General features: G+C 67.5%; 54 protein-coding genes (1 of these 54 cut by a window edge). 34 read left to right on the forward strand and 20 right to left on the reverse strand.

What is annotated here, in order from left to right:
* From BFF94_RS12820 to BFF94_RS12840, 5 genes are all read left to right on the forward strand, one after another.
* On the forward strand, positions 1-634 hold a 634-nt coding region (locus BFF94_RS12820), incomplete at its 5' end, for an acetyl-CoA C-acyltransferase (RefSeq protein WP_219139412.1).
* Positions 635-768: 134 nt separating this feature from the next.
* Positions 769-1,509 (forward strand): 3-ketoacyl-ACP reductase, encoded by a 741-nt coding sequence (locus tag BFF94_RS12825; protein WP_128842971.1) that lies wholly within the window; start codon positions 769-771, stop codon positions 1,507-1,509.
* A 119-nt stretch (positions 1,510-1,628) separates the two neighbouring features.
* Positions 1,629-2,195 (forward strand): polyhydroxyalkanoate synthesis repressor PhaR, encoded by a 567-nt coding sequence (gene phaR, locus BFF94_RS12830; RefSeq protein WP_128842972.1) that lies wholly within the window; start codon positions 1,629-1,631, stop codon positions 2,193-2,195.
* Positions 2,196-2,339: 144 nt separating this feature from the next.
* Positions 2,340-2,594 carry a hypothetical protein gene (locus tag BFF94_RS12835; RefSeq protein WP_128842973.1) on the forward strand — a complete coding sequence of 85 codons (255 nt, stop codon included), beginning with the start codon at positions 2,340-2,342 and terminating at the stop codon, positions 2,592-2,594.
* Between the two features lie 12 nt (positions 2,595-2,606).
* Positions 2,607-3,449: a lysozyme inhibitor LprI family protein gene (locus BFF94_RS12840; protein WP_128842974.1), complete on the forward strand. Its 843-nt coding sequence runs from the start codon at positions 2,607-2,609 to the stop codon at positions 3,447-3,449.
* Positions 3,450-3,760: 311 nt separating this feature from the next.
* On the opposite strand, the gene BFF94_RS12845 is transcribed toward BFF94_RS12840, so the two are convergent.
* Positions 3,761-4,015 carry a hypothetical protein gene (locus BFF94_RS12845; RefSeq protein ID WP_128842983.1) on the reverse strand — a complete coding sequence of 85 codons (255 nt, stop codon included), beginning with the start codon at positions 4,013-4,015 and terminating at the stop codon, positions 3,761-3,763.
* A 539-nt stretch (positions 4,016-4,554) separates the two neighbouring features.
* On the opposite strand from BFF94_RS12845, the gene rimO reads away from it, so the two are divergent.
* From rimO to BFF94_RS12870, 4 genes are all read left to right on the forward strand, one after another.
* Positions 4,555-5,916, forward strand: a complete 1,362-nt coding sequence (rimO, locus tag BFF94_RS12850; RefSeq protein WP_128842975.1) for a 30S ribosomal protein S12 methylthiotransferase RimO — start codon at positions 4,555-4,557, stop codon at positions 5,914-5,916.
* Positions 5,917-5,919: 3 nt separating this feature from the next.
* Positions 5,920-6,846 carry a sugar kinase gene (locus BFF94_RS12855; protein WP_219139413.1) on the forward strand — a complete coding sequence of 309 codons (927 nt, stop codon included), beginning with the start codon at positions 5,920-5,922 and terminating at the stop codon, positions 6,844-6,846.
* 164 nt (positions 6,847-7,010) lie between these two features.
* A complete protein-coding gene (locus BFF94_RS12865) occupies positions 7,011-7,553 on the forward strand; it encodes a hypothetical protein (protein WP_219139414.1) in 543 nt (180 codons plus the stop codon).
* Between the two features lie 111 nt (positions 7,554-7,664).
* Positions 7,665-8,846 (forward strand): cystathionine beta-lyase, encoded by a 1,182-nt coding sequence (locus BFF94_RS12870; RefSeq protein ID WP_128842977.1) that lies wholly within the window; start codon positions 7,665-7,667, stop codon positions 8,844-8,846.
* An 87-nt stretch (positions 8,847-8,933) separates the two neighbouring features.
* Here the strand turns inward: BFF94_RS12870 and serB are convergent, their stop codons facing one another.
* Both serB and BFF94_RS12880 read right to left on the reverse strand, forming a co-directional pair.
* Positions 8,934-9,779, reverse strand: a complete 846-nt coding sequence (serB, locus tag BFF94_RS12875; protein WP_128842978.1) for a phosphoserine phosphatase SerB — start codon at positions 9,777-9,779, stop codon at positions 8,934-8,936.
* Positions 9,780-9,946: 167 nt separating this feature from the next.
* The gene (locus BFF94_RS12880; protein ID WP_219139415.1) at positions 9,947-10,888 is read right to left on the reverse strand and encodes a LysR family transcriptional regulator; all 942 of its coding nucleotides are present in this window, start codon (positions 10,886-10,888) and stop codon (positions 9,947-9,949) included.
* 124 nt (positions 10,889-11,012) lie between these two features.
* Between BFF94_RS12880 and BFF94_RS12885 the strand changes: the two genes are divergently transcribed.
* The 3 genes from BFF94_RS12885 (at position 11,013) to BFF94_RS12895 (ending at position 13,432) form a co-directional block, all read left to right on the forward strand.
* A complete protein-coding gene (locus tag BFF94_RS12885) occupies positions 11,013-12,029 on the forward strand; it encodes a zinc-binding alcohol dehydrogenase family protein (protein WP_128842980.1) in 1,017 nt (338 codons plus the stop codon).
* 159 nt (positions 12,030-12,188) lie between these two features.
* Complete coding sequence (locus tag BFF94_RS12890; protein ID WP_128842981.1) at positions 12,189-12,740, forward strand: DUF6013 family protein; 552 nt, start codon at positions 12,189-12,191, stop codon at positions 12,738-12,740.
* A gap of 218 nt (positions 12,741-12,958) precedes the next feature.
* Positions 12,959-13,432, forward strand: coding sequence for a PliI family lysozyme inhibitor of I-type lysozyme (locus BFF94_RS12895; RefSeq protein ID WP_219139416.1), 474 nt, complete (start codon positions 12,959-12,961; stop codon positions 13,430-13,432).
* Positions 13,433-13,469: 37 nt separating this feature from the next.
* On the opposite strand, the gene BFF94_RS12900 is transcribed toward BFF94_RS12895, so the two are convergent.
* Complete coding sequence (locus BFF94_RS12900) at positions 13,470-14,276, reverse strand: ABC transporter permease (protein WP_219139417.1); 807 nt, start codon at positions 14,274-14,276, stop codon at positions 13,470-13,472.
* Complete coding sequence (locus tag BFF94_RS12905) at positions 14,273-14,974, reverse strand: ABC transporter ATP-binding protein (RefSeq protein ID WP_128845848.1); 702 nt, start codon at positions 14,972-14,974, stop codon at positions 14,273-14,275. The genes BFF94_RS12900 and BFF94_RS12905 overlap by 4 nt, the downstream gene beginning before the upstream one ends.
* Before the next feature lie 156 nt (positions 14,975-15,130).
* On the opposite strand from BFF94_RS12905, the gene BFF94_RS12910 reads away from it, so the two are divergent.
* On the forward strand, positions 15,131-17,404 hold the full coding sequence (locus BFF94_RS12910; RefSeq protein ID WP_128845845.1) for an AsmA family protein: 2,274 nt from the start codon (positions 15,131-15,133) through the stop codon (positions 17,402-17,404).
* Positions 17,405-17,410: 6 nt separating this feature from the next.
* On the opposite strand, the gene BFF94_RS12915 is transcribed toward BFF94_RS12910, so the two are convergent.
* Positions 17,411-17,863 (reverse strand): lipocalin-like domain-containing protein, encoded by a 453-nt coding sequence (locus BFF94_RS12915; RefSeq protein ID WP_128845842.1) that lies wholly within the window; start codon positions 17,861-17,863, stop codon positions 17,411-17,413.
* A gap of 169 nt (positions 17,864-18,032) precedes the next feature.
* Here BFF94_RS12915 and BFF94_RS12920 point away from each other — a divergent pair, with 169 nt between their 5' ends.
* The 6 genes from BFF94_RS12920 to BFF94_RS12945 all read left to right on the forward strand — a co-directional run bounded on the left by BFF94_RS12920 (position 18,033) and on the right by BFF94_RS12945 (position 24,763).
* The gene (locus BFF94_RS12920; RefSeq protein ID WP_128845839.1) at positions 18,033-19,625 is read left to right on the forward strand and encodes an ABC-F family ATPase; all 1,593 of its coding nucleotides are present in this window, start codon (positions 18,033-18,035) and stop codon (positions 19,623-19,625) included.
* Between the two features lie 244 nt (positions 19,626-19,869).
* Positions 19,870-20,619, forward strand: coding sequence for an FkbM family methyltransferase (locus BFF94_RS12925; protein ID WP_128845836.1), 750 nt, complete (start codon positions 19,870-19,872; stop codon positions 20,617-20,619).
* Positions 20,620-21,612, forward strand: coding sequence for a phosphotransferase enzyme family protein (locus BFF94_RS12930; protein ID WP_128845833.1), 993 nt, complete (start codon positions 20,620-20,622; stop codon positions 21,610-21,612). It abuts the gene before it with no gap.
* Between the two features lies 1 nt (position 21,613).
* Entirely contained in the window at positions 21,614-22,492 is an 879-nt protein-coding gene (locus BFF94_RS12935; RefSeq protein WP_128845830.1) for a radical SAM protein, read from the forward strand.
* Positions 22,489-23,550, forward strand: coding sequence for an asparagine synthase-related protein (locus BFF94_RS12940; RefSeq protein WP_128845827.1), 1,062 nt, complete (start codon positions 22,489-22,491; stop codon positions 23,548-23,550). Before BFF94_RS12935 ends, BFF94_RS12940 begins: the two co-directional genes overlap by 4 nt.
* 7 nt (positions 23,551-23,557) lie before the next feature.
* The gene (locus BFF94_RS12945; RefSeq protein ID WP_128845824.1) at positions 23,558-24,763 is read left to right on the forward strand and encodes a glycosyltransferase; all 1,206 of its coding nucleotides are present in this window, start codon (positions 23,558-23,560) and stop codon (positions 24,761-24,763) included.
* Here BFF94_RS12945 and BFF94_RS12950 read toward each other — a convergent pair.
* Positions 24,720-25,409 carry a cephalosporin hydroxylase family protein gene (locus BFF94_RS12950; RefSeq protein ID WP_128845822.1) on the reverse strand — a complete coding sequence of 230 codons (690 nt, stop codon included), beginning with the start codon at positions 25,407-25,409 and terminating at the stop codon, positions 24,720-24,722. The genes BFF94_RS12945 and BFF94_RS12950 overlap by 44 nt on opposite strands.
* 25 nt (positions 25,410-25,434) lie before the next feature.
* Here BFF94_RS12950 and BFF94_RS12955 point away from each other — a divergent pair, with 25 nt between their 5' ends.
* Entirely contained in the window at positions 25,435-26,400 is a 966-nt protein-coding gene (locus tag BFF94_RS12955) for a phosphotransferase (RefSeq protein ID WP_128845819.1), read from the forward strand.
* A gap of 12 nt (positions 26,401-26,412) precedes the next feature.
* Here the strand turns inward: BFF94_RS12955 and BFF94_RS12960 are convergent, their stop codons facing one another.
* Positions 26,413-26,988: a polysaccharide deacetylase family protein gene (locus tag BFF94_RS12960; RefSeq protein ID WP_219139418.1), complete on the reverse strand. Its 576-nt coding sequence runs from the start codon at positions 26,986-26,988 to the stop codon at positions 26,413-26,415.
* Between the two features lie 106 nt (positions 26,989-27,094).
* The gene (locus tag BFF94_RS12965; RefSeq protein ID WP_128845851.1) at positions 27,095-27,631 is read right to left on the reverse strand and encodes a hypothetical protein; all 537 of its coding nucleotides are present in this window, start codon (positions 27,629-27,631) and stop codon (positions 27,095-27,097) included.
* A gap of 269 nt (positions 27,632-27,900) precedes the next feature.
* On the opposite strand from BFF94_RS12965, the gene BFF94_RS12970 reads away from it, so the two are divergent.
* Positions 27,901-28,383, forward strand: a complete 483-nt coding sequence (locus BFF94_RS12970) for a YjjA family protein (RefSeq protein ID WP_128845814.1) — start codon at positions 27,901-27,903, stop codon at positions 28,381-28,383.
* Between the two features lie 151 nt (positions 28,384-28,534).
* On the opposite strand, the gene BFF94_RS12975 is transcribed toward BFF94_RS12970, so the two are convergent.
* Positions 28,535-28,900, reverse strand: coding sequence for a hypothetical protein (locus BFF94_RS12975; protein WP_128845811.1), 366 nt, complete (start codon positions 28,898-28,900; stop codon positions 28,535-28,537).
* A 268-nt stretch (positions 28,901-29,168) separates the two neighbouring features.
* Here BFF94_RS12975 and BFF94_RS12980 point away from each other — a divergent pair, with 268 nt between their 5' ends.
* The 3 genes from BFF94_RS12980 to BFF94_RS12990 all read left to right on the forward strand — a co-directional run bounded on the left by BFF94_RS12980 (position 29,169) and on the right by BFF94_RS12990 (position 32,625).
* A complete protein-coding gene (locus tag BFF94_RS12980; RefSeq protein WP_219139419.1) occupies positions 29,169-30,605 on the forward strand; it encodes an aldehyde dehydrogenase family protein in 1,437 nt (478 codons plus the stop codon).
* A gap of 122 nt (positions 30,606-30,727) precedes the next feature.
* Positions 30,728-31,918, forward strand: coding sequence for an NAD(P)H-dependent flavin oxidoreductase (locus BFF94_RS12985; protein ID WP_128845808.1), 1,191 nt, complete (start codon positions 30,728-30,730; stop codon positions 31,916-31,918).
* A 65-nt stretch (positions 31,919-31,983) separates the two neighbouring features.
* Positions 31,984-32,625: an OmpW/AlkL family protein gene (locus tag BFF94_RS12990; protein WP_128845806.1), complete on the forward strand. Its 642-nt coding sequence runs from the start codon at positions 31,984-31,986 to the stop codon at positions 32,623-32,625.
* Between the two features lie 75 nt (positions 32,626-32,700).
* On the opposite strand, the gene BFF94_RS12995 is transcribed toward BFF94_RS12990, so the two are convergent.
* Complete coding sequence (locus BFF94_RS12995; protein WP_128845803.1) at positions 32,701-32,904, reverse strand: DUF1289 domain-containing protein; 204 nt, start codon at positions 32,902-32,904, stop codon at positions 32,701-32,703.
* A gap of 394 nt (positions 32,905-33,298) precedes the next feature.
* On the opposite strand from BFF94_RS12995, the gene BFF94_RS13000 reads away from it, so the two are divergent.
* The 4 genes from BFF94_RS13000 to BFF94_RS13015 all read left to right on the forward strand — a co-directional run bounded on the left by BFF94_RS13000 (position 33,299) and on the right by BFF94_RS13015 (position 37,381).
* Positions 33,299-34,393: a polyamine ABC transporter substrate-binding protein gene (locus BFF94_RS13000; RefSeq protein ID WP_128845800.1), complete on the forward strand. Its 1,095-nt coding sequence runs from the start codon at positions 33,299-33,301 to the stop codon at positions 34,391-34,393.
* A gap of 86 nt (positions 34,394-34,479) precedes the next feature.
* Positions 34,480-35,640: an ABC transporter ATP-binding protein gene (locus tag BFF94_RS13005; protein ID WP_128845798.1), complete on the forward strand. Its 1,161-nt coding sequence runs from the start codon at positions 34,480-34,482 to the stop codon at positions 35,638-35,640.
* A complete protein-coding gene (locus BFF94_RS13010; RefSeq protein WP_128845795.1) occupies positions 35,637-36,563 on the forward strand; it encodes an ABC transporter permease subunit in 927 nt (308 codons plus the stop codon). Before BFF94_RS13005 ends, BFF94_RS13010 begins: the two co-directional genes overlap by 4 nt.
* Positions 36,560-37,381 carry an ABC transporter permease subunit gene (locus tag BFF94_RS13015; RefSeq protein WP_128845792.1) on the forward strand — a complete coding sequence of 274 codons (822 nt, stop codon included), beginning with the start codon at positions 36,560-36,562 and terminating at the stop codon, positions 37,379-37,381. Before BFF94_RS13010 ends, BFF94_RS13015 begins: the two co-directional genes overlap by 4 nt.
* A gap of 95 nt (positions 37,382-37,476) precedes the next feature.
* Here the strand turns inward: BFF94_RS13015 and BFF94_RS13020 are convergent, their stop codons facing one another.
* The 4 genes from BFF94_RS13020 to BFF94_RS13035 form a co-directional block, all read right to left on the reverse strand.
* Complete coding sequence (locus BFF94_RS13020; RefSeq protein ID WP_128845789.1) at positions 37,477-39,090, reverse strand: RICIN domain-containing protein; 1,614 nt, start codon at positions 39,088-39,090, stop codon at positions 37,477-37,479.
* 150 nt (positions 39,091-39,240) lie between these two features.
* On the reverse strand, positions 39,241-40,047 hold the full coding sequence (locus tag BFF94_RS13025; RefSeq protein ID WP_219139420.1) for a sulfite exporter TauE/SafE family protein: 807 nt from the start codon (positions 40,045-40,047) through the stop codon (positions 39,241-39,243).
* Positions 40,048-40,065: 18 nt separating this feature from the next.
* Entirely contained in the window at positions 40,066-41,733 is a 1,668-nt protein-coding gene (locus BFF94_RS13030; protein WP_128845784.1) for a bifunctional protein tyrosine phosphatase family protein/NAD(P)/FAD-dependent oxidoreductase, read from the reverse strand.
* Between the two features lie 29 nt (positions 41,734-41,762).
* Positions 41,763-42,674: an MBL fold metallo-hydrolase gene (locus tag BFF94_RS13035; RefSeq protein ID WP_372454193.1), complete on the reverse strand. Its 912-nt coding sequence runs from the start codon at positions 42,672-42,674 to the stop codon at positions 41,763-41,765.
* Between the two features lie 224 nt (positions 42,675-42,898).
* On the opposite strand from BFF94_RS13035, the gene BFF94_RS13040 reads away from it, so the two are divergent.
* The 5 genes from BFF94_RS13040 (at position 42,899) to BFF94_RS13060 (ending at position 46,516) form a co-directional block, all read left to right on the forward strand.
* Entirely contained in the window at positions 42,899-44,281 is a 1,383-nt protein-coding gene (locus tag BFF94_RS13040; RefSeq protein WP_219139421.1) for a sigma-54 interaction domain-containing protein, read from the forward strand.
* Between the two features lie 77 nt (positions 44,282-44,358).
* Positions 44,359-44,886 carry a M949_RS01915 family surface polysaccharide biosynthesis protein gene (locus BFF94_RS13045; RefSeq protein WP_128845776.1) on the forward strand — a complete coding sequence of 176 codons (528 nt, stop codon included), beginning with the start codon at positions 44,359-44,361 and terminating at the stop codon, positions 44,884-44,886.
* A 154-nt stretch (positions 44,887-45,040) separates the two neighbouring features.
* Entirely contained in the window at positions 45,041-45,601 is a 561-nt protein-coding gene (locus tag BFF94_RS13050) for a DUF2975 domain-containing protein (RefSeq protein WP_128845773.1), read from the forward strand.
* Between the two features lie 8 nt (positions 45,602-45,609).
* Complete coding sequence (locus tag BFF94_RS13055; RefSeq protein ID WP_128845770.1) at positions 45,610-45,834, forward strand: helix-turn-helix domain-containing protein; 225 nt, start codon at positions 45,610-45,612, stop codon at positions 45,832-45,834.
* Positions 45,797-46,516: a hypothetical protein gene (locus tag BFF94_RS13060; protein WP_246637291.1), complete on the forward strand. Its 720-nt coding sequence runs from the start codon at positions 45,797-45,799 to the stop codon at positions 46,514-46,516. The genes BFF94_RS13055 and BFF94_RS13060 overlap by 38 nt, the downstream gene beginning before the upstream one ends.
* A gap of 57 nt (positions 46,517-46,573) precedes the next feature.
* Here BFF94_RS13060 and BFF94_RS13065 read toward each other — a convergent pair whose 3' ends face one another.
* The 4 genes from BFF94_RS13065 to BFF94_RS13080 form a co-directional block, all read right to left on the reverse strand.
* Positions 46,574-47,602: a MerR family transcriptional regulator gene (locus BFF94_RS13065; protein WP_128845767.1), complete on the reverse strand. Its 1,029-nt coding sequence runs from the start codon at positions 47,600-47,602 to the stop codon at positions 46,574-46,576.
* Between the two features lie 117 nt (positions 47,603-47,719).
* Complete coding sequence (locus BFF94_RS13070) at positions 47,720-49,312, reverse strand: efflux transporter outer membrane subunit (protein WP_219139422.1); 1,593 nt, start codon at positions 49,310-49,312, stop codon at positions 47,720-47,722.
* Positions 49,313-49,314: 2 nt separating this feature from the next.
* Positions 49,315-52,464, reverse strand: a complete 3,150-nt coding sequence (locus BFF94_RS13075; RefSeq protein ID WP_128842287.1) for an efflux RND transporter permease subunit — start codon at positions 52,462-52,464, stop codon at positions 49,315-49,317.
* Positions 52,461-53,570 carry an efflux RND transporter periplasmic adaptor subunit gene (locus BFF94_RS13080; RefSeq protein WP_219139423.1) on the reverse strand — a complete coding sequence of 370 codons (1,110 nt, stop codon included), beginning with the start codon at positions 53,568-53,570 and terminating at the stop codon, positions 52,461-52,463. The genes BFF94_RS13075 and BFF94_RS13080 overlap by 4 nt, the downstream gene beginning before the upstream one ends.
* Positions 53,571-53,749: 179 nt before the next feature.
* On the opposite strand from BFF94_RS13080, the gene BFF94_RS13085 reads away from it, so the two are divergent.
* On the forward strand, positions 53,750-54,370 hold the full coding sequence (locus BFF94_RS13085) for a TetR/AcrR family transcriptional regulator (RefSeq protein WP_128842286.1): 621 nt from the start codon (positions 53,750-53,752) through the stop codon (positions 54,368-54,370).
* 34 nt (positions 54,371-54,404) lie between these two features.
* Here the strand turns inward: BFF94_RS13085 and BFF94_RS13090 are convergent, their stop codons facing one another.
* On the reverse strand, positions 54,405-55,516 hold the 3' portion of the coding sequence (locus BFF94_RS13090) for a ClcB-like voltage-gated chloride channel protein (RefSeq protein WP_201260365.1). The gene runs 622 nt beyond the window's last position; only the last 1,112 of its 1,734 coding nucleotides appear in the window; its start codon lies beyond the right edge, outside the window; its stop codon occupies positions 54,405-54,407.

A 55,516-nucleotide genomic window follows, 5' to 3' on the forward strand; every position in this document is an offset into this window, starting at 1 on the left:
GAACAAGGCGGAAGCGGCGCAGAAGGCCGGTCGCTTCAACGACGAGATCGTGCCGGTGTCGATTCCGCAACGCAAGGGCGAGCCGCTGCAGTTCGCGACGGATGAATTCGTGCGTCACGGCGTGACGGCGGAATCGCTGGCGGGGCTGAAGCCGGCGTTCTCCAAGGAAGGCACGGTGACGGCGGCGAATGCGTCGGGTCTGAACGACGGCGCGGCGGCGGTGCTGGTGATGTCGGCGCAGAAGGCGGCGGCGCTGGGCCTGACGCCGCTGGCGCGGATCAAGGCGTACGCGAACGCGGGCGTGGATCCGAGCGTGATGGGGATGGGCCCGGTGCCGGCATCGCGGCGGTGCCTGGAGCGCGCGGGCTGGACGCCGGGCGACCTGGACCTGATGGAGATCAACGAGGCGTTCGCGGCGCAGGCACTGGCGGTGCACAAGCAGATGGGCTGGGACACGTCGAAGGTGAACGTGAACGGCGGTGCGATCGCGATCGGTCACCCGATCGGCGCGTCGGGCTGCCGGATCCTGGTGACGCTGCTGCACGAGATGGCCAAGCGCGATGCGAAGCGCGGGCTGGCGTCGCTGTGCATCGGCGGCGGGATGGGCGTCGCGCTCGCGGTCGAGCGTCCGTGACCGGCCGTCCGTAACCGGCCGTTAGCGACCAGCGAACCGAATCCGTGCACCGGCCGATTGCGGCTTCGACCGGTGTCACGTGAAGTCAGAGGGGGCTCCGGCAGCTCTCGAAACCAAAAAATGGAGTGAGATTTATGTCTCAGCGAATTGCGTACGTAACGGGCGGGATGGGCGGCATCGGCACCAGCATCTGCCAGCGCCTGTTGAAAGACGGCTTCAAGGTGGTCGCAGGCTGCGGCCCGAACTCGCCGCGCCGTGTGAAATGGCTCGAGGAGCAGAAGGCGCTCGGGTACGATTTCATCGCGTCGGAAGGCAACGTCGGCGACTGGGACTCGACCAAGGAAGCGTTCGACAAGGTCAAGGCCGAAGTCGGCGAGATCGACGTGCTGGTCAACAACGCGGGCATCACGCGCGACGTCGTGTTCCGCAAGATGACGCATGAAGACTGGACCGCCGTGATCGACACCAACCTGACGAGCCTGTTCAACGTGACGAAGCAGGTGATCGACGGGATGGTCGAGCGTGGCTGGGGCCGGATCATCAACATTTCGTCGGTGAACGGCCAGAAGGGGCAATTCGGCCAGACCAACTACTCGACCGCGAAGGCCGGCATCCACGGTTTCTCGATGTCGCTCGCACAGGAAGTCGCGACGAAGGGCGTGACGGTCAACACCGTGTCGCCGGGCTACATCGGCACCGACATGGTGAAGGCGATCCGTCCCGACGTGCTCGAGAAGATCGTTGCGACGATCCCGGTGCGGCGTCTCGGCGGGCCGGAGGAAATCGGTTCGATCGTCGCGTGGCTCGCGTCGAACGATTCCGGCTTCGCGACGGGCGCCGACTTCTCGCTGAACGGCGGCCTGCACATGGGCTGAGCGTCCGGGTTGCGCGGGCCGGGTGGCCGCGCAACCGGATGTTTTCCGAAGGCCCCCGCCTCCCGGATTCGGGCGGCGGGGATTCGTCACTTGCGCTACGCTGCACTCAAAGGCGTTACATGACTACTACAAAGAAGACGGCCGAACGGCTCATCAAGAAGTATCCGAACCGCCGGCTCTACGATACAGAGACAAGCACGTACATTACGCTCACCGACGTGAAGCAACTCGTGCTGGAGCAAGAGGACTTCAAGGTCGTCGATGCGAAATCCAACGAAGACCTGACGCGCAGCATCCTCCTGCAGATCATCCTCGAGGAGGAAAGCGGTGGCGTGCCGATGTTCTCGTCGTCGATGCTGTCGCAGATCATCCGTTTCTACGGTCATGCGATGCAGGGCATGATGGGCACGTACCTGGAAAAGAACATCCAGGCGTTCATCGACATCCAGAACAAGCTCACGGATCAGTCGAAGAACATGTACGACACCAATGCGATGAATCCGGAAGTCTGGTCGCAGTTCATGAACATGCAGGCGCCGATGATGCAGGGGATGATGACCAGCTACATCGAGCAGTCGAAGAACATGTTCGTGCAGATGCAGGAGCAGATGCAGAACCAGGCGAAGTCGATGTTCAGCACGTTCCCGTTCAAGCAGCCGGGCGAGTCGGAGCCGGAGAAGAAGTAGCGATTTCGCGGCAGGCCGGCCGCGGCGGTGCAAGCCGTCGGGTGTCGGTGCCGCGAAGCAAGGCGGTGCGGGTCGGCCGATCGTGTATTCGGGCACGACGATGCGCGCCCACCGCGTGCCGGAAGATGTCGCCGACGGTCGTTCATGATCGTCGGCACCGAATGCTCGCGCCGGGTATGGGCGGGCATGACCGTTGTCCAGTCGATCGAGATCCACTCACATACGAATGAAAGCCCGGACGCGCCGCGCCTGCCGGTGTGCGTTTGTGTCGGCGCGTGGGTTTGCCCGTCGTACCATAAGCGGCGCTGCGCGGTGAAATGCCGTATCCGTTCCCGGGCGGGACCGGATGTGATGTGCGATGCCGCGTCGATGCGGTGCGGTCCAGAAAAAACAAATTGACTGAGAGAGAGCATGCGAGGGATTCGAACGGCATCGACCGGCAGGCTGGCCGGACTTGCTTCGATGTTCATGATGGGCGTCGGCATGGCCATACCGGGCTTTGCGATGGACTGCGCGAAGGCCGTACAACCGATCGAGAAGCGCATCTGCGCGAGCCCCGCGCTGCGCGCGGCCGATGCACGGATGAATTCGGCCTATGCGGGTGCGCTGAAGGCTGCGCCGGACGCTGCCATCCGCGACATGCTGGTGCGTAGCCAGCGCCGCTGGATCGGTGCGCGCAACAAGCGTCTCGACACCGATTACGATGGCCGTCCGCTGGCCGTCGACGAAGTGCGCAAGGCCATCGATCGGCGCACTGCCGTGCTGGCCGATCGGTCGGGTGAAGCGCTGATCGCGCGAGCGCTGGCCGAGCGCCAATGGCTCGAGAAATACACCGGCGGCCCGTTGACCGGCTTCGATGCAAACTGCGATTTCATTCCCGACGATGCGAGCGGCAAGCACGTTTCCTATGCGTGTTTCGGCGCGATCCATGTGCAGCATCATGCGCGTGTGTGCAGCCAGAGCGAGGACTGGGCGACCGGCGCGGTTTATCAGTACCGCTCGGTGAGTGCGGCCGATGACGGGAAGGTGCATCCGGTGGCGTTCTGCGAAGCGCAAGGGACGCATGCGTGTGACAGCGGCAGCGCGCAGGCGGGATGGGTGCGCGCCGCGGCGTCCGGCGGCGAGAACCGCACGCCTGCGCCGGCGGCCGGCCTGCCGCAACTCGATGCGGAATTGTGGCCGCTCGGCGATGGCAATGATGCAGCGTGGTTCGATCGGTGCCTGAAGGCGCCGGTGTTTCCGGACGTGCGGTGACGCGTTGAGGTCGGCGACAACGGCGATCCGGCGGCGTGACGGCGCGAGAAGGCATCAGAGCGTCGTCGTCGACAGCTTCACGCTTGGCTAGGTGCCGATCGTGCTTGGAAAGGGGATTCCGCGGTTCGATAATGACCTGCCGCAAACGCCACTGCGGCTCGACGATACGAGGCGGTTACCGGGCGGGCTGATGCAGGCCATGTATGTGCCCGTCAGGCGGGATTGACGCGCGTTGCGGCGCGACGCACGCAGCGCCGGGGCCGGCGCTGCATGATCGTCGGTTCGGACTGGTGAGACGCGTTTCGCGTCGCTCAGTGCGCCGGATCGAAATCCTGATCGCCGTCCGGCGGAGGAAGGTCGAGCACGAGCTTGACGGCACTGTAGTTCGCCCTGAGCGAAAACACGCGGCCGATCACGAAAAAGGTCTGCCGCGAATTTTCGAGCTCGACGAAGTCGCCCGGTTGCGGCACGTGTGCGCCCTGGTCGTACGAGAAGCTGGTGCTGGTTTGTTCGCCGATGGCTTCAGCGGCGTGTTCGGTGAATTCGATCGTGATGTGGGTAGTCATGCGAGCCCCGTTGGGTCGATTGGAGAGAACGGATGCTCCAATTTTCGCATAGTGGCTGTTCGCATCTGTGACGATTCTTATGCGACGCGTTTTACGGGTGGCGCGTCGAGGCGCTTCTGAAATTCGGATGTGCGTGACGGGGCTCTGCCTCTCGGTGGCGGTTGCGCCTTTCAGGGAGATGGTTCGAGTCGTCCATCCTTTTGCCTCTCCCCGATATTCCTTTCCCGACAGTGCGGCTGCGCCCGGAAAGAAGATCTCGCCGATCGCGACCGCGGCCGGAATGACGACAGTTGCGGCTGCACGGCGACTCAGGCATGTGTTATTGCCGAAGATGCGCACATCTTGCATCGACCCCGGTCGCCGGGATTCTATCAACATGTGGCCCGATAGGGACGGATCAAGTTCCCGATCGCGATCACTCCCTGCCGGGCAGCGCACCCAAGCATGGCGGCCCATGCAGCCGCCGACCGTTCATTTTGGCTCGCCGCCCCTAAATCGCTGTAAACTCACGCTTTTGCTGCCACGCCCCCACATTCCAGATGTCCCAATCCCCCAAAGTAGGGTTCGTATCCCTCGGGTGCCCGAAAGCGCTCGTCGACTCCGAACAAATCATCACTCAGCTGCGTGCCGAAGGTTATGAAATCTCCGGCACCTACGATGGCGCCGACCTCGTCGTCGTGAACACCTGCGGCTTCATCGACGAAGCCGTGCAGGAAAGCCTCGACGCGATCGGCGAAGCGCTGACCGAGAACGGCAAGGTGATCGTCACCGGCTGCCTGGGTGCAAAGTCGAGCGCCAGCGGCTCGAACCTGATCGAGGAAGTCCATCCGAAGGTGCTCGCCGTCACCGGCCCGCACGCGGTGGGCGAAGTGATGCAGGCCGTGCATTCGCACCTGCCGAAGCCGCACGACCCGTTCGTCGACCTCGTGCCCGCGGCCGGCATCAAGCTCACGCCGCGTCACTACGCATACCTGAAGATTTCCGAAGGCTGCAACCACCGCTGCACGTTCTGCATCATCCCGTCGATGCGCGGCGATCTCGTGTCGCGCCCGGTCGCCGAAGTGATGCTGGAAGCCGAGAATCTGTTCAAGTCCGGCGTGAAGGAACTGCTCGTGATCTCGCAGGACACGAGCGCGTACGGCGTCGACGTGAAGTACCGCACGGGCTTCTGGAACGGCAAGCCGATCAAGACGCGCATGACCGACCTGGTCGCCGCGCTCGGCGAACTCGCCGCGCAGTACGGCGCGTGGGTGCGCCTGCACTACGTGTATCCGTATCCGAGCGTCGACGAAGTCATTCCGCTGATGGCCGAAGGTCCGTTCAAGGGCCACGTGCTGCCGTATCTCGACGTGCCGTTCCAGCACGCGCACCCCGAAGTGCTGAAGCGCATGAAGCGTCCGGCGAATGCCGAGAAGGTGCTCGAGCGCGTGCAGAAGTGGCGCGAGATCTGCCCGGACCTGACGATCCGCAGCACGTTCATCGCGGGCTTCCCCGGCGAGACGGAGGAGCAGTTCGAAACGCTGCTTGACTTCATCCGCGAGGCGGAGCTCGATCGCGTCGGCTGCTTCGCCTATTCGCCGGTCGAAGGCGCGACTGCAAACGAACTCGACGGCGCGCTGCCGGACGGCGTCCGCGAGGAGCGTCGCGCGCGCTTCATGGAAGTCGCCGAGGAGGTGTCGGCGAACCGCATGCAGCGCAAGGTCGGCAAGACCCTCAAGGTGCTGATCGACGAAGTCAGCGCAGAAGGCGGCATCGGCCGCACGGCGGCGGATGCGCCGGAGATCGACGGCGTCGTCTATGTCGAGCCGGCGACGAAGGCGTCGAAGCGCTACAAGGTCGGCGATTTCGTGTCCGTGACGATCACGGGCGCCGACGGCCACGATCTGTGGGGCGAGGTGTAAGCGATGGCCGCCGCATTTCCCGAGATCCTCGCGCTCGGCGAGGCGATGATCGAATTCAACCAGTCGCAGCCCGGCCGGCCTGAATTCCTGCAGGGCTTCGGCGGCGACACGTCGAACTTCTGTATCGCCGCGGCGCGCCAGGGCGCGTCGACGGGCTTCGTGTCGGCGATCGGCGACGATCCGTTCGGCCGCCTGCTGGCCGACATGTGGCGCGCGGAACGCGTCGACACGACGTACGTGCGGATCGACCGCACGGCGCCGACCGGCGTGTATTTCGTCACACACGGCGCCGACGGCCACCAGTTCGACTATCTGCGCGCGGGTTCCGCGGCGAGCCGCTATGCGGCGGGCGACCTGCCGCTCGACGCGCTGGCGGCCGCGAAGGCCGTGCACCTGTCGGGCATCAGCCTCGCGATCAGCACGGCCGCGTGCGACGCCGCGTTCACGGCGATCGACCACGCACGCCGCCACGGCGCGCAGGTCAGCTTCGACACGAACCTGCGACTGAAGCTGTGGCCGCTGCCGCGCGCCCGCGCGGTGATGCGCGAGGCGCTGTGCCAGACGGACATCTGCCTGCCCAGCTGGGACGACGTCACGGCGCTCACGGGCGCGAACGACCGCGACGCGATCGTCGATGCGATGCTCGAACACGGGCCGCAGGTCGTCGCGCTGAAGCTCGGCAAGGAAGGCGCGTATGTGGCGACGCCGAACGAGCGGCGCATCGTGCCGGGCTTCGCGGTCGAGGCCCTTGACGCGACGGGCGCGGGCGACTGCTTCGGCGGCGCCTTCGTCGCGCGGATCGTCGCGGGCGACGATCCGTTCACGGCGGCGCGTTATGCGAACGCGGCGGCGGCGCTGTCGACGACCGGTTACGGTGCGGTCGCGCCGATTCCGCACCGCGCTGCGGTGGAGCGCCTGATGCAGGGCTGACGCGGAACACGCGCGCCGGCCACGGCCCCGCACGAACGATTCATTCGATGAGAAGGATGAGGCGGCAACGCGGCGGCCGTTACGCGCTCGTGACGATGTGCATCGGCGGCGGGCAGGGCATCGCCGCGATTTTCTAGCGAATCTGAAGCAAGGAGCAACACAAGGTGGGTCGATATTCGGAATGGCAACGGGCGCTCGTCGTCGCAGGCGCGCTGGCGGCAGGCTTCGCGATGCCGCGCGTGGTCGCGGCACAGGCCGTCGCGCCGGGCGTGCAGCAGGATGAACCGGCACCGGCGCGGCCGCTGCGGCCGAATCCCGAGTTCGCCCGCCTGCCGCGCTACGAAGGCACGCTCGGGGACCGGCCGATCGTCGTGCATCTCGGCCCGAAGACGGACGAGGAAGGCGTGCACGGCGAATACCAGTTCGCCGATACGGGCGAGGTCGTCCTGCTCGCGGGCGATCGCGATGGCGATAAGCTTGAAATCGAGGAATCGAACGACGGCACGAACATCACGGGCGTCTGGGTCGGCCGCTTCGACGGCACGGGCGACCTGAAGGCCGACCGGATGAACTCGGACGAATCGGACCCGCAGCCCGTCGTGCTGCGTCTGGCGCCGGGCAAGCGCGCGGCGCTGCAGGTGCGCGACGGCCGCGTGCAGGAAATCGAGACGGTGGGCGGCGTCGTCAATCTGCGCACCGACGACTGAGCGCGCTGGCTCGGTGTGCGCGGCGCGCATTGTACCGGGCCAACCTCGCCGATTTTGGCTAATCTAGCGACACATTCCGCAACCGAACGGCTCCGTGCCCGGCTCCCTGTCATGACTGCATCCACTCCCAAGCGCGCGCTGCAAACCCGCATCGTTCAACCCGACGACGTCATTCCGGAAGGCTTCCGTTCGTTCGTGCCGCCGGTCGCGCGCGCGTCGACGGTCGTGTTCCCCGATCTCGCGACGATGCGCTCGCTCGTCTGGCACAACGACAACCAGTGGCGCTACGGGCTGCATGCGACGCCGACGTCGCTCGCGCTCGCGCAGCGGCTCGCCGAGATCGAGGGCGGCACGCATGCGCTGCTGCAGCCGTCGGGCCTCGCGGCGATCATGAACGTCTACTTCGGGATCGTGAAAGCGGGCGACGACGTGTTGATTCCGCACAACGTGTACGGGCCGAACGCCGATTTCGGCAGCTGGCTCGCGAAGGATTTCGGCATCGCCGTGCGCTTCTACGATCCGCTGATCGGCGCCGGCATCGCCGACCTGATCCAGCCGAACACGCGGCTGATCTGGATCGAGGCGCCCGGCTCGGTGACGATGGAGGTACCCGACGTGCAGGCGATCACGGCGGCCGCGAAGGCGCGCGGCATCGTCACCGCGATCGACAACACCTTTTCGGCCGGGCTCGCGTTCAAGCCGTTCGAACACGGCGTCGACATCTCGGTGCAGGCGCTGACCAAATACCAGTCGGGCGGCAGCGATGTGCTGATGGGCGCGACGATCACGGCCGACGCGGAATTGCACGCGAAGCTGAAGCTCGCGCGGATGCGCTGCGGAATCGGCGTGTCGGTCGACGATTGCTCGCTCGTGCTGCGCAGCCTGCCGAGCATGCAGGTGCGCTTCGACGCGCACAGCAAGAGCGCACTCGCGCTCGCGCAATGGCTGAAGGCGCGGCCGGAGATCGCATCGGTGCTGCACCCGCAGATCGCCGACTGCCCGGGGCATGCGTCGTTCATGCGCGACTTCACGGGCGCGGGCGGGCTGTTCTCGGTGGTGTTCGACGAGCGCTACAGCGCGGAGCAGGTCGATCGCTTCGTCGAATCGCTGGAACTGTTCGCGATCGGCTGGAGCTGGGGCGGCGCGTGCAGCCTCGCGATGCCTTACGACGTCGCATCGATGCGTCCGGACTGGCCGCATCGCGGCACGCTGGTGCGTTTCTATGTCGGTCTGGAAGACGAAGGCGACCTGCGTGCGGACATCGAGCGCGCGATGCAGGCCGCACTCGGCTGATCGCAGGCCGATAACGTCCATTGGAAAAACGAAACGCCGGCGCGATGCAATATCGCGCCGGCGTTTTTCATTTGAGGTGCCGCGGGATCAGAACAGCCGCAGCAGCCCGTCGAGGCCGACGTGATCGAATGCGACCGTCGCCGCATCGCGCACGACGGGCTTCGCGTGGAACGCGACCGACAGCCCGGCTTCGGCCATCATCTTCAGGTCGTTCGACCCGTCGCCCATCGCGATCGCGCGGCTCGGCGCGAAGCCGAGCGACGCGCACGTGTCGCGCAGCAGGCGCGCCTTCACGTCGGCATTGACGATCTCGCCGAGCACCTTGCCGGTCAGCTTGCCGTCGACGATCTCGAGCGTGTTCGCATGCGCGTAGTCGAGGCCGAGGCGCGCCTTCAGCCGCTCGGTGAAGAACGTGAAGCCGCCCGATACGAGCAGCGTCTTCATGCCGGCGGCCTTCACGCCGGCGAGCATCGTCTCGGCGCCCGGCGACAGTTGCAGCCGCTCCTCGTACACGCGTTCGAGCGCCTGCGCGTCGAGTCCGGCCAGCAGCGCGACGCGGCGCGTGAGGCTTTCGTTGAAGTCGCGGATCTCGCCGCGCATCGACGCTTCGGTGATCTCGGCGACCTGCGTTTTCAGCCCGCAGAAATCGGCGATCTCGTCGATGCATTCGATCGTGATCAGCGTCGAATCCATGTCCATCACGGCGAGCCCGAAATCGCCGAGCGTGTGGCCGGCCTCGACGAACCCGAAGTCGAGCGCGTGCGTGCCGCAGTACGCGTCGATGTCGAGACGCTGCGCCGGGTTCGCGTTTTCGATGCGCAGCGCGTGATCGTCGGTCTGCACGATGCGGGTGCCGCGCGACAGCGCGAGCAGCGGTTTGTGATGGGCGTCCGACAGCGGCGCAAGACTCTGGATGACGAGATTGTGGGTCATGACGAGATCGTTGGGAGGCGAATGAAATGCGTGCGCGGCCAACGGGCGGCCGCCTGCGGACGCGGGCCCCGTCCGGCTGCGGGCCATTGCGTCGCGAACGCGCCATTGTAGCCGGTTGGCCGCGCCCGGCGAGCAGGGCCGGGGCGAAACCGTGCGCGGCGCCGCGGTTATTGCCCGTCCGCGCGATCCCAGTACGGCGGATCGCCGAAATGCTCGGCCAGGAACGCGATGAACGCGAGCGTCTTCAGCGGCACATGCGCGCGGCTCGGATAAACGGCCCAGATCGCGACGTCGTCCGCGAACGGATAGTCGTCGAGCACCGTGACGAGCGCGCCGCTCGCGAGCAGCGGGCCGACGTCCCAGGTCGACTTGATCGCGATGCCGAAACCGTCGGCGAGCGCCTCGCGGATCGCCTCGCCGTTGCTCGCGACGAGCCGGCCGCCGACCCGCACGGTGAGTGGGCCTTGCGGCGTGGCGAACGACCAGTCGCGCTGGTCGCCGAGGATCACGCATTCGTGTTGCGCAAGGTCGGCCGGGTGGCGCGGCGTGCCGTGCTCGGCGAGATACGCGGGCGAGCAGCACAGCACGCGGCGGTTCACGGCGAGCTTGCGCGCGACGAGCGTCGAATCCTTCAGCGCGCCGACGCGGATCGCGACGTCGTAGCCGTCGTCGACGAGATCGACGATCTCGTCGGACAGCCGCAGGTCGAGCGAGACGGAGGGATAGCGGCGCAGGAACGTGGGAATCACCGGCGCGACATGCTGGCGGCCGAACGACGACGACATCGACACCTTCAGCCGCCCGTACGGCTCGCTGCGGCCACGGCCGACCGATGCGCGCGCGGCGTCGGCGGCCGACAGCAGCGCGTCGGCGTGCGCCATGAAGACCTCGCCGTCCTGTGTGAGGCTGATGCGGCGCGTGGTGCGGTGCAGCAGCCGCGCGCCGAGCTGGCGTTCGAGCTGCGCGATGCGCGCGCTCGCGACCGCGGCCGACACGCCGAACTCGCGCCCGGCCGCGGTGACGTTCGCGAGCAGCGCCGCGCGCACGAACAGCGCGACGTCGAGCAGGTCGAGCGGCTTGTCGGGGGCTGGAATCGGATCGGGCGCCATTGTTCTGAAATTCCTGAAAATGTTTCAGGAAATATAGCGGTTTTCTAGAAGGATCGGGTTGCCTACGATGGCGTTCATGAGGCTGCGCCGCAGCCCGCTCGGTTTCCCTGCAAGGAGTTTCGTGATGAAAGCCGTTGGATTGACCCGCTATCTGCCGATCGACGACCCGCAAGCCCTGCTCGACGTGGAGCTGCCGCAGCCCGTGCCGGGCCCGCGCGACCTGCTCGTGAAGGTCGAGGCCATTTCCGTGAATCCGGTGGACACCAAGGTGCGCGCGCCGAAGCCGCAGGTCGAGGACACGCCGCGCGTGCTCGGCTGGGATGCCGCCGGCACGGTCGTCGCGGTCGGCGCGGACGTCACGCTGTTCCGGCCCGGCGACGAGGTGTTCTACGCGGGCAGCATCACGCGGCCGGGTGCGAACAGCGAATTTCATGCGGTCGACGAGCGGATCGCCGCGCTGAAGCCGCGCACGCTCGATTTCGCCGCGGCGGCCGCGCTGCCGCTGACCGCGCTGACCGCGTGGGAGGCGCTGTTCGACCGGCTGCGCGTGTCGCCGCAGGGCGCGGACGCCGGCAAGTCGGTGTTGATCATCGGCGGCGCGGGTGGCGTGGGTTCGATCGCGATCCAGCTCGCGAAGACGCTCGGCAAACTGCACGTGATCGCGACCGCGTCGCGGCCGGCGTCGGCCGAATGGGTGCGCTCGCTCGGTGCGGATGCGGTGGTCGACCATTTCGGCGACCTGCCTGCGCAGTTGCGCGAGGCCGGGCATCTGAACGTCGACTACGTGCTGATATTCAACGACACGGACGGCCATTTCCCTGCCGCTGCGGAAATCATCCGGCCGCAGGGCGGCATTTGCACGATCGTCGAGAACGGGAAGCCGGTGCCGGTCGAACTGCTGAAGGCGAAGAGCGCCGCGTTTCACTGGGAATTCATGTTCACGCGCGCCATGTTCGAGACGCCGGACATGATCGAGCAGCACCGGATTCTCGGCGAAGTCGCGCGGCTCGTCGACAGCGGCACGCTGCGCACGACGCTCGGCGAGCAACTCGGCGCGATCAATGCCGCGAACCTGCGGCGCGCGCACCAGTTGCTCGAGGCCGGGCGCTCGATCGGCAAGCTCGTGCTGAGCGGCTTCTGAACCGGCAGCACGCGTAGGGTCGCGGCGCCGCGAACGCAAGCGGGGTAACACCCGATGCGTTTGCGGCGCACTGCATGCCGCTTGGCGGTAGACTGGCAACGCATCATGCATCGAAAACCGCGCGGCACGCGCGTGCCGCCGCATTACAAGGAGGTCAGCATGAGCCAACGCAGCTTGTCAGTCGCCGCATCGTGGCCGGTCGTGTTCGCGGCGGCGTGCGTCAGCGCGAGCGTATTCGCGGCGCCGCCGGTCAAGGGCAGCCTGAAGGGCGGCGGTACGGGACAGCTCGAATACACCGTCAAGGTCGACTCGAAGACCTTCGGCAATACGCAGGAGACCCGCAAGATCCGCTCGGGCGAAACGGACGACTTCAACTGGAAGTCGGTGCCGCCGAGCGGCGCGGTCGCGATGCCGAGCGGCTGCCCGAACGCCGACAACCTGCCGCGCGACGAGAACGGCGCGATGGTGCGCCAGACCCAGGTGCGGCTCGCGCCGTCGGTCGACGCGAAGGGGACCGCGAACGTGCAGCTGAGCTTCCAGGCGGCCGCGCCGAAGGGCACGCGCAACGTGACGGCCGGCGGCAAGTCGCTGCAGTGTCCGGACGTCGTGTCGGTGAGCCAGGTGAAGTGGGTGTCGATCCCGACCAACGGCGGTTCGAAGTCCGTCACGATGAGCGACGGCACGAAGGTGACGGTGTCGATCAAGCGCTGAGCGGCACGCGCGGGCCGGCGGCGCGGCCGGTGCGCGCGCAACGGATTCGACCGGCGGGACGAGCAGGGCGGCACGTGACCGTTTCGTGTCGCCGTCACGTTCTTTCCTGCGACCTTCTTCGCGGTACATTCGCGGTACAGTGCCGCGGTAACGGCGTGACGTCATGCGGATGTCACGCTATGCTCGGCCCATCTCTACTTTCCCGTCATGACATCCCGATGAAATTCCGACTGCGCGTGTTGCTGTCCGCCATTGCATTCGTCGCCGCACACGCGCAGGCGGCCGACGATTGCAGTTTCGTGAAGAAGGTCGAGCTGCCGTCGCGGCAGCAGATGGCTGTCGTGTCGAGCGGCGCACTCGAACCGTGCTCGACCGGCAGCTACGCGGTGCGCGTGTATTCGACCGCGCATGCCGCGCCCGGCTTCGATACCGACGATTACGTGACGGGTGCGCTGCATGCGCGCGACGGGACGCTCACCGATGCGTTCACGGCCGACCTCGGCGTGCGGGCGCCGCAGGCGCTCGTCGTGACGACACGCTCGGCCGGCAGCGGCGGCTATGTCGGCGCGCAGGCCTATGTGACGACGCCGCGCGCGGTGCGGCTCGTCGCGTCCGTCGACGGGCTCGCGCCCGGCGCGGACCTCGCAGCCGCGCTGCGGCAGGCGATCGGCAAGCGCCGCGGCGCACGCTGAGCGCACACCGCGCGAATGCATCGCGCGCCGCCGCGTGTCAGTGCGCCGCGCGCTCTTCGAGCCGCGACGCGAGAAAGCGGTGGTCGGCCGAGAACAGCCGGCGATAGGTCATCAGCACGGCGCCAACGGTGCCGAGCGCGGAGGCCGCGGCAATCAGGAACATGATCACGATCTGGTAGCGCACGGCCTGCAGCGGCGACTGGCCGGCCAGCACCTGGCCCGTCATCATCCCCGGCAGGCTGACGACGCCGACGACGGCCATCTGGTTCAGCGTCGGCAGCATGCCCGCGCGCACGGCCTGGCGCGCGGCGTCCTGCGCGGCTTCCCAGCGCGTCGCGCCCAGCGCGAGCGCGGTCTCGACGCGGTCGCGGCGGGCCGTGAGCTCTTCCATCATCCGCTCGACGCCGAGCGACACGCCCGTCAGCGTATTGCCGAGAATCATCCCGAGGATCGGGATCGCGTATTGCGGCGCGTACCACGGATGGATGCGGATCACGACGAACAGGCCGACGGCCGCGACGAACCAGCTGCTGAACCAGATCGACGCGATGCTGTCGATGCGCTGGCCGCGGTACGTGCGCTTGCCGCGTCCCGCACCGGCGAAACCGGCGATCAGCGTCATCAGCGCGGTGAGCGGCAGCACGACGTACCAGTGCGGATGGCCGAATACCCAGCCGAGCACGTAGCCGATCGCAAGCAACTGGACGACGGTGCGCGTTGCCGCGAGCGCGAGCTTGCGGCCGAGGCCGAGCGACAGCGCTGCCGAGATCGCGCCGTTGACGGCGACGAGCGCGGCGGCGATGCCGACGTCGACGAGGCTCAGGTCCTGCAGGGACGGGCTCATTGCGCAGCCTCCGTCGGGTTCGCGACATGCATGACGCCGGCCTGCATCACGAGCCGCGTCGTGCCGATTCGCGCTGCCTGGGCCGGATCGTGCGAGATCCACATGGTCGCGCGTGCGTCGGGCGCCGCGTCGAACCACGCACCGACGAGCGCCTCGATCGCGCGCGCCGATTCGGGATCGAGCGCGGAGGTCGGCTCGTCGAGCAGCAGCACGTCGGGATCGAGCTGCAGCACGCGCAGCAGCGCGGCGATCTGCGCTTCGCCGCCCGACAGGTCGCTTGCGCGCTTGTCGAGAAAGTCGGAGCCGCGGCCGGCACGCGCGGCGAGTGCTTCGGCGCGCGCGCGGTCGAACGCGACGTCGCGATAGATCGCGAGCGAATACGGATAGCGCAATTGCGATTCGACGGTGCCGTCCATCTGCGCGGGGCGCTGGCGCACATACGCGACGCTGCGCCGGTAGTGCGGAATCTCGCTGCGCCGGATCCGGCTGCCGCGCCACAGGATATGGCCGCCGTCGAGCGGATCGAGCAGCGCGAGCGCGCGCAGCAGCACACTCTTGCCCGACCCGGACGGGCCCGTGATAGCAACTCGCGATCCCGCTGCGAGGCTGAAATCGGTCGGAGCCAGCAGCGTCTTGCCGCTGCTGGCGTCGCGCCGCGTGATGCGCTGCGCATCGATGAGGCCGGTGGGGGCAGTCATGTCACAAATGAAAAAAAGCGTTAATGGCGGCGAAGGGGCGGCACGGCGTGCGTCATAATACCGGTCGAAAAGCCGCGGGTGTCGTGCGCCGTTCGTCCACGCAAGCGGCCCGACATGGTGCGGCAACATTTCATTCAGAACAACAACGGAACCGCCATGACGCTAACCCGAGCCATCGGCAAATCGGCTGCATGGGTCGTCGGTATCGTCGCGGTGCTCATCGCGGCGGCCGGCGTCTTTCTCTTCACGTTCGACTGGAACCGCGCGAAGCCGTGGGTCAACGAACAGGCGAGTGCCGCGCTCGGCCGCCCGTTCGCGATCAACGGCGATCTCAAGGTCGGCTGGCGTCGCCCCGACGGCGAGACCGGCTGGCGCGCATGGGTGCCCTGGCCGAGCTTTTCGGCCACGCAGCTCGAGATCGGCAACCCCGACTGGGCGAAGGCGCCCAAGTTCGTCACGCTCGATGCCGCGCACTTCGATCTCGCGATCCTGCCGCTGCTCGCGCACGAGATCGTCATCCCGTCGATCGACGTCGTGAATCCGGCCGTCGACCTCGAACGGCTCGCCGACGGCCGCAACACGTGGACCTTCCAGTTCAAGCAATCGTCGCAGCCGTCGCCGTGGAAGGTGCGGCTCGACAGCTTCGGCTTCGCGAAGGGCACCGTCACGTATCGCGACGCGATCACGAAGGCCGACCTGACCGTCGCGATCGATACGCTCGGGCAGCCGATTCCGCTCGGCGACGTGCTGAAGGAACAGGAGCAGACGTCGCGTGCGGCATCGGCGCAGCGTGTCGGCAAGCGCGGCGCCGCGCAGTTGAGCGCGAAGGTCAACGAGGAGGCCGCGTCGAGTGCTTCCGCGGCGCAGGCTGCGAGCGCGGCGCCGTCCGCGGGCGCTTCGGCTGCGTCTTCCGTCGCTTCGGCTTCCTCGTCTACTTCTTCCGCATCGGCGGCGTCCGGCGCAAGCGGCGCCGCGGCGCCCGCGAAGCCGTCGGGCCCGACGTACGCGTTCGGGCTGAAGGTCGACGGCCGCTACAAGAACGTGCCGATCAGTGGCACCGGCAAGGTGGGCGGCGTGCTGGCGGTCGAGGACACGACACGGCCGTTCCCGCTGCAGGCCGACGTGAAGGCCGGCGACACGCGGCTCGCGATCGTCGGCACGCTGACCGATCCGATGCATCTCGCGGCGATCGACATGCGGCTGTGGCTGCAGGGCACGTCGATGTCGCACCTTTACCAGCTCACCGGCATCACGTTGCCCGACACGCCGCCGTATGCGACCGAAGGGCGGCTGATCGGCAACTTCAAGCGGAACGCGAGCACGTTCCGCTATGAGAATTTCAACGGCCGCGTCGGCGGCAGCGATCTCGAAGGCACGCTCACCTATGCGCAGCGCGAGCCGCGACCGAAGCTGTCGGGCGAGCTCGTGTCGAACCTGCTGCAGTTCTCCGATCTCGCCCCGGTGATCGGCGCGGATACGGCCGCGAGCAAGGCCAAGCGCGGCGACACGACGCGCCAGCCGCCGGACCGGGTGCTCCCGGTCGAGACGTTCCGCACCGACCGCTGGCGCGCGATCGACACGGACGTGAAGTTCACCGGCCGCAAGCTGATCAAGAGCGCGAACCTGCCGATCACCAACCTGTACACGCACATCCTGCTGCAGGACGGCGTGCTGACGCTCGAACCGCTGCAGTTCGGCGTCGCGGGCGGCACGCTCGCGACGACCGCGCATCTCGACGGTAGCCGCACGCCGCTGAAGGGCCGCTTCACGGTGGCTGCGCGCCACCTGAAGCTCAAGCAGCTGTTCCCGACGCAGAAGGTCATGCAGTCGGCGTTCGGCGAGATCAACGGCGACGCGTCGCTGTCGGCGACCGGCAACTCGCCCGCGGCACTCGCGGCGACGTCGACCGGCGAAGTGAAGGCGCTCATCACGGACGGCCGCATCAGCCGCCTGCTGATGGAAGCGGCGGGGCTGAACGTCGCGAACGTCGTCTACGAGAAGCTATTCGGCAACCGCGACGTGAACATCAATTGCGCGGCGATCGACTTCGTTGCGACCGACGGCATTCTCGACCCGAAGGTGTTCGCGCTCGATACCGACGACGCGCTGATCAACGTCGACGGCCCGGTCAACCTGCGCGACGAATCGATCGACCTGAAGATCCATCCGCATACGAAGGGCTTCCGGATCTTCTCGCTGCGCTCGCCGCTGTACGCGAAGGGCACGTTCAAGAACCCGAAGGTCGGCGTCGACGCGGGTGCGCTCGCGCTGCGCGCCGGCGCGATGATCGGGCTCGGGCTGATCAACCCGTTCGCGGCGCTGATCCCGCTGATCGCGCCGAGCAACAACCGGGATGTGCCGTGTTCGGAGCTGTTCGGGCAGATGAAGGCCAAGGCGGCGCAGAAGGCGGCCGCGAAGGCCGGCAAGTGACGCGCGTCAGCGGCCCGCGCGCGCCCAGAGCAGTACGGCGTCGACTTCCCGGCCGTCGATCCGCATCGGAGCGACGGTGCCGAGCTGGAGGCGATCGCCGTCGAGCATGACGGCGCGCTGCTGGACGTTGCCGATCCAGTTCGGGTACAGGCTGACGTCCATTTCGTGGGTCAGCGTGCCGTCGTCGGCGACGCAAAAGGGGCCGGAATAGGCGATGTAGCCACGGGCGGCGGCCGCGCGCTCGTCGTCGGTGCCGCCGTGCAGGCTGCTGTCCGCATAGGGCGGCCGACCGGCGGCCATCAACTGGGCGGACATGTAGCCGTCCGGCGTGTAGAGGATCCAGCCGCGCACGTCGCGGCCGAGCGGATAGGTGACCGTGCCGCCGTCGCGCGGGCGGATTTCGTAGGACACGAGGCGCCATGCGCCGACGAGTTGTTCGCGAAGCTGGCTGGCGAGCATGCGGGATTCCGATAAGACGGCGGTGGGGCGCGTGCCGTCGTGTTGGCGGGCCGCCGGGCGGCGGGCCAGGGGCCCGGAACGCGCGACCGGAACGGCGTGGTCGGCAGTTTCTCCGACACCTGCTAAAATACACGGTTTTCCGTCGATTTCTCTCTTAACGGGACCTGCTGTGCTTTCTACTGCCAACATCACGATGCAATTCGGGCCGAAGCCCTTGTTCGAGAATATCTCGGTCAAATTCGGCGAGGGCAACCGCTATGGTCTGATCGGCGCGAACGGCTGCGGCAAGTCGACGTTCATGAAGATCCTCGGCGGCGACCTCGAGCCGAGCGGCGGCAATGTCGCGCTGGAGCCGAACGTCCGTCTCGGCAAGCTGCGCCAGGACCAGTTCGCGTATGAAGACGTGCGCGTGCTCGACGTCGTGATGATGGGCCACACCGAGATGTGGGCCGCGATGACCGAGCGTGACGCGATCTACGCGAACCCCGAAGCCACCGACGACGACTACATGCACGCGGCCGAGCTCGAGGGCAAGTTCGCCGAATACGGCGGCTACGACGCCGAGGCGCGCGCGGGCGCGCTGCTGCTCGGCATCGGCATCGAGGAGAAGTTCCACAGCGGCACGATGAGCGACGTCGCGCCGGGCTGGAAGCTGCGCGTGCTGCTCGCGCAGGCGCTGTTCTCGAAGCCGGATGTGCTGCTGCTCGACGAGCCGACCAACAACCTCGACATCAACTCGATCCGTTGGCTTGAGCAAACGCTCAACGAGTACAACTCGACGATGATCATCATCTCGCACGATCGTCACTTCCTGAACTCGGTATGCACGCACATGGCCGACATGGACTTCGGCACGCTGAAGGTCTGGCCGGGCAACTACGACGACTACATGCTGGCATCGGCACAGGCGCGCGAGCGCCAGGCCGCGGCGAACACGCGGGCGAAGGAACGCGTGGCCGAACTGCAGGACTTCGTGCGCCGCTTTTCGGCGAACAAGTCGAAGGCCCGCCAGGCGACGAGCCGCGCGAAGCAGATCGACAAGATCAAGATCGAGGAATTCAAGCCGTCGTCGCGCCAGAACCCGTTCATCCGCTTCGAGTTCGAGAAGAAGCTGCACAACGTCGCGGTGGTCGCCGAAGAGATCACGAAGAAGTACGAGCGCACGATCTTCCAGAACTTCAACCTGTCGGTGCAGCCGGGTGAGCGTATCGCGATCATCGGCGAGAACGGCGCAGGCAAGACGACGCTGCTGCGTTCGCTGCTCGGCGCGCTCGTGCTCGAGCACGGTACGGTGAAGTGGTCCGAGAACGCGAATGTCGGCTACATGCCGCAGGACACGTACGAGGAGTTCCCGAACGACATCACGCTGATGGACTGGATCGACCAGTACCGCAAGGACGGTGACGACGAGACGATGGTGCGCGGCACGCTCGGCCGCCTGCTGTTCTCGTCGGACGACATCAGGAAGTCGGTGAAGGTGCTGTCGGGCGGCGAGAAGGGCCGCATGATCTGGGGCAAGCTGATGCTCGGCCGCCACAACGTGCTGCTGATGGACGAGCCGACCAACCACATGGACATGGAATCGATCGAGTCGCTGCAGATCGCGCTCGAGCAGTTCGAAGGCACGCTGATCTTCGTGTCGCACGACCGCGAGTTCGTGAGCGGGCTGGCGAACCGGATCATCGAAGTGCGCACGGATGGTACGTTGTTCGACTTCGGCGGCAATTACGAGGAATTCCTGACGAGCCAGGGGCAGGAGTAATTGCGCTGACGATTCTGCTCATGTGTCACGGCCGGGCAACACGAAGCCGGACATAAAGAGCGAAGCCGCCGGAAACGCATCGGGCCCGCATCGACAGCATTGTCGATGCGGGCTTTTTCATTTCCGCTTGCGGCGCAGCCCGGCACCGTCACGCATTCCAGTTTCCTCCCGTCAATCGACTTCGGGTAAATTACCCACCGAACGCCACTCATCATTCCCCATTTCGATCCGGAGCCGCCCCTCGATGCAGGACCATCCTCTTCCGCTCGACCTGTCCGGCCTTGCGCAAAGCCTGTACGCGCAGGGCACCGAGGAAGGCATCCTGTCGCGGCTGATGGAGCGGATCGCGCCCGCCAACCGCTTCTGCGTCGATATCGGCGCGAGCGACGGCCTGCGCAACAGCAATACCGCGCGGCTGCTGCGCGAACAGGATTGGGCCGGCGTGCTGGTGGAGGGCAGTGCGTACCGGTTCGGCAAGCTGGCCGCCCACTACGCGGGCGCCGACCGTGTCCGCCTGCACCATGGCCGCGTCCAGCCCGACACGGTCGACCAGCTGCTCGCCGATGCGAACACGCCGGCCGACTTCGACCTGCTGTCGATCGACATCGACGGCAACGACTACTGGGTGTGGCGCGGCCTGCAGGCATTCGAGCCGCGCATCGTCGTGATCGAATACAACCCGTACTACACGCCGCCCGAGCGCTGGGTCATGTGCTTCAATCCGGACCACGAATGGGATGGCTCGACCTACTACGGCGCGAGCCTCGAATCGCTCGTTCATCTCGGCAGGCAGAAGGGCTATGAACTCGTCTGCTGCGACGACATGGGCAACAACGCGTTCTTCGTACGGCAGGACCTGTACCCGCTGCTCGGCATCGCGAACAACGATCCGTCGGTGCTGTTCCGGCCGGCGATGTACAAGCTGCGCTACATCGGGCACAACACGTTCCTGACCGGTCATCCGTATCGCCACGGGCCGGCGGAGCACATCTGAATGGACCAGCCCGCCGTCATCTTCGACGAGATCCGCGCTGCCTATGCACTCGTCCAGAACGGGCCGCCGCGCCAGGTCGGCGAACGCGTGTGGCATCTGCCGACCGATGACGGCGGCGTGGCGGTCAAGCTCTATGCGCTCGATCATCATGCGCGCGCGGCCAAGGAAGCCGCCGTTCTCGCGCATTTCGACACAGACGGCGATGCGCGCTTTCGCGTGCAGACGCTGAAACGCACGACGGCCGGCGCACCGCTGTGGACGGGCCCGGGCGCGCACGCGATGCTGACGCGCTGGGAAGCCGGGCAGTTCAGAACCTACGATACGTTTTCTCCGGCCGAATGGGATGCGCTCGGCGCGAGCCTGGCTGCATTGCACCTGAGCCTCGAGCGGCTGCATCTGCCGTCGCTCGACACGATCCGCGCGCGGCTGTCCGCGATCGATGCGGACGCAGTGCGCCGCAGCCTGCTCGACGCACTGGATCGCGCACGCTCGAACGACGGTGCCGCGAACCTGCGCCGCTATGTCGATCTCGCGCTGCGCATGCTCGACCGCTACTATCCGGGCAGCATCGACGCGTTTCCCGCCGCCGATCCGCAGCACCCGATCCACAACGACTACAACCAGTTCAACTATCTGTTCACGGGCACGCCGCCACCGCTGATCCTCGACTGGGAAGCGGCGATCGGCGCGCCGCGCGAATACGAGCTGGTGCGTTGCCTGAATCATCTGCCGCTGGAGGCGCCGCACCTGGCTGAAGCCTTCGTGCGCGCGTATCGACGGGTCCGGCCGGTGGATCCCGCGCGCATCGCATGGGCGGTCGATGCCGCGTGTCTGCAGCACGCGCTCAAGCTCTGGATCGTGCAAGGCTGGCTCGACGATCCGTCGCGCTTTGCCGCACACCTGAACGGTGCGGTGACGATGGCGTCGGCGATGGTGGATGCGCGCGGCCGTCTCGTCGATTTCTTTTCCCGTTGCGTGGAAGCAGGAAACTGAAGTGAATGCGAATCCGAACAAGATCCCGAATCCGACGCCGTCCGGCGAGCGGCAGCATGTCTTTCCGCCGCCGCTGGATCGCGATTACCGCGTCGAGGGCGGGCGTGTGCGGACGCGCTCGCTGGAAGCGCATATCGTCGATCACTGCAACCTGACCTGCGCGGAATGCTGCTCGCTGTCGCCGCTGCTGCCCGAGTGGCATGCGAGCCCCGAATCGATCGAAGCCGATCTGCGCAAGGCCGCGAAGGTGCTGAGCCCGCGCATGTTCAAGCTGGTCGGCGGCGAACCGCTGCTGCATCCGGCGCTCGTCGAACTCATCGAACGCGTGCGCAGCACGGGCATCGCACCGGTGATCTCCGTCACGACGAACGGCCTGAAGCTCGGCGAGATGCCGGACGCGTTCTGGCAAGCGGTGGATGCGCTGACGATCTCGCGCTATCCGAAGCCGTCGCTATCGCGCGATCTGGTCGCGCATGTCGAGCACCAGGCCGCGCGCTTCGACGTGCGCCTGAACTGGAAGGTGCAGGACGTGTTCACGACGATGAATCGCGCGCAGCCCGGCACGGACCGCGACGACGCGCAACGCCTCTACCACGATTGCTGGATCCGCGAGCGCTGCCATATGATTCGCGACGGCATGTTCTACACGTGCACGCGTCCGGCGCATTTCCATACGCTCTACAAGGGCGAGAAGGATTTCCGGTCCGATGGCCTGCCGCTGCGCGACGACGCGGGCATGCTCGACGCGATGCTCGCCTATCTGCAACGCGAGGCGCCGCTCGAAGCATGCCTGCATTGCCAGGGCGGCAGCGCGCCGGTGGCGCCGCATCGCATCCTGAAACGCATTGAAGTGGACACCTTGAAGGCTCGTTATCCATGATCGTCGGCACGCGCGACCTGTTCGGTTTCGATCGTCTGCACTACCATCCGCGCAGCGGCGTGTCGGCGTCCGGCATCCGGGCCGTACTGCATGCGTCGGGGCAACCGGCCGGCGCGCCGGACACGGCCGCCATCGCGGGCTACCTGAGCGGTGAGCGCCCCGTCAGCCGCACGGTGCTGCGCGACGTGCTCGCGGTGCCGCCCGGCCATGCGCTAATCCGTTCAGCGCAAGGGCTGGCGGTGCAGCCGGCGCCCGAACGGCCGCGGCATGCCGATCTGGAAACCGTGCTGCGCGCGTCGCTGCAACGCGCGCTCGACAGCGGCAAACGCGTCGCACTGGCGCTGAGCGGCGGGCTCGATTCGGCGCTGCTGCTCGCGTTGCTGCGCGAACTCGGCGCACAGCGGCACGTGACGTCCTACATCCTCGCGACTGACATGCCGGACTATTGCGAACGCGATGCCGCACTCGAACTGGCCGCGCAGATGCAGGCGACGGTGAAGATCGTGCACGCGAACGAGGCCGATTTCGTGGCGGCGCTGCCGAGAACGACCCATGCGGTCGAGGAACCGATGTTCAACCTGCATCCGGTCGCCAAGCTGCTGCTGGCCGAGGAGATGGCCGCGGACGGCATCGAGCTGGCCATCACCGGCGACGGCGCGGACCAGGTTCTGCGCCGCGACCAGTCGGCCAACTACCTGCCGCTGTGCCATGCGTTGTTCGATGCGGCGTCGGTCGAGCTGCATCCGCCGTTTGTCGACGCCGCCGTCGTCGCGCATCTGACGAGCATCGCGCCCGACCCGAACAAGCAATGCCTGCGCGATCTCGGCGCACGCCTGAACCTGCCTGAGCGTCTCGTGCACGGCCCCAAGCGCGGGCGGCTCGCGCCGGCGATGGACCTCGCTGCGCTGCTCGATCGCGACCGCACGCGTGCGCTGGCCGACACGCTCGGTCTGGCCGCGCCCGCGTTGCAGGCGGATACCGAACGCGTGCTGTGGACGACGCTTATGCTGCTCCTCGATCATCTCGATCACTTCGATGCCGCGCATCGCCCAACTTGAGTCGTTCATGAGACGCATCCTGTTCTGCGTGGTGCCCGAAAAAGGTCACGTCAATCCCTGCATCGGCCCGGCCCAGCATCTGCGTGCCGCCGGCTGCGACGTCGCGTTCTACGCGCCGGCCGACATCAGCGCGCAACTCGACGGTGCCGGCGACTTCGCGTTCGTCGGGCCGCGCGAGACGCCCGAACGCCACGACCTGTCGCGCGGCGCGAGCTTCGCCGCGAACATCCGCGACGCCGACTGGCTGCGGCACTGGATCCGCACGCTGCTGATCGACCTCGCGCCCGCGCAGGTGGACGGCATTCGTGCGGTGCTGCGCGAATGGCAGCCCGACGTGGTCGTGATCGATCCGCTGCTGTATGCGGCGGCGATTGCCTCCGAGCTGGAAGGGCTGCCGTGGGTCGCGATGTCCAATTCGCTGAATCCGGTGCTGCCGGACGAGCTCGATTCGGAACTGCTGCGTACGGTGCGATGGCTCGCGCCGGAACGCACGCGCCTGTTCGCGCGCTACGGGCTCGACGCGCATTTTCGCGGTTGCGACATCCTGTCGCCGCATCTGACGCTCGCGTTCACGACCGACGCGCTGGTCGGCACGCCGCCGCCGGGTGTCGAACTGGTCGGCCCGGCGCTGCCGTCCGGCCCGCGCGGCGACGAGACGCCGTTCCCGTGGGAGCGCCTCGACGCGGATCGCCCGCTCGTCTACATGTCGCTCGGCAGCCAGCTTTATTACCACCCCGATCTGTTCGCGAAGGTCGTCGATGCGATGCGCGCGACGTCGGCGCAACTGGTGCTGTCGGTGGGCGAACTGGTCGATTCGGATCTGCTGCCGGCCGACGACGAGCGCGTCGTCGCGGTGCGGTATGTGCCGCAACTGGCGCTGCTGCGGCGCACGCACGCGTTCGTCAGCCACGGCGGCGCGAATTCGGTGATGGAGTCGCTCGCGTGCGGCGTGCCGATGCTGCTGTCGCCGTTCTGCAACGACCAGTTCCATTCGGCGCACTTCGTCGAGCGGGCCGGCGCGGGATGCGTGCTGGATCTGCAGCAAGCCGGCGTGGCGGACATTGCCGACGCGCTCGAACGCCTGTTGCGTCCCGGTTCGTTGCGCGAGCAGGCGGCGCGGATCCGCGCGAGCTACGCGCGCGACGGCTCGGCGCAGGCGGCCCGCCTGATCAGCGCACTCGCTTCAGGAAGCCGCCTGGCGACAGCGTCATGAGCACGCGGTCTTCGATATCCTCGTCGACCTCGAACCGGTCGTCGCGGGCGAGAAATTCACGCACGGCCGTGGCCGGATTGTTGCCTTTGCCGTACGGCTTGCCGTCGAACATCGACTCGGGCAGGTACTCCATGATGGTGTCCATCACGATCGCGTAGCTGCCGGGCGTCACCAGTGCCGCATAGCATTCGAGTTCGCGCAGCACGTGCGCGTGCGTATGCGTGAGATCGAGGATCGCCATCACGCGCGCGCCGTCGTCGATCTGCGCGCGCACCGACGCGAGCGTGCCGGCCGCGCACGATTCGCCCTCGATCAACACCATGCGATGGGCGAGCCGGTGCGATTGCAGGCGCTGCCTGACCTCGTCGCGCAGGCGCGGTTCGATCGCAACGACGCGGCCGTGGCCACCCGTCAATTCCAGCATCGACGCGGAGAACACGACGCCGCCGCCCGCCGCGATGCCGGTCTGCACGATGCAGTCGGGGCGCTCGCGCCAGATCAGTTCCTGGAGCGCGAGCATGTCGCCGGGCAGATGGAAGAAGCGCTCGCCGAGCCAGCGCGTCTGGAACAGATGGTCGAATTCGGCGGCTCGCGTCAGCCATTCGATGTTGATGTCCCGCATGCGGGCCGAAGGACGCTCTGACATGGTCAATGCAACGAGTAGGAGTGACGTGAAAACGCTGGAACCGTGGCTTCACCGGTACTGGAACATCGCGCCGGCGCGCCTGCAGGCGCTGGCATCGGGCCATACTAACAAAACGTATCTCGTCGAGTGCGATGCGGGACGCGCGGTGCTGCGCGTGTCGTGGTCCGGCAAGCCGGTCGGGCAGGTGCATCGCGAGGCGTCGATACTTGGGCGTCTCGGCCATTCGCGCACGGCGCCGATGCTGCCCGCGCTGCCGCGGCTGCGGCCAACCGTCGACGCGCAGTCCGGTGTGCAGGCCCCCGATGGAAGCTGGCTGCACCTGTTCGAGCATATCGACGGCAATCCCGGCCTGCCCGGCGATGCGCAGGCGGGCGCGATCGATGCGATGCGTACGCTGGCGCATCTGCATGCGGCACTGGCGGCGATACCCGTGAGCGAATCGGCGCCGCTGACGTGGCTGTCGGCACGTCATGCGCGCGTGTCGGCACGTGCGATGCCGTCGTTGCCGGGCGACTTGAACAGTCGCTACGAGACGATGATCCGGCGGATCGGCGCGCATCTCGACGCCGCCGCACGCTGGCTGACGGGGCCGGTGCATTGGCTGCACGGCGACTATCACGCGGGCAACCTGCTTTATGTAGGCAGCGCGGTGAGCGGCGTGCTGGATTTCGACGATGTCGGGCAGGGCGCGCAGTGGCTCGAGGCGGCCTTTGCGCTGTTCGCGCTGTCGCGCGATGCGGGCAGGGACGATCGCTTCGTATTCGATGCGCGGCGATGGGAAGCCGGCCTGCACGCGTATGCAGCGACGCGGCGCGATGCCGCGCCGGGCTGGATGCGCGAGCACCGCGAAGCGCTGACGGGCCTGTTCTGCGCGGACCAGACGTTGATCCATCTCGAAGCCGCGCAGCGCGGCCTGTGGATGCCGGGGCCCGGCATCGGCTTTCTCGGTGGCTGGCGGCAGTTGCTGGACAGTGCGGCGCCCGGCGGCTAGGCGGCCGTTGCGTCAGTGCTTCCGGTTCAGGAACAGGCGCACGGCTTCGACCGTGTTGGGCCGCGCTTCGCCGCGCCGCGATCCGTCGTGCATGCAGAACAGCACGTCGCGATGCCGCGCCGCGCCGGCGTCGGCATGCGCGCACATCGCGTCGAACAGCGCCTGCGGCGACGGCGCGGGCCGCTGCCAGTCGTCCAGTATCGCGGTCCAGCCCGTATGTTCGCGCTGCAGGCGCGCAAGCACGGCGGCGCGATTGTCCTGCGGCATCAGCCCGTACGGAAGGCGCAGCGGGATCGCGTCCGGCGCGGGAATGCCGGCTGCGCGATAGGCGTCGCGAATCAGCGCGTCGGTTGCATCGATCTCGTCGATCAGCGCGTCGTCCGCCAGCGTGCCCGGCCTCGCGTGCGAATGGGTGTGATTGCCGAGCCGGTGGCCGTCGCGCGCCATTCTCGCCGCGACGTCGAGCGCGCCCGCCAGGTTCTTGCCGAGCAGGAAGAAGGTCGCTTGGCACGACGCGGCGTGCAGGACGTCGAGCAAGGAGGGCGTCGACGGGCCGGGGCCGTCGTCGAAACTGAAGTGGATTGACATCGCGGTTGGGCGCGCCGTGAAGGAGTACCGGAACGATAGCGCAAGTCGCGCCGGGCAGCGGCCGGCGCATCGATCGGGCCGGTTATCGGGCAGGCTATCGGACCGGCTACTGGAGCGGCTCGATGGCCAGCGGACAGGTGCCGAGCGGATGCAGCCGCGTGCCGGTCCATTCGTAGAAGAACCGGGCCGCCTTCGCGTTGTTGTCGTCGCAATCGTCGTTGAGGCAGCCCGCGACGATCAGCAGCGCACTGCCGGCGCGAAAATCGACGCGCTCGTCGTCGTTGCCCATCACGCCCGAGATGGCCTTCACGCCGGGCATCGTGTACGTCGCGCCCGTGTATTTGTCGACGATCGCGAAATTCCGGCAATCCGTTCCGCAACCCCAGATCGCGACGCGATAGTGGCCGGCAAAATTGGCCGGTTGCGTGAATTCGTCGCGAATGACGGTGCGGTAGAGGCGCGCTTCCTTGCCGGCCAGCCGGGGCGATGCGGCCGGCTTGCGCGGCGCGCTTGCGGCGGGTGCCGGATAGCGGTCGAACGAAGGCGACGGGCATGCTGCGGGCGCCGCTCGGGCGACGCCGGAACCGGCGATCAGCGCGGCCGACGCGCTCGCGATCAACAGGAATCGACAGGCGAGCGCCATGTGAGTGTTTTTCATGTTCGGGGGGAGATCGGGCGGCGGGTCCGCATGGCCGGCGACGACGATTCTATGACGCTTCGCGAGTGGGCGTATCCGATTGCAGGTCGAACCGGCCATGCCGGACATGGCACGCCGTCAAGCATTGTCAAATCGCGGCGATATCACGATGCCTGACGTTTCAGGCGGCGCACCAAGGCTGTCATGTACCGGTCGATTGAGTATCCTTGGATTCGATTCGCGGTACTCACTCAGGCACAACCGGGAGGCTTCACATGAATGCACGTCTATACCGCGCGACCGTTGCCGGCGCGCTGATCGGATTGCTCGCACCGTTTTCGGTGGCCCATGCACAGCTTGGCGACGTCCTGAAGCAGGTCGGCGGTGGTGGCGATTCGGGCGACAGCGCGGGCGGTGCGCTCGGCAACCTTGGCGGCCTCGGCGGCGCACTGACGGGCGGCGGCGGTTCGTCGCTGATGCCGGGCAGTACCGGCAACGTCGCGGGCCTGCTGCAGTTCTGCATCCAGAACAACTATCTCGGCGGGGCGTCCGGCGGCGGCGCGTCGTCGGTGAAGGACGCGCTGATGGGCAAACTCGGCGGCAATGCGTCGTCCGACAGCAGCTACACCAGCGGCGCGAGCGGGATCCTCGACGCCGGCAACGGCAGCAAGCTCGACCTGAGCGGCGGCGGCCTGAAGCAGCAGGTGACCAAGCAGATCTGCGACAAGGTGCTGACGCAGGCGAAGTCGCTGTTGTAAGCGCCACGGCGCGCATCGCGCGCGCCGGCGCAGGGGGCGGTGCCCGCGCACCGTACCCCGCCAGCCATTCCGGCTGCTACGTCCGCAGCGACGAAAAGACCGTCGCGCATAGCGGTTATGCCGCCTGCGCGCACACGGCTCGAGATGCGGCTCAATCGGCCAGGCGCTTGTCCGCGAGTGCCTTGCAGCAGTCTTCGTACACCCATTGCACGAGTTTCGCCCGATAGTCGAGATCGTCGGTGTCGACGATTTCCTCGACCGCGTCGCGCGCCCACGACGCGTCGACGAACCCGGCGTGCCGCTTCGCGATGTCCTGCGCGAGCGCCGCGAGCCTGGCGACCGCGAGCCAGTCGGCCTGGCGGTGATGGCGGTCGAGCCAGCGGTGCGCGGCCTGGACCTGGAACGTGGCGTCCGGCCACGATTCGTTGAGGTAAAACGCACCGAGATTGCCGCAGGTGAGCCAGCAAAGCAGCTCCAGGCGGTCTTGCGAGCCGAGGGTATGGGGTGCGTCGGTCATGGCAGCGCTCACGAAATGCGTCGATTCCGGGCGGCGCCGGTTGCAATGGGCCGGCGCCGATAATAAAAACATAGCACGATGCGAGCCCGGCCGCGCACCCGGGCGGATGCTGACGCGGCGGCGGTTACGCGAATGCCGTGACGGCATGCGTAACCGGCGGCGGAGCAAGGGCGCGATAGCGCCCGGGTCCTTTCGAATGGCTGTCAATCGTCACGCCAGATGACTGAAACGCTCGCTAGAATGTCGGCTTCCCTGGAGGCGCAAAACGATGAAAATCTACGACCAGTTCTACATCGACGGCGCATGGCGCAAACCGGCCGGAACCGGCACGATCGACGTGATTGACTCGGGCACCGAGGCCGTGATCGGCCGGATTCCGGAGGGCGTCGCGTCCGACGCGCAGGCGGCGATCCGTGCGGCGCGCGCGGCCTTCGACGCGTGGGCGGCCACGCCGGCCGTGACGCGTGCGGGCTACCTGCGCAAGATCGTCGAGCATCTGCAGGCGCGCAGCGAGGAACTCGCGCAGTCGATCACCGGCGAAGTCGGGATGCCGATCAAGCTGTCGCGCGCGATCCAGGTCGGCGGTCCGATCTATAACTGGAAGGCGTACGCGAAGCTCGCCGAGTCGTTCGAATTCGAGGCGCAGGTCGGCAACTCGCTCGTGGTGCGCGAGCCGGTCGGCGTCGTTGCGGCGATCACGCCGTGGAACTACCCGCTCAACCAGGTCACGCTGAAGGTCGCGCCGGCGCTCGCGGCCGGCTGCACGGTCGTCCTGAAGCCGTCCGAAGTCGCGCCGCTCAACGCGTTCATGCTTGCCGAAGCGATTCACGAAGCCGGCCTGCCTGCCGGCGTGTTCAACCTCGTGTGCGGCTACGGTCCGGTCGTCGGCGAGGTGCTGGCTACCGATCCGGAGGTCGACATGGTGTCGTTCACGGGCTCGACGCGCGCCGGCAAGCGCGTGGCCGAGCTGGCGGCCGCGGGCGTCAAGCGCGTCGCGCTTGAACTGGGCGGCAAGTCGGCGTCGCTGATCCTCGACGACGCCGATTTCGCGACGGCGGTGAAGGGCACGGTCAACGCGTGCTACCTGAACGCGGGGCAGACCTGCTCGGCGCATACGCGCATGCTGGTGCCGGAAGCGCGTTACGACGAGGCGCGCGCGATCGCGAAGGCGGCAGCCGAAACGTACGTCGCGGGCGACCCGCGGCAGGATGCGACGCGCCTCGGCGCGCTTGCGTCCGCCGCGCAGCAGCAGCGCGTGCAGGCGTATATCCAGCGCGGAATCGACGAAGGCGCGGAACTGGTGACGGGCGGCACCGGTTTGCCGGAAGGGCTCGCGAAGGGCTTCTTCGTGAAGCCGACCGTGTTCGGCCGCGTCGATCCGAAATCGACGATCGCGCAGGAAGAGATCTTCGGGCCGGTGCTGTCGATCATCACGTATCGCGACGAAGACGAGGCCGTGCGGATCGCGAACGATTCGCCGTACGGGCTCGGCGGCGCGGTGTGGGCCGGCAGCGACGAACGCGCGATGGGCGTCGCGCGCCGCATCCGCACGGGGCAGGTCGACATCAACGGCGGCACGTGGAACGGTGCCGCGCCGTTCGGCGGCTTCAAGCAGTCGGGGCACGGCCGCGAGAACGGCGTGTACGGGCTCGAAGAGTATCTCGAGTACAAGTCGATGCAGTTGAGGCCAGTCAAGCCGGCCTGAGCGCTTCTCGCTGCATGAACCGGAAACGGCACGCTCGCGTGCCGTTTTTTATTGACGGCCGTCAAGGTGCGCGTCTGTGGATCGTCGATCATCGCGGTTCCGATGTTCCGACGAGGTTTCAGATGACCGTACGCACTTCCTTTCCGCCGCTGACGATTCGCGGCCGCACCTTGCTGCCTGTCGTGCAGGGCGGCATGGGCGTCGGCATCTCCGCGCACCGGCTCGCGGGCAGCGTCGCGCGCGAAGGCGCGGTCGGCACGATCGCGAGCATCGATCTGCGTCACCATCATGCGGACCTGCTCGCGCGTTGCCGCGCGCAGCCCGATCGCGCCACGCTCGAGGCCGCGAACCTCGACGCGCTCGCACGCGAGATCCGTCTCGCGAAGACCTACAGCGAAGGGCGCGGGATGATCGCGGTCAACGTGATGAAGGCGGTGAGCGCGCATGCGGACTACGTGCGTGTCGCGTGCGACGAGGGCGCCGATGCGATCGTGATGGGCGCGGGCCTGCCGCTCGATCTGCCCGATCTCACGCAAGGCCACGACATCGCGCTGATCCCGATCCTGTCGGACAGCCGCGGGATCGCGCTCGTGCTGAAGAAGTGGATGAAGAAGGGGCGCTTGCCCGACGCGATCGTGATCGAGCATCCGGCGCATGCGGGCGGCCACCTCGGCGTCACGCAGATCGACGACATGCACGACCATCGTTTCGATTTCGCACGCGTGCTCGACGAGACCGCCCAGGTGATGGCGACGCTCGGCCTCGCGCGCGAGACCGTCCCGCTGATCGTTGCGGGCGGGATCAACAGTCACGACACGGTGCGCGCGGCGTTCGCGGCCGGCGCGAACGGCGTGCAGGTCGGGACGCCGTTCGCGGTGACGGAAGAAGGCGACGCGCATCCGCACTTCAAGCGCGTGCTGGCCGACGCGACGCCCGACGACATCGTCGAGTTCGTCAGCGTGACGGGGCTGCCCGCGCGCGCGGTGAAAACGCCTTGGCTCGATCGTTACCTGCGCAACGAGACGCGCATCCGCGCCAAGCTCGGTGCGTTCAAGCAGCGCTGCCCGACGGCGCTCGAATGCCTGAGCGTATGCGGCTTGCGCGACGGCATCGAGAAGTTCGGCCATTTCTGCATCGACACGCGGCTGGCGGCCGCGCTGCGCGGCGACGTTGCGAACGGGCTGTTCTTTCGCGGCCGCGAAGCGCTGCCGTTCGGCCGTGCGATCCGCAGCGTGCGCGATTTGCTCGACCTGCTGCTGACGGGCAGTGCGACGGAGCCTGCGACAAACCGCCCCACGTTTACGCTGGCTTGACGGATATCAAGATGCCGAAAAGACCCTGCTGGGAGAATGGAAACCATTCTTTGGGGGTCCGTAGCATGCATAAAACGATTCAAACTTGTGTCACCGTTGCCGCCGTCGCGGCAAGCCTCGTCGCGATGCCTTCGCTGTCGCACGCGGCCTCACCGGGCGACGGCATCAACCAGGGTGACGTACTGGTTCGGCTTCGCGCGATCAGCATCCAGCCGAACGAGCGCGCGAGCGACACGCTCGGCGCGCTCAACGTCGGCGTGAACAACGCGATCGTGCCCGAGCTCGACTTCACGTACATGATCCGCGATTACCTCGGCGTCGAGCTGATCCTCGGCACGTCGCGGCATCAACTGACGTCGAGCCTCGGCAATCTCGGCGGCGTGGGCGTGCTGCCGCCGACGCTGCTGCTGCAGTATCACTTCAACCATGCCGGCAAGGTGCGTCCGTACGTCGGCGCGGGGTTGAACTACACGTACTTCTACAACAACGGGCTCAACGTCGGCGGGCAGGGCGTATCGATCAACAAGAGCAGCTTCGGCCCTGCGCTGCAGTTCGGCGTGGACGTGCAGGTGACGAAGAAGGTGTTCATGAACGTCGACGTGAAGAAGATCTGGATGAGCACCGATGCGACGCTCGGCGACAAGGGCATCGGCACGCTGCACATCGATCCGCTGATCGTCGGCGTGGGCGTCGGGATGAAGTTCTAGACGCGGCGGGAAAAGAACAGAGTTGGGGTTGGCGGCATGGCGGTCGGCATGCCGCTTTTTTTTTGCGCGACGGATTTACAGCTTGTCGTACTGGAAGCGCATCGCCGTGCCTTCGCGCGTGATGCGCTCCCACACCGCGCGCTTTTCGTCGTCGCTCAGGAACACCCAGTTCGACACTTCGGTGGCCGTGCGGCCGCAGCCCTTGCAGACTTCGTCGAAGAGGGTCGAGCACACGCCGATGCAGGGGCTGTCGGGCAGGTCGTGGAGATTGGAGGCCATCGAAAGGGTTCGCGCAGTTGAATCGTCAGCCGCCATTTTAATGCATCGCGGCCCGCCGGTCGGACGGAGGCCGCCGGCATGCCGTGCCGGTGCGGGGTCGTGACGGTACGGCGGTGTGTCCGGCACGCGAACGCGGTTTCGCCGCCGCCTGTTTTTCCCGGTGGACAGCCGCCGATTACCCGATAGAATTCCCTCGGAACACCCCGTCGCACGGGCGGCCTGACTGGCCGTCGGCGGGAATCTGTTCCGTTTGCGCGACACCGGCATGATTTTTTTGTGACGGGGCGCGAATGATGGTAGTTTTCGGGGTTTTCGAGGGGCGGAGCACCAGAATGCGCCGCCATGACGAGGCAGACGGCAGCCGGGCAACGCGTCCGGCCGGAGGGAGAACGGGATGAAAGCAAAGGTAGTGGGCCGGTTCGCAGCGCTCGCGCTGTGCGTGGGTGCATCGGCGGCAGCGGCGAAGGATACGCAGCTCAATGTCTATAACTGGTCGGACTACATTGCGAAGGACACGATCCCGAACTTCGAGAAGCAGGCGGGCGTCAAGGTCCGCTACGACAACTACGACAGCGACGACACGCTGCAGGCGAAGCTGCTGACGGGCAGCTCGGGCTACGACATCGTCGTGCCGACCAGCAACTACGCGGGCAAGCAGATCGCCGCCGGCATCTTCGCGCCGCTCGACAAGTCGAAGCTCCCGAACCTCAAGTACCTCGATCCGCAGCTGATGGCGCTCGTCGCCGGCGCGGACCCGGGCAACAAGTTCTCGGTGCCCTGGGCGTACGGCACGACGGGTCTCGCGTACAACCTGACGAAGGCGCAGCAGGCGCTCGGCAAGGTGCCGCTCGACAACTGGGACATCCTGTTCAAGCCGGAAAACCTGTCGAAGCTGAAGACCTGCGGCGTGTCGGTGCTCGACGCACCCGACCAGATGTTCGCGGCGGCGCTGCACTACATCGGCAAGGATCCGATGAGCACGAATCCGGCCGACTACAAGGCCGCGATGGAAGTGCTGAAGAAGATCCGCCCGTACATCACGCAATTCAACTCGTCGGGCTACATCAACGACCTGGTCGGCGGCGACATCTGCTTCGCGTTCGGCTGGTCGGGCGACGTCGTGATCGCGAAGCATCGCGCGATCGAAGCGAAGAAGGCCTACAAGATCGAGTACTACATCCCGAAGGGCGGCGCGCCGGTCTGGTTCGACGTGATGGCGATCCCGAAGGACGCGAAGAACAAGGATGCCGCGCTGCAGTGGATCAACTACATCGAGGATCCGAAGGTGCACGCGGCGATCACGAACGCGGTGTACTACCCGAGCGCCAACGCCGAGGCACGCAAGTACGTGCGGCCCGACGTCGCGAACGATCCGGCCGTCTACCCGCCGGCCGACGTCGTGAAGACGCTGTTCCTGCTCAAGCCGCTGCCGCCTGAAATCCAGCGCCTGCAGACGCGTCTGTGGACCGAGCTGAAGTCGGGCCGCTGACGCGAGCCGGCGTTCCCCAGCAGTCATGAAGCCCCTGGTGCCCCCGGGGGCTTTGTTCGTCAAACGCAGGAGAGAAGCAGCACATCATGAATAGCCAGTCGGGTGCGCCGGTCGCGGGCGCACCGTCCACCGTTTCCTTCTCCGGCGCCGATGCGCGCGCCGAGAACTTTGTCCAGATCGTCGACGTCGTCAAGAAATTCGGCGATACCGAAGCCGTGCGCAGCGTCAACCTGACCGTGCGCCAGGGCGAACTGTTCGCGCTGCTCGGCAGCTCGGGCTGCGGCAAGTCGACGTTGCTGCGGATGCTCGCGGGCCTCGAGACGGTCACGTCGGGCAAGATCCTGATCGACGGCGAGGATCTCGCGCAGATGCCGCCGTACAAGCGGCCCGTGAACATGATGTTCCAGTCGTATGCGCTGTTCCCGCACATGTCGGTCGAGTCGAACGTCGCGTTCGGGCTCAAACAGGAAGGCGTGCCGCGCGCCGAGATGAAGGAGCGCGTGCACGCGGCGCTCGAACTCGTGCAGATGAGCAAGTACGCGAAGCGCAAGCCGCACCAGCTGTCGGGCGGCCAGCAGCAGCGCGTCGCGCTCGCGCGTTCGCTCGTCAAGCGCCCGAAGCTGCTGCTGCTCGACGAGCCGATGTCCGCGCTCGACAAGCAGATCCGCCAGCGCACGCAGATCGAGCTCGTCAACATCCTGAACAGGGTCGGCGTCACCTGCATCATGGTCACGCACGACCAGGAAGAAGCGATGACGATGGCGAACCGCCTCGCGGTGATGAGCGAAGGGCAGATCGTCCAGATCGGCTCGCCGAATGAAGTGTACGAGTATCCGAACAGCCGCTTCTCGGCCGAGTTCATCGGTTCGACGAACCTGTTCGACGGCGTGACCGTCGAGGATGAACCCGACCACGTGTACATCGAATCGCCGGAACTGCCGAGCCGGCTGTACGTGAGCCACGGGATCTCGGGCCCGCTCGGGATGCCGGTCACGGTATCGGTGCGCCCCGAACGGATCGCGCTCACGCGCAAGCCGCCCGAAGGCGCGTTCAACTGGGCGCGCGGCAGGATCGGCAACGTCGCGTACATGGGCGGCTATTCGCTGTATCACGTGAGGCTCGACGCGGGCAAGACGGTGATCGCGAACGTGTCGAGCCTCGCGATTTCCGAGCTCGACACGCCGGCGCTCGGCGACGAGATCTACGTGCGCTGGAGCGCGACCGCGGGCGTGGTGCTGACGTCATGACCCCGTTCAAGTCCATGCTCTCGTGGCCGGTGCGGCGCTTCAACCTGACGGGCGCCACGGCGGTCGTCGCGGGGCCGTTCACGTGGCTCGTGCTGTTCTTCCTCGTGCCGTTCGTGCTGGTCGTCAAGATCAGCTTCGCGGAGCTGCAGCTCGGCATCCCGCCGTACACGGAACTCGCGTCGTACGCCGACGGCGTCGTGCACGTCGCGCTGAACCTGTCGCACTACGCGTTCCTGTTCACGGACAGCCTGTATTTCGCGACCTACGTGAACTCGGTGTGGGTGGCCGCGATCACGACGCTGCTGTGCCTGCTGATCGGCTATCCGATGGCGTACTACATCGCGCGCTCGAACCCGGCGACGCGCAACCTGCTGATGATGGGCGTGATGCTGCCGTTCTGGACGTCGTTCCTGATCCGCGTGTACGCATGGATCGGCATCCTGAAGAACAACGGCCTGCTGAACAACTTCCTGATGTGGATCGGGCTGACCCATACGCCGATCGAGCTGTACCGCACGAACTACGCGGTGTACATCGGGATGGTGTATTCGTACCTGCCGTTCCTCGTGATGCCGCTCTACGCGCACCTCGTGAAGATGGACCTGCGCCTGCTCGAAGCCGCGTACGACCTAGGAGCTAAGCCGTGGAAGGCGTTCGTGCAGATCACGTTGCCGCTGTCGAGGAACGGGATCATCGCGGGCTGCCTGCTCGTGTTCATCCCGGCGGTGGGCGAGTACGTGATTCCGGAGCTGCTCGGCGGCGCGAACACGCTGATGATCGGCCGCGTGATGTGGAATGAGTTCTTCAACAACGCAGACTGGCCGATGGCATCGGCGGTGACCTGTGCGATGGTGCTGCTGCTGCTCGTGCCGATGGCGATGTTCCAGCGTTCCCAGGCAAAGGAGCAGGAGGGCCGTCGATGAAGCCGAATCGTTACCTGCAGTTCGCGGCGCTGTTTGCCGGCTTCGCGTTCCTGTACATCCCGATCATCAGCCTGATCGTCTATTCGTTCAACGAGTCGAAGCTCGTCACCGTGTGGTCGGGCTTCTCGTTGCGCTGGTACACGGCGCTCGTCCAGGACGACGAGCTGCTGACGGCCGCGTGGCTGTCGCTGAAGATCGGCGTGCTGACCGCGTTCGCGTCGGTGTTCATCGGCACGTGGGCCGGCTTCGTGCTCGCGCGGATGGGGCGCTTTCGCGGCTTCGCGCTGTTCAGCGGGATGATCAATGCGCCGCTCGTGATTCCCGAGGTGATCCAGGGGATCTCGCTGCTGCTGCTGTTCATCGAGCTGGCGAAGTGGATCGGCTGGCCGGCCGAACGCGGGGTCTTCACGATCTGGCTCGGCCACGTGATGCTGTGCATCTCGTACGTCGCGATCATCGTGCAGTCGCGCGTGCGCGAGCTGAACCCGTCGCTGGAGGAAGCCGCGCTCGATCTTGGCGCGACGCCGCTGAAGGTGTTCTTCACGATCACGCTGCCGTTGATCTCGCAGGCGCTGGTCGCGGGCTGGCTGCTGTCGTTCACGCTGTCGATCGACGATCTCGTGCTGTCGGCGTTCCTGTCGGGCCCCGGCTCGACGACGCTGCCGCTCGTCGTGTTCTCGCGCGTGCGCCTCGGGCTGAACCCGGAAATGAACGCGCTCGCGACGCTGTTCATCGTCGCGGTGACGGCGGGTGTCGTGATCGCGAACTTCGTGATGCTGCGTCAAGAGCGCAAGCGGATGGCGGGGTTCGCGGCCTGACACGCAGGTTGCGGCCGCAACGAAAAACGCCCGGCACCGACGACGAGTCGGGCCGGGCGTTTTGCTTGGGCGCGTTGCGTACCGCTCGACGCCGGTCAGTACGCGAAGCTCTTGCCGGGCGTCGTCCAGACCGCCGTGGCTGCCGTGCACGGCTGGAGGCTCAACGTGCCACTCGCGGCCGGTGCGAGGCAGCGGCCCGTCGGCTGCGACACGAGTTGCGCCGAACCCGGCGCCGTGCCGGTCTTCACGAGCCACTGCTGATCGGCCGCGCCGGCGATGCAGGTGCGCAGCAGCGCGCCGTTGCCCGCGCTTGCTGCCTGCGCGGTGAGGCAGTAGCTGTACTTGGTTTGCAGCGTGCCGTCGCTCGCGGCGACCCACAGTTGCGGATTGAAGTGCGTGCCGCCGGACGTGCGCACCGACGCGAGCGTCGGGCAGGCACCGAGCACCACGGGATGGCCGTCGGCTAGGCCGCCCGACGCGGTCAGGCAGGCGCCGTTCGCTTTCACGAGGCCGGCCGCCGATTGCTGCGGGCCGCCGATCAGCGTCGCGACGCCGTTCGACACGGACGCGTTCGCATCACTGGCGGGGCAGGTCTTGTTGACCGTGACCGACGGTGCCGGCACCGTCACCGCGTTGCCGATCGCGTCGTATGCGCGAACGCTGAACTGCGCGTCCGTGTAGGCGACCGACGTGCAGCTCGTGCGGCTCGAGTTCCAGTCGAAATATTCGACCCACTGGCTGATCGACGAGACCGGTACCTGCGTCTGCGTCGTGCCGACATAGATGCTGCCGATGTCGAAGCTGTCGCCGGCCGAGCCGGGCGTTACGTCGGTGACATTGCTCTTGAACCAGCCGGGCCCCTGGTTCGTGTCCGGCGTGATGCGGAACCGGTAGGTGTGCCCGGCTTGCCAGTCGTAGCGGTAGCGGCACTGTGCCCCTGCGCTGCCGTCCGTCGCCGAGCCGCTGACCGTGCAATAGCTGCCCGCACCGATGCCGGCGCTCGCGGGCGTACCGGGCTTCGCGGCCGTCGCGCCCCACAGGCTGAACAGGAATTGCCGGCCGACGCCTTCGCTTGCCGACACCAGCTCGGTCGACTGCAGGCCGGTGTAGCCGTGCAGCGAATTGACCTGGTTCGACCAGAACACGTTCGAGTTCGGGCCCGGGTCGGTCTGCGGCGTGATGAACAGGTCGAGCGTGCCGACACTGCGTACCGTCGACGGAAACCACGTGTTGCTGTAAAGGCCGGGCGTCGAACCGAGGAAGCCGGACAGCGTCGGTGCGGTGCTGGACGACAGCGTCGCGAGACCGGGCGCAGGATTACCCGTGACGGTGAAACTGCGCGCGCCCGCCGGCGGCAGCGCCGCAACGGGCGGTACGTCGAGCGTGAAGCCGAACGTGCAAGTGCCGCCGGCCGGTATGGTCGCGCCCGACAGCGTGACCTGCGCCGCGCCATCGCTGGCCAGTGTGCCGCCGCATGCGTTCGTGAAGCCGCTGGCGGCAAAGCCGGCCGGCATGCCGATGAAGAGGCCGGCGGCGGCGGGATCGGTGCCGGTGTTGGTGAGCTTAAGCGTCGCCTTGTCGGTCCCGCCGACCGACGGCGAGAGACTGGCGAGCGTCAACGCTGCCGTGTAGGCGGGCGTGGCGAGCGCAGGGAGCGGGGCGAGTATCAGTGCGGCGATTGCCGCACGATTGACGGAGATGACGAGCATGACCGGACTCCTGAATAATTATTCGTTGTCGACACGCGACGTACGGGCGCGCGGCGGCGAGTCTAGCATGCGGTCCTGACAAATTCGTGATGGACGGGTGCGTCGCGGGCCGGACGCGGGTTCGATTCCCGCGTCCGGCCGTACTGTCGCTTACGCGCCGAATGCCGCCTTGGCCAGCAGCCCAAGCGCGACGCACACGAGCACAGCCGCGAAACCGGCCTGCACGTGCCGCGCGGCGAGGTGCCGCGACGCACCGCGGCCGGCGGCCATGCCGAGCGCGGTCGCGACGGTGAACCACAGCGTCACGTCGAGCGGCGCGCGCGTGCCCGACACGAGCGTCGCGAATACACCGCCGGTGCCGACCAGCGCGATCACCATCAGCGACGTCGCGACGACACCGTGCATCGACACGTTCGTGAACTTGCGCAGCATCGGCACGATCACGAAACCGCCGCCTACGCCGAGCAATCCCGTCATCAAACCCGTCACCGCGCCGGTCGACGCAAGCGCGACGCCCACGGGCCAGGACCACACGAGCCGGCCTGTGTCGGGATTCACGCGGCCGACGCACAGCGGCGACGCGTCCGCATCGATGGGCGTTTGCCGCAGCGCCTGCCGCAGCAGGCGGCCGGCGATAACCAGCATCGTCAGCGCGAACAGCGCGAGCAGCATGCGTTGCGGCAGCACGTGCGCGAGCCGCACGCCGAGCGTGGTCAACGGTACGCCGGCCACGGCCATCAACAGCGCCGCGCGATAGCGCACGAGCCCGCGGCGGAAGCCTTCGAGCGCGCCGAGCGCGGCGCTGCCGGCCACCGCGACGAGTGCGACGGGCGTGGCCTGCTGCATCGGCCAGCTCATCCCGACGACGAGCGCGGGCACCGCGAGAATGCCGCCGCCGGCGCCGGTCAGGCCGAGCACGGCGCCGACGAAGCCGCCCAGTACGAGGGAAATCAGCATGACGTCATCGCGCTCCGGTCAACCTGCGATCGCGGGCTTCGCGAGCCATTCGCGGCCCTTGAGCATCGCCTTCCAGTAGAGCGGCGGCAGCACGCGTTCCTTGAGCAGCCACGCGAGCCGCGACGGGCGGCGGCCGTCGATCAGCCACGCGGGGAAGGTCGGCGCGACCTTGCCGCCGTACAGGAATTCGGCGAGCACGATCTTGCCGCGCTCGACGGTGAGCGGGCACGAGCCGTAGCCGTCGTACGCAGCGTCGCCGTGCGCACGGCCGAGCGACGCGAGCAGGTTGTGCGCGACGACGGGCGCCTGCTTGCGGGCGGCCGCGGCCGTTTTCGCATTGGTCGTGTTGGTGGCGTCGCCGAGTGCGTAGATGTCCGGAAACTGCCGGTGCCGCAGCGTCGCCGGATCGACGTCGATCCAGCCGGCCGCGTCGGCGAGCGGGCTCGAGCGCACGAAGTCGGGCGCCTTCTGCGGCGGCACCACATGGATCATGTCGAACGAACGCTCGACGGTTTCCTTGCCGCCGTCCGGCAGCGCGCGCGCGAACGTCGCACGGCGCGCGGGCCCGTCGATCGCGACGAGGTTGTGGCCGAACGACAATGCGATGTCGTAGCTTTTCACGTACTCCATCAGCGCGGGCACGTAGTCGGCGACGCCGAACAGTGCGCCGCCCGCATTCAGGAACTCGACGTTCGCGGCCTCGAGGCGGCCCGCGCGCCGCCAGTGGTCGCACGACAGGTACATCGCCTTCTGCGGCGCGCCCGCGCACTTGATCGGCATCGGCGGCTGCGCGAAGAGCGCGTTGCCGCCGCGGAATTCACGGACGAGCTCCCATGTGTACGGCGCGAGATCGTAGCGGTAGTTCGACGTGACGCCGTTGCGGCCGAGCGTGTCGGCAAGGCCCTCGATCGCGTGCCAGTCGAGCTTGAGCCCCGGGCACACGACGAGCTTGCGGTAGCCGATGCGGCGGCAGCCGTCGAGCACGACCGTATGCGCGTCGGGCTCGAAGCCCGCGACGGCGGCCTGAATCCGGTGCACGCCGCGCGGCAGCACGTCGGTCATCCGGCGCGCGGTGGTCTCGGGCCGGAATACGCCCGCGCCGACCATCGTCCAGCCCGGCTGGTAGTAGTGGACATCGGCCGGATCGATCACCGCGATGTCGAGTGACGCGTCGCGTGCGAGCAGGCTCGACGCGACCGCGATGCCGGCCGCGCCCGCGCCGACGATCACGATGTCGTGCCGCGCGTCGACGGCCGGCGCCGCCTGCCGGCCGCCTTGCGCGACACGCGAAGCGAGCGCGCGCAGGTCGTAGCCGGCCGCATCGGCCGTCGCGACGATGTCGTTCAGCGGGCGCAGGCCGGCTTGCGACAGCGCCCACAGCGTGGCCGAACGCGTGCCGCTGCGGCAGTAAGCGAGCACCGGGCCTTCGAGCGACGCGACGAGCGCGCCGAATTGCGCGGCCTGCTCGTCGGTCACCTTGCCCGTATTGACCGGCAGGTAATGCACGTCGATGCCGAGCGGCGCGGCGGCCGCGCGGATCTCGGTGACGGTCGGCTGGTCGGGGCCTTCGCCGTCGGGCCGGTTGCAGATGATCGCGCGGACGCCCGCCGCATGAAGCGCGGGCAGGTCGGCCGCCGTGATCTGCGGCGAGACCGACAGCGCGTCGGTCAGCTTGCGGATGGTCATGTCGGGGTTCTCCGGTTGCGGTGCACGGCTCAGATCGCGTCGAGCGGGATCTTCAGGTAGCGCACGCCATTGTTTTCTGGCTCGGGCAGATGGCCGGCGCGCATGTTGACCTGCACGGACGGCAGCATCAGCACGGGCATGTCGAGCGTCGCATCGCGCGCGGTGCGCATCGCCACGAAATCGTCCTCGGTCACGCCGTCCTTCACGTGGACGTTCGCGCGCCGCTGCTCGGCGACGGTCGTCACGAACTGCACGTCGCGGCCGCCCGGCTGGTAGTCGTGGCACAGGTACAGGCGCGTGTCGGGCGGCAGGCCGAGCACGCGTGCGATCGAGCGGTACAGCGTGCGTGCATCGCCGCCGGGGAAGTCGCAGCGGGCCGTGCCGTAGTCGGGCATGAACAGCGTGTCGCCGACGAACGCCGCGCGCTGCGCCGCGTCGTCGACGCAGTAGGTCATGCACGCGGGCGTGTGGCCCGGCGTGTGCAGCGCGCGGATCGTCAGCGCGCCGAGCGCGAGCGTGTCGCCGTCGTCGACGAGCCGGTCGAACTGGCGGCCGTCCTCCGCAAAGCCGGGGCCGGCGTTGAACAGCGTGCCGAAGACATGCTGCACGCGTCGCACGTGCGAACCGATCGCGATCCGGCCGCCGACCTGCGCTTTCAGGTACGGCGCGGCCGACAGGTGATCGGCGTGCACGTGGGTCTCCAGCAGCCAGTGCACGGTCGCGCCGAGTTCGGCGACGCGGGCGATCAGCCGGTCGGCGCTGGCGGTGCGCGTGCGGCCGGATTTCGGGTCGTAGTCGAGCACGCTGTCGATCAGCGCGCACGCGCGGCTCGCCGTATCGAGCAGGAGATAGCTGACGGTGTGGGTCGCCGGGTCGAAAAAGCCTTCGACCGACAGTGCGGGGGCGTTGCTCACGGGGGTGTCCTCGATCGGGTTCTGCATCTGCAATCGGGCACTTTGACTCAAGAAGCATGCCAGCCTGCGCCGCGGCACCGGCCGATGTGCCAGGGACTTGATTCGACTCGGGTTTTCGGCGCACCTGCGGCGACGCGCGGGCATCGGCGGCCTCCGGCACGTGGATCGGGACTGCCATATCTGGCAGTGTCGTGGCAGAATTGGCAGCCAGCCTGGCAGTCCGTCCGGCAGCATCCTCACCGAGCCTCCGCATGAATCCGCACGACACCATCCCGATCGTCCCCGCGCCGCGCCACGACGCGATGCCCGACGTGCGCGCGCTCGTCGCGTATCTCGAGCAGGACCCGCAGCCGATGATCGTCGTCGATCCCGACTACCGCATCCTCGCGGCGAACGATGCGTACCGGCGCCAGTTCGGCGTGGCGGGCGTCGAGCACGTGGGCCGGCACTGCTTCCAGGTCTCGCATCACTACGACGTGCCGTGCGACCAGGCCGGCGAGCATTGCCCGATGAAGCAGGCGCTCGAATCGCGCGGGCTGAACCGCGTGCTGCACATCCATCACACGCCGCGCGGCCCCGAGCATGTCGACGTCGAGCTGCGGCCGATCTTCGATGCGGCCGGCAACGTGATCGCGTATGTCGAACGGCTGACGACGGTGCGCAGCGCGTCCGCGCAGCCGAGCGCCGAAGGGCTTGTCGGCGGCGCCGACGCGTTCAATGCGGCGCTCGGCGCGTTGCAGCGCGTCGCTCCGTCGACGCTGCCGGTGCTGCTGCTCGGCGAATCGGGCACCGGGAAGGAACTGTTCGCCCGCGCGCTGCACGAGGCGAGCGATCGCGCGATGGGGCCGTTCGTCGTCGTCGATTGCTCGGGGATCGCCGAGACGCTGTTCGAGAGCGAACTGTTCGGTTACGAGAAGGGCGCGTTCACGGGCGCGAACCAGCGCAAGCCGGGCCTCGTCGAGACCGCGCAGGGCGGCACGCTGTTTCTCGACGAGATCGGTGACGTGCCGCTGCCGATGCAGGTGAAGCTGCTGCGGCTGATCGAGTCGGGCACGTTCCGGCGCGTCGGCGGCGTCGAGGCGCTGCGCGCCGATTTCCGGCTGGTCGCGGCCACGCACAAGCCGCTGCGCGAGATGATCGACGACGGCCGGTTCCGGCAGGACCTCTACTACCGGATCAACGCGTTTCCGATTCCATTGCCGGCGCTGCGCGAACGGCAGGGCGACGTCGCGCTGCTGGCCGAATCGATCCTGCGGCGGATCGCGAATGCGCGCGCCAACGCGGGCGACGCGAACGCGCGGCCGTTCGTGCTGACCGAACGCGCGCGTGCGTGTCTCGACGCGTATGCGTGGCCGGGCAATATCCGCGAGCTGCGCAACGTACTCGAACGCGCGTGCCTGTTCGCGGACGACGGGACGATCCGGGTCGAGCACCTGCCGGTTGAGCTGGTCGCGGCAGCGGCGGCGCCGCAGGAGCGCGCGGCGGATGCGCGCGGCGTGCCGGATGCGGAACTCGTGCGCCTCGCGCGCACGTTCGACGGCACGCGCAAGGCGCTCGCCGAGCAGGTCGGGATGAGCGAGCGGACGTTGTACCGGCGGATGAAGGCGCTCGGGATCGGGGCGCGCGGCCGGTGAGCGGGGGCGTCGTGCGCGGCTGGCGGCGGCAGGCGGCTTTGCCGATAATGGCGCGTCCGATTCCAACGCCATCATCGATGAAAAGACGTTTCCTTGCGCGTTGCCTGTTGCTTGCCGTCGCGGCGCTGGCCAATCCGGCGCAGGCCGCCGAATACACGTGGACCGATGCGGCCGGCGCGCATGCGGTGACGCTTGTGAGAACCGCGTCCGGCGACGACGTCGAGCTCAAGGTGTCGGCGACGCTCGACGGCCGGCCCGACTGGACCGTGCGCGACTATGTGAAGGAGTGTCCGGTCGATGTGATCCTCGACGTCGTGCCCGCGTCGATCGAAATGCGCGACCTGCTCGGCAACGGCCGCAAGCAGTTCCTGTTCGCCTACAGGATCGGCTGCCGCGGCGACGTCAGCGCCGACCAGGTCAAGTACTTCCTGATCGACGCCGGCTCGAAATACGTGCTGCGCGGCGAGGAGACCGTCACGGTCAAGGGCAAGTTCATGGACGGCGGCGCGGCGCCCGTGCCGAATGCGGACCTGAAGGCCCATCCCGCGTTTCTGCGCTACATGACGAAGCGCTGGCGCGGGATCAGCGTGCGCGACTACGACTAGGCGGCCGTTCGTCAGTTGCGTGCGAGACAGGCAGGTCGACACTGCTGAGCCTGCCGCGCAATAAAAAATCATAACAAGACGACGATTTATTATCGTTTTACGATAATTATCGGCGTACAATCGACGCTCGTTCATTCATCGTCGAGGACGCCTCATGCATACCGATCGCATCGCCCGTATCAGCCAGCAGATGGCCACCGTCACACTGTGGTTCATCGTCGGTATGCTGGTGCTCAACGCTGCGTGCTGGGCGTTTCCGTCACTGAATGCGGCCTCCGGCCCCGGCCTCGTATTTGGCCTCACCGATTCGGTGATCTCGAACCTGCGCGTGGACGTCGCCGCATTCCCGTGGTGGCAGAAGGCGGTCGGCATCCTGCTGTCGAGTGTGCCGCTGATCGCGCTCGCGAACGGCCTGCGTCATCTGCGCGCGCTGTTCCGCACCTACGCGCGCCGCGACTATTTCTCCGCGCAGGCGGCCGGCCACCTCGGCAAGACGGGGCGTGCGATCGGCCTGTGGGTATTGCTGAGCCTGTTGTGCGAGCCGCTTCTGAGCGTGTGGGCGACGCTGCGCGAACCGGTCGGCCATCGTGTGGTCAGCATCGGCTTCAGCCTGCCGTACGTGGTCGCGCTGTTCACCGCGGCCTGCATTGCGGTCATCGCGCACATTCTCCGGCAGGCGAGCGAGCTCGATGCCGAGCATCGGCAATTCGTCTGAGGCGCGCGATGACGATCGTGGTCAAGCTCGACGTGATGCTCGCGACCCGCAAGGTCCGCTCGAAGGATCTTGCGGCCGCCGTCGGCATCACCGAACAGAATCTGTCGCTGCTCAAGCAGGGGAAGGTGAAGGGCATTCGCTTCGCGACGCTCGAGGCGATCTGCCGCTATCTCGACTGCCAGCCCGGGGACTTGCTTGCGTTCAGCGATGACGGTGGCGGCGAGCCCGGCTGACGCATCGCGACCGCGACGTGTCGAGGCGACGGGGCGGCGTCGGTCGCGCATCGTCGCGCTGGCCGTCGCAGCCTCCGTATCGATTCACCTGCTCGGATGGTTCGTGCTGCAACGGGCATCGACGACAGCCGGCCCGAAATCCGGGGCGCTGCCCCGGATCGCGCTGCGTGTCGAGCTGATTCCCGCGCGGCCGGCACCTGCGGCGAGCGTGCGTGACACCGGGCGAACCGGGCCGGCAGCTCGCGGGTTCGGCTCCGTGGGCGCCGTGCAATCGACGAAACGATCCGCTGCAGTTGCAGCGCCGCGCATGACGACGCGTTCGTCTTCGGATACAGAGAGCGTTTCGCATCGGCAACGCGAAACACCTGCCGGCGCAATCGCGGACCGACCTGGAACCCATCCTGGGACCGCATCAAGCCCCGATCTCGACTGGCGCCGCGATCTGGACGCAATCGGCTCGCGGCCTGCGGCGGCGCGCACTCCGGCGCAGGCGGCGGTCGGTGCATTGGGCGCGTCGTCCGGCGGTGTGGCCGCGCGCCGCGACACCGTCGATGCGAGGCTGGCCGACGGCATGTCGGATGCCCGTCGTGCCGATTGCCGGCATGCGTATTCGGGCGCGGGCCTCCTCGCATTGCCGATGCTCGCACTGGATGCGGTTCGCGACACGGGCTGCCAATGGTGAAGCGGGCGGCACGCGGGAGTCCCGCCTGCCGCCCGCACCGTCATGGGCTCAACGCGCTCAGCGCGCAGGCGCAAGCTGCGCCATCGCCTCCCGCACGAAGCCGATCAACGTGTCGTCGATCCACGAATCCTTCGTCAGTGACGGCTCGTTCATCATCGCCTGGCGGAATTTCGCATGCGTGGCAGGATCGTGGCCCGCATAGCTGCAGAACAGCTCGAGCCAGCGCTGCGCGAGCGCGCGGCCTTCCGGTGAAGCGGGTTTGGCGCCCGCTTCGATCGCGTCGCGCACGTCGCCCATCAGTTGCGGCCATGCCATCGCGCTTTCACCGTAATGCGCCCGCATGAAGCGGATCTCGTCCGGCGAGAGATACTTCTCGAAGATCCGCATCTTCGTTTCTGACGACGCGCGCAGCACATAGTCGCGCAGCGCGGTCGAAATGCCGATCTTCGACTGCATTGCCGGTTCGTGTTCGTGCATCAGGTTCAGTTTCGCCAGCAGCCGCGGGTCGTTGTTCGTGTCCCGCACGAGCAGCGTCATCCAGCGGCCGGCGAGCGCACGGGGGCGCTCGTCCTCGGGTGGCACGCCCGCGTCCTGCAGCGCACGAACCTCGCCGACGAGCGCGATCCATTCGGCGTCGCCCGTCTGGCTCTTGCGGTACATCGGCATGCGCGCGAGTTCTTCCTCGGAGAAATATTTGTCGTACACGGTCATCAACTCCAGTGTGGTGAGCCAATCGGCCAGTTCCGGCTGTGTGCCCGCGGCGAGCTGCGCATGCAGGCTCACGAGCCGATCGCGCAGCTGCGCGGTCTGCGCGAGCTGACGGTCGAGCAGCGCGATCTGCTTCGCGACGAGATCGACGAGCGGGGTGCCGGGCTGGTTCAGGTGGTCGCCGATTTCGGTGAGCGACAGGCCGAAGCGACGCAACGCCTGGATCTGGTGGAGCCGGGCGATATCGTCGCGGTCGTACAGCCGGTAACCGTTGTCGGCGCGTGCCGAAGGCGTCAGCAGACCGATCGCGTGATAGTGATGAAGCGTGCGGACGGTCAGCCCGCTGCGTTTCGCCAGTTCTCCCACTTTCAGTCGCATTCGTTGCTCCGTTCGGTACGCACGCTGGAGTCTCGAACGTTACGCTACGTGAGGGTCAAGCGGAAGATCGGGAATCGGGCGCGCGGGGTGTCCCGCGCGCCCGATCGAAGGGCCGGCCTACTGCGGCGAAGGCGGGGTGTCGGGCGTGGCGGCGCGCGCTTCGTTGCCGGTTGCGCTGTCACCGGCTGCCTGGCCGGTTTTGCCGGCTTTATCTTGGTTGTCGCCCTTGTCGCCCTTGTCGCCCTTGTCGGCCGGCGGTGTGCCCATCGCCTGGTAAAGCCGTGCGGTATCGGCGAACCGCGCGCCGGTCGCGCGGATCTCGTCGAGCCGCGCATTGCGGTACTGCAGCTCGCTGGCACGCGCGGCCGACGGCGGCAGCGCGCCGAGCCGTACGCGGGCGGCTGCGTCGTCGTACGCGCCGCGCGCGGAAAGCGCGGCGCGGGATGACGCATCGAGCGCCTCCGCGTCGTGCTCGAGCGCCGCGAGCGAATCGGCGACGTTCTGGAACGCGCCGAGCACGGCCTGCTTGTACTGGTCGACCGCGGCCTCGTAGGTCGCCTTTGCCGCGCGGCGCTGCGCGAGCAGCGCGCCGCCGCGGAAGATCGGCTGGCTCAGCGACGCGCCGACGCTCCAGATCGCACCGGCGCCCGACAGCATCGTCGGCCAGCTGAATCCGCCCTGGCCCATCGACGCCGACAGCGACAGCTGCGGGAACATCTGCGCGGTCGCGAGGCCCACTTCGGCCGCGGCCGCCTTCAGCCCCGCGTCGGCCGCCTGGATGTCCGGGCGGCTTTGCAGCAGGTCCGACGGCACGACGACGGGCACCTGCTCGGGCAGGTGCAGATCGGCGAGCGCGAGATCGGCCGGCGGCCGGTCGGGCGTGCGGCCGACCAGCACCGCGAGTGCATGGCGCGCCGAGTCGCGCTGCTGGCGCAGCGCGGGCAGGCCGGCCGCGAACGTGTCGGCGCTTTGCCGCGCGTTCAGCGCGTCGCTGCGCGACGCCGAACCGAGCGCATGGCGGCGTTCGGCGTCGTGCGCCTGGTCGTTCGCGAGCGCGACGAGCCGCTCGGTCGTATTGATCTGCGCATTGAGCACCGACACCGTGATCGACGCGGTGACGATGTTCGCGGCCAGCGCGCGCCGCGCGGATTCGAGCTGGAATGCGCTGACGTCGACGCGTTTCGCGAGCGCGCGGTTCGCAAAGCGCGAGACGCCGAACAGGTCGATCGTGTAGCTCGCCTGCAGTTGCCCGACGAACGTGTCGTACAGCAGCGTCGGCGCGCCGAGCGCGGGAATCGGCACGCCGAGCGCGCGCTGGCGCGTGGCCTGGCCGCCCGCGTCGATCGACGGCAGCATCGAGCTGCCGATCTGCCCGCGCAGCTGTTCGCGCGCGGCATCCAGCGAATGCGACGCGGCACTGAGCGTCGGGCTGTTGCGCAGCCCTTCGTCGACGAGCGCGTTCAGCGCATCGGAGCGGTACTGCTTCCACCAGTCGGGCACCGGCTGCGCGCCGACTTCGAACTGCTGCGCGACGCCTTGCGCGGACACGGTCTGCTGGACTTGCGGCGCGGCGCCGTAGTGCGCGGGCGACGGCATCGCGGGCGGCTCGCCGCTCGGCGCGAACCACGCGCAGCCGGCGAGCGGGCCGGCGAGGCTCGCGGCCGCGAGCGCACGCACGGCTTTCGTTTTCAGGTTCATCGATCGATCCATGGTCAGGCTCCCGACGGCGCGGCCGGCGTGCTGCCGCCCTGCGGCGGGCCATCCTGCGGGTCGCGTTCGTCGCGCTTCACGCGGAACCACGTCGCATACAGCGCGGGCAGGTAGAACAGCGTCAGCACGGTAGCGCTCGTGATGCCGCCCATCAGCGCGGTCGCCATCGGCCCGAAGAAGTTCGAGCGCAAGAGCGGGATCAGCGCGAGCACGGCGGCCGCGGCCGTCAGCGTGATCGGGCGGAAGCGCCGCACGGTCGCGCCGATGATCGCGTCGATCCGGCCGTGGCCGACCGCGATGTCCTGCTCGATCTGGTCGACGAGGATCACCGAGTTGCGCATGATGATCCCGAACATCGCGATCACGCCGAGCATCGCGACGAAGCCGAACGGCTGGCCGAACAGCAGCAGCGTGGCGACCACGCCGATCAGCCCGAGCGGCGCGGTCAGCACGACCATCAGCACGCGCGAGAAGCTCTGCAGCTGGATCATCAGCAGCGTGAACACGGCGATCGCCATCAGCGGCATCTGCGCATTGATCGATTTCTGCGCCTTCGCGCTTTCCTCGACCGAGCCGCCGATGTTGATCTGATAGCCGACCGGCAACTGCGCGCGCAGCGCGTTCAGCTTCGCGTCGACCGCATGCGTGACGTCGATGCCCTGCGCGCCGGCGCGCACGTCCGATTGCACGGTGATGGTCGGCTGGCGGTTGCGTTCCCACACGACGCCGTATTCGAGCGTCGGCTTGAAGCGGCCGAGCGAGCCGAGCGGCACGGGGCCGTTCGGGGTCGGCAGCGCGAGGCCCGCCAGCTCCGCGGGGTCGACGCGATCGGCCCGCGGCGCGCGCAGGTCGACCGCGATCAGCTTGTCGCGTTCGCGGTACTGCGTGACGGTCGTGCCGGACAGCGTCATCGCGAGGAAGCTCGACACGTCCTGCGACGTGACGTTCAGCTCGCGCGCCTTCTTCTGGTCGATCTCGAAGCGCACCGAGCGCTCGGCCGGCTCGTCCCAGTCGAACTGCACGTTCACCGTGCGCGTGTCATCGCGCATCGTCGCCGCGACTTTCTCGGCGATCGAGCGGACCGTCGCGATGCTGTCGCCGCTCACGCGGAACTGCACCGGATAGCCGACCGGCGGGCCGTTCTCGAGCCGCGACAGCCGCCAGCGCACGGCCGGGAACCGGTCGCGCAGCGTGGTTTCGAGCCAGGTCGCGAGCTTTTCGCGATCCTCGACCGATTTCGCGGTGATCACGAACTGCGCGAAGTTCGGCAGTTGCAACTGCTGGTCGAGCGGCAGGTAGAAGCGCGGCGCGCCGCTGCCGACGAAGTTCACCGAATGATCGATCTCGGGGCGCTTGTCGATCACCTTCTCGAAGCGTTCGGTCTCGCGCAGCGTCGCCGCGAACGATGCGCCCTCGGGCAGCCGCAGGTCGACCAGCAGTTCGGGCCGGTCGGAACTCGGGAAGAACTGCTGCGGGACCAGCGAGAAGCCCATCAGCGACACGACGAACAGGGCACCCGTGATCAGCAGCACGACGAAGCGCCGCTCGATGCACCAGTCGATCCAGCCGCGCAGCCGCCGGTAGAAGCGCGTGTCGTAGATGTCGTGCTCGTGGTCGTCGGGCAGGTGCGCCTCGTGCGCGTGCCGCTTGCGCTCGGGCAGCAGGTGGTAGCCGAGCAGCGGGATCAGCACGACGGCCGCGAACCACGACGCGATCAGCGCGATCGCCGACACCTCGAAGATCGAGCGCGTGTATTCGCCGGTGCTCGATTTGGCGAGCGCGATCGGCAGGAAGCCCGACACGGTGACGAGCGTGCCCGTCAGCATCGGGAACGCGGTGCTCGTATAGGCGAACGCGGCGGCGCGCGCGCGGCTGTAGCCCTGTTCGAGCTTCACGGCCATCATCTCTACCGCGATGATCGCATCGTCGACGAGCAGCCCGAGCGCGAGCACGAGCGTGCCGAGCGACACCTTGTGCAGCCCGATGTCGAACAGGTACATGAAGAGGGCGGTGACCGCGAGCACGACGGGGATCGAGATCACGACGACCATCCCGGTGCGCAGGCCGAGCGACACGAGGCTCACGACCAGCACGATCGCGATGGCCTCGGCGACGGCTTCGAGGAAATCGTCGACCGAATGCGCGACCGCGTGCGGCATGCTCGACACCAGGGTCAGCTTGAGACCGGCCGGCAGTTGCGCCTGCAGGCCCTTCGATTCCGCATCGAGCGCGTTGCCGAGCCGGATCACGTCGCCGCCCGGCTGCATCGTGACGCCGATGCCGAGCACCGCCCGGCCGTTCGCACGCATTTGCGTAACGGCCGGATCGTCGTAGCCGCGCTTTACCGTCGCGAGATCGCCGAGCCGGAACGTGCGGCCGTTGATGCGGATCAGCGTATCGGCGATCGCGTCGACGTTGTCGAACTGGCCGCTCGGCCGCACGAACACGCGATCGTCGGCGGTGGTCAGCACGCCGGCCGACGAGATGTCGTTCTGCGCGTTGATCGCCTGCCCGAGCTGCTGCGGCGAGATGCCGAGGCGTGTGAGCTGCGCGTTGTTCACCTCGATGAAGATCCGCTGGTCGGGGTCGCCGAAGTAGTCGACCTTGCCGACGCCCGGCACGCGCAGCAGCACGGTACGCAACTGGTCGGCGTAGTCGTGGAGCTGCGCAGGCGTGAAGCCGTCGCCTTCGAGCGTCCAGATGTTGGTGTAGACGTCGCCGAATTCGTCGTTGAAGAACGGACCCTGCACGCCGGGCGGCAGCGTATAGCCGATGTCGCCGACCTTCTTGCGGATCTGGTACCAGGTCTCGGGCACGTCCTTCACGGGCGCCGAATCCTTCATCGTGAAAAAGATCAGCGATTCGCCGGGGCGCGAATAGCTGCGCAGGAAGTCGATGGCCGGCGTTTCCTGCAGTTTGCGGCCGATCCGGTCGGTCACCTGTTCCTGCACCTGGCGCGCACTCGCGCCGGGCCAGAACGTGCGGATCACCATCACGCGGAACGTGAACGGCGGGTCCTCGGACTGCGCGAGCCGCGTGTACGCGAGCATGCCCGCGAGCGTCGCGAGCGCGATCAGGTAGACGACGAGCGCCTGGTGGCGCAGCGCCCACGCCGACAGGTTGAACCGGCCTTCTTCGCGGGGGGCGCTCACGATGCGAAGTCCTCCGGATGCAGCGGCGCGATCGGGCGTACCTTCTCGCCCGCGCTGACCGTATGCACGCCCTGCAGCACGACGCGTTCGCCGGGCTGCAACCCGTGCGACACCGTCACGGTGCGCTCGTTGAAGCGCGCGACGTCGACGCGGCGCAGTTCGAGCGTGTCGTCCTTCGTGCGCACGACCCATACGGCCGGTTGCGCGCCGTCGTGGAACAGCGCGGTCGCGGGCAGCGTGATCGGCTGCGCGTCGCCGGCGGCCGGCGTGCCGTCGAACGCAACGCTGGCCGTCATCCCGAGGCGGATCGCCGGATCGGGTGCGGCGAGCGTGAGCTTCACGCGATACGTGCGGCTCTGCGGATCGGCGGCCGGCGCGATTTCGCGCACCTTCGCGGCGAACTGGCGGCCCGGCAGCGACGGCATCGTGACGGTCGCCGCGTGGCCGGACGCGAGCGACGCGAGCGCGGCCTCGGGCACGTCGCTGACGACATCGACGTCGCCGGACCATGCGAGCTGGTAGACGGGCTGGCCGGCCGACACGTTCTGGCCGGTGTCGGCCTGTTCGGCGGTGATATAGCCCGCGTGATCGGCGACGAGCGTCGCGTAGCGGAGCTGGTTCTTCGCAAGCGCGAGCTGCTGCTGCGCCTGGTCGCGCTGTGCGAGCGCCGACGTGTAGCTGTTCTCGGTCTGTTCGAGCTGCGCGGTCGCGATCAGGTTTTCGCGCGCCTGCGCGCGGTCGCGGTCGAGCTGCTGCTTCGCGAACGCGAGGCTGTGCGTTGCGGCATCGAGCTGCGCCTGCGCGCTCGCGGCGTTTTTCTCGACGTCGGACGGATCGAGCAGCGCGACGACCTGGCCGACCTTGACCGTATCGCCGAGGCGCACCTTGCGCTCGATGAGCTTGCCGGCGATGCGGAACGACAGCGGTGTTGCGTAGCGCGGCTGGATTTCGCCGGGGAGCGTGCGCGCGGCCGCGGCGGCGTCGGCATGCGCGGGCAGCGCGACGACGGGGCGCGGCGCGGGCGGCGCGGATTCTTTTGGATGACAGGCGGCAAGGACAAACGCGGCGCCGATCAGCAGCGCGGCGCGGGAACCGGAGCGATTCACGAAACCCCCAGGTGAGGTGGAGCGGAACGAAGCCGGCAAGCGCGGCGGGCGCTTGCCCCAAGCGGCGCCGGGATGGGCGCGCGGACGATATCTTTGGGAAACTGTGGTGAATTCTAATACACACATGTATCCGAATGCAAAGATGAATCCGAAAGGTAAAGGGTGCTAGACTGCGCGGCATGAAACCACAGCGCTTAACTCGCGAGCAGAGCAGGGACCAGACGCGCGAACGTCTGCTGAAAGCCGCGCATCGAATTTTTCTGAAGAAGGGCTATGTGGCCGCGAGCGTCGAAGACATCGCGGCGGCGGCAGGCTATACGCGCGGCGCGTTCTATTCGAATTTCCACAGCAAGTCCGACCTGCTGCTGGCGTTGCTGGAGCGGGATCACGCGGAGGTGCGGGCCGATTTCGAGGCGATTTTCGACAGTGGCGGATCACGCGAGCAGATGGAGTCGCTGTCGCTCGCGTATTACCGGACGCTGTTTCGCGACGACGAATACTCGCTGCTGTGGGGCGAGGCGAAGCTGCAGGCGGCGCGCGACGCGAAGTTCCGCGTGCACTTCAACCAGTTCCTGCACGGCAAGCGCGTGCAGATGGCCGAATTCATCCAGCGCTTCGCCGAGCGGGCGGGCACGCCGCTGCTGCTGCCGGCCGATACGCTCGCGTTCGGGCTGATGTGCCTGTGCGATGGCGTGCAGTCGTACTACACGGCCGATCCGCAGCACGTATCGGCCGACGCGGCCGAGGCCGTGCTCGCGGGGTTCTTCGCGCGGGTCGTGCTGGGGCGCGCGCCGGACTGAATGCGCGGAAGTATGGCGGGCGGCGAGCCGCGCGTCAGCGCTCGCCGGTCATCCGCCGGTACGCATCGAGCAGCGACGTCTTGTAGACCACCCCCGCGAGCGTCGGCTCGGCTTCGCTCTCGATCACCGGCAGCCGTTCGCCCTGGAACGCCATGAAGCGTTCGAGCGCGGTGGCGAGCGGCATGTCGGGCGTGAGAAGCGGAAACGGCGTATGCGCGTAGTGTGCGGCCGTCTTGTCGGCCGTGTCGCGCTTGTCGAGCAGGTCCGACGTGATGTCCTTCAGCGCGACCGCGCCGCGGAAGCGCCCGGCGTCGTCGGTCACGTACAGGTACTTCACCGGATATTCGAGAAACACGCGCGTCATGTCGGCGACGCTCGCCGTGAGCGGCACGACCGTCTGCGCGGGCTGGATCAGCTCGCGCATCTGCGTGGTGCGCAGCCGCAGCCGTTCCTGCGCGTCCTGGTAGTGGTGCTGCGTGATGTCGTACATCGACGTCGTGCCCGTCGCGCGCGCGACGAAATACGCGAACACGCACGACACCAGCAGCGGCAGCACGACCTGGTAGCTGAGCGTCATCTCGAAGATCATCAGGATCGCCATCAGCGGCGCCTGCGTGGCGCCCGCCATGAACGCACCCATCCCGACGATCGCGTACGCGAAGTACGCCGACGTATGGCCGGGCCACAGGGCTTCCATCGCGAGCCCGAACAGCGAACCGAACACCGCGCCGACGAACAGCGTCGGCGTGAACACGCCGCCGATCGCGCCCGAGCCGGCCGTCGCGGCGGTCGCGATCACCTTGAACACGAGCACCGCGACGAGCGCCTGCCAGGTCCACGGCGAATGGAGGATGTGGTTCACCACGCTGTAGCCGTTTCCCCATACGTCCGGAATCCACACCGAGATCACGCCGACGACGAGGCCGCCGATCGCGAGCCTCGCGGGCAGCGGCACGGGCAGCCGCTTGAACTGGTTCTTCGACGCGTCGAGCAGGTGCAGGAACTGCGGCGCGAGCACGCCGCACAGCGCGCCGAGCACGACGAACAGCAGCACCTCGGGGCCCGTGACGGCCGGAAACACCGGCATCTCGTACGGCGGCCGGTAGCCGGCGAATTCGCGCATCACGATGTTGGCGACGACCGACG

Source organism: Burkholderia catarinensis (assembly GCF_001883705.2).
Lineage (GTDB): Bacteria > Pseudomonadota > Gammaproteobacteria > Burkholderiales > Burkholderiaceae > Burkholderia > Burkholderia catarinensis.

What these genes read in the sequence shown, in the direction of transcription:
- BFF94_RS12870 (WP_128842977.1), top strand. Translation starts at nt 7,665, where the DNA reads ATGACTGCATCCACTCCCAAGCGCGCGCTGCAAACCCGCATCGTTCAA.
- BFF94_RS13085 (WP_128842286.1), top strand. Translation starts at nt 53,750, where the DNA reads ATGAAACCACAGCGCTTAACTCGCGAGCAGAGCAGGGACCAGACGCGC.
- BFF94_RS12880 (WP_219139415.1), bottom strand. Translation starts at nt 10,888, where the DNA reads ATGGCGCCCGATCCGATTCCAGCCCCCGACAAGCCGCTCGACCTGCTC.
- BFF94_RS12965 (WP_128845851.1), bottom strand. Translation starts at nt 27,631, where the DNA reads ATGGCGCTCGCCTGTCGATTCCTGTTGATCGCGAGCGCGTCGGCCGCG.
- BFF94_RS12975 (WP_128845811.1), bottom strand. Translation starts at nt 28,900, where the DNA reads ATGACCGACGCACCCCATACCCTCGGCTCGCAAGACCGCCTGGAGCTG.
- serB (WP_128842978.1), bottom strand. Translation starts at nt 9,779, where the DNA reads ATGACCCACAATCTCGTCATCCAGAGTCTTGCGCCGCTGTCGGACGCC.
- BFF94_RS13065 (WP_128845767.1), bottom strand. Translation starts at nt 47,602, where the DNA reads ATGCGACTGAAAGTGGGAGAACTGGCGAAACGCAGCGGGCTGACCGTC.
- BFF94_RS12835 (WP_128842973.1), top strand. Translation starts at nt 2,340, where the DNA reads ATGATCGTCGGCACCGAATGCTCGCGCCGGGTATGGGCGGGCATGACC.
- BFF94_RS13070 (WP_219139422.1), bottom strand. Translation starts at nt 49,312, where the DNA reads ATGGATCGATCGATGAACCTGAAAACGAAAGCCGTGCGTGCGCTCGCG.
- BFF94_RS12990 (WP_128845806.1), top strand. Translation starts at nt 31,984, where the DNA reads ATGCATAAAACGATTCAAACTTGTGTCACCGTTGCCGCCGTCGCGGCA.
- BFF94_RS12985 (WP_128845808.1), top strand. Translation starts at nt 30,728, where the DNA reads ATGACCGTACGCACTTCCTTTCCGCCGCTGACGATTCGCGGCCGCACC.
- BFF94_RS12950 (WP_128845822.1), bottom strand. Translation starts at nt 25,409, where the DNA reads ATGTCAGAGCGTCCTTCGGCCCGCATGCGGGACATCAACATCGAATGG.
- BFF94_RS13035 (WP_372454193.1), bottom strand. Translation starts at nt 42,674, where the DNA reads ATGCAGAACCCGATCGAGGACACCCCCGTGAGCAACGCCCCCGCACTG.
- BFF94_RS13000 (WP_128845800.1), top strand. Translation starts at nt 33,299, where the DNA reads ATGAAAGCAAAGGTAGTGGGCCGGTTCGCAGCGCTCGCGCTGTGCGTG.
- BFF94_RS13030 (WP_128845784.1), bottom strand. Translation starts at nt 41,733, where the DNA reads ATGACCATCCGCAAGCTGACCGACGCGCTGTCGGTCTCGCCGCAGATC.
- BFF94_RS12970 (WP_128845814.1), top strand. Translation starts at nt 27,901, where the DNA reads ATGAATGCACGTCTATACCGCGCGACCGTTGCCGGCGCGCTGATCGGA.
- BFF94_RS13005 (WP_128845798.1), top strand. Translation starts at nt 34,480, where the DNA reads ATGAATAGCCAGTCGGGTGCGCCGGTCGCGGGCGCACCGTCCACCGTT.
- BFF94_RS12840 (WP_128842974.1), top strand. Translation starts at nt 2,607, where the DNA reads ATGCGAGGGATTCGAACGGCATCGACCGGCAGGCTGGCCGGACTTGCT.
- BFF94_RS12915 (WP_128845842.1), bottom strand. Translation starts at nt 17,863, where the DNA reads ATGCTCGCCAGCCAGCTTCGCGAACAACTCGTCGGCGCATGGCGCCTC.
- BFF94_RS12910 (WP_128845845.1), top strand. Translation starts at nt 15,131, where the DNA reads ATGACGCTAACCCGAGCCATCGGCAAATCGGCTGCATGGGTCGTCGGT.
- rimO (WP_128842975.1), top strand. Translation starts at nt 4,555, where the DNA reads ATGTCCCAATCCCCCAAAGTAGGGTTCGTATCCCTCGGGTGCCCGAAA.
- BFF94_RS12930 (WP_128845833.1), top strand. Translation starts at nt 20,620, where the DNA reads ATGGACCAGCCCGCCGTCATCTTCGACGAGATCCGCGCTGCCTATGCA.
- BFF94_RS12905 (WP_128845848.1), bottom strand. Translation starts at nt 14,974, where the DNA reads ATGACTGCCCCCACCGGCCTCATCGATGCGCAGCGCATCACGCGGCGC.
- BFF94_RS12845 (WP_128842983.1), bottom strand. Translation starts at nt 4,015, where the DNA reads ATGACTACCCACATCACGATCGAATTCACCGAACACGCCGCTGAAGCC.
- BFF94_RS12895 (WP_219139416.1), top strand. Translation starts at nt 12,959, where the DNA reads ATGAAATTCCGACTGCGCGTGTTGCTGTCCGCCATTGCATTCGTCGCC.
- BFF94_RS12925 (WP_128845836.1), top strand. Translation starts at nt 19,870, where the DNA reads ATGCAGGACCATCCTCTTCCGCTCGACCTGTCCGGCCTTGCGCAAAGC.
- BFF94_RS12890 (WP_128842981.1), top strand. Translation starts at nt 12,189, where the DNA reads ATGAGCCAACGCAGCTTGTCAGTCGCCGCATCGTGGCCGGTCGTGTTC.
- BFF94_RS13040 (WP_219139421.1), top strand. Translation starts at nt 42,899, where the DNA reads ATGAATCCGCACGACACCATCCCGATCGTCCCCGCGCCGCGCCACGAC.
- BFF94_RS12825 (WP_128842971.1), top strand. Translation starts at nt 769, where the DNA reads ATGTCTCAGCGAATTGCGTACGTAACGGGCGGGATGGGCGGCATCGGC.
- BFF94_RS13010 (WP_128845795.1), top strand. Translation starts at nt 35,637, where the DNA reads ATGACCCCGTTCAAGTCCATGCTCTCGTGGCCGGTGCGGCGCTTCAAC.
- BFF94_RS13020 (WP_128845789.1), bottom strand. Translation starts at nt 39,090, where the DNA reads ATGCTCGTCATCTCCGTCAATCGTGCGGCAATCGCCGCACTGATACTC.
- BFF94_RS13045 (WP_128845776.1), top strand. Translation starts at nt 44,359, where the DNA reads ATGAAAAGACGTTTCCTTGCGCGTTGCCTGTTGCTTGCCGTCGCGGCG.
- BFF94_RS12885 (WP_128842980.1), top strand. Translation starts at nt 11,013, where the DNA reads ATGAAAGCCGTTGGATTGACCCGCTATCTGCCGATCGACGACCCGCAA.
- BFF94_RS12855 (WP_219139413.1), top strand. Translation starts at nt 5,920, where the DNA reads ATGGCCGCCGCATTTCCCGAGATCCTCGCGCTCGGCGAGGCGATGATC.
- phaR (WP_128842972.1), top strand. Translation starts at nt 1,629, where the DNA reads ATGACTACTACAAAGAAGACGGCCGAACGGCTCATCAAGAAGTATCCG.
- BFF94_RS12980 (WP_219139419.1), top strand. Translation starts at nt 29,169, where the DNA reads ATGAAAATCTACGACCAGTTCTACATCGACGGCGCATGGCGCAAACCG.
- BFF94_RS13050 (WP_128845773.1), top strand. Translation starts at nt 45,041, where the DNA reads ATGCATACCGATCGCATCGCCCGTATCAGCCAGCAGATGGCCACCGTC.
- BFF94_RS12960 (WP_219139418.1), bottom strand. Translation starts at nt 26,988, where the DNA reads ATGTCAATCCACTTCAGTTTCGACGACGGCCCCGGCCCGTCGACGCCC.
- BFF94_RS13015 (WP_128845792.1), top strand. Translation starts at nt 36,560, where the DNA reads ATGAAGCCGAATCGTTACCTGCAGTTCGCGGCGCTGTTTGCCGGCTTC.
- BFF94_RS13025 (WP_219139420.1), bottom strand. Translation starts at nt 40,047, where the DNA reads ATGCTGATTTCCCTCGTACTGGGCGGCTTCGTCGGCGCCGTGCTCGGC.
- BFF94_RS12995 (WP_128845803.1), bottom strand. Translation starts at nt 32,904, where the DNA reads ATGGCCTCCAATCTCCACGACCTGCCCGACAGCCCCTGCATCGGCGTG.
- BFF94_RS13055 (WP_128845770.1), top strand. Translation starts at nt 45,610, where the DNA reads ATGACGATCGTGGTCAAGCTCGACGTGATGCTCGCGACCCGCAAGGTC.
- BFF94_RS12900 (WP_219139417.1), bottom strand. Translation starts at nt 14,276, where the DNA reads ATGAGCCCGTCCCTGCAGGACCTGAGCCTCGTCGACGTCGGCATCGCC.
- BFF94_RS12945 (WP_128845824.1), top strand. Translation starts at nt 23,558, where the DNA reads ATGAGACGCATCCTGTTCTGCGTGGTGCCCGAAAAAGGTCACGTCAAT.
- BFF94_RS12940 (WP_128845827.1), top strand. Translation starts at nt 22,489, where the DNA reads ATGATCGTCGGCACGCGCGACCTGTTCGGTTTCGATCGTCTGCACTAC.